Consider the following 46,786-nt stretch of genomic DNA (forward strand, 5'->3'; position numbering starts at 1 on the left):
AAGCGGAAGGCGTCCAGTAGAAAGGAGGTGCCGATGAGCGCCATGAAAAGCCCTAAGGCAGCGCCTGCCGAAAAGAGACGCGCCGATCCGGGCCTGGAACGGATCGTGGAGATGTTCCGTGAGGTGGAGAAGCTCAAAAAGGTCGGCAGAGAGCTGGGGATGTTCATGGATGATCGCGAGCTCCTCGAGTGTCCGCACTGCTGGCTTGCGGAAGACGTCGATAGCAGCGGATTCCATCTGGTCACGCTGCCCTTGGATCGCAAGAAGGACACGGGACTGCGCTTCACGCAGATCGGCCGCGGCGGGCTGCGCTGGCGCTGTCCGAACTGCGGCCGTGAGTTCAGGGGGGGAGGCGAGATCGGCGCGGACCAAAGCGACGATCTCAAGACCAAACTGAAAAAACTCAAGGTCGAGGCCGCCTGCCACGACATCCAGATCCAGGCCCTCTATGAGGCCATCCGCCGCTTGTGCGAGGCATCGGGCGGGGTCACCATGCTGCCGGCCGTCACCTATCCCCCGGCCAGTCGCCCGAGACGTCCGGGGATAACTTGCTGAGGGACTCCAGGGGGGCTGAATGATTCCTTGGCGGTCTTTAGCCCGCGATGTAGAACATCGGGGCCAGCATGCAGATCAGGAAGGCCGCGACGAAAAGGAGGAGCCAGCCGAGCGCGGGCCGCAGAGTCGCGGACGAGAAAAAGCCCAGGAACCAGGCGGGCGAGAACAGGCTGACGAACCCGGTCTTCTCGGCAGGGGCCGCCGGCGACTTGACCAAGGCCCAGCCGCTCAAGCCGGCCGCTATGCCGCCCGCGAGGCACAGGAAGAAACGCAGGGACAGCCTCATCGCGGCCTACCTTCCATCGGCGCTCTGGGGAAACAATCCGCCGACGAAGCTGGCGCCGCTCTGCGACGCTGAGACTATGCCCTCCTTTATGAAAGGGACGTTGAATACGGGCAGGACGCTGGCCCCGATCTGCAGCTGGCTGCTGCCCAGCCCCGAGAGCGCGCCGTAGAACTTCTGCGGCCCTGAGAAGCTCCACTTCGGCGCTCCGGAGAAGGCCTTCAGGATCTCGCCGCTGTTGGCGGCCAGCTTCTGGGGGAAGGCCTTACCCGGCGTCAGGCCCAGGAAGCCGGCGGTGCGCAGGGCCTGGGCTTCGTGCTGGGCGTAGTAGGCGGTCTCAAGGCTCTTGGCCAGCTTGAAGGCCTCGTCGGCTTCCTGCGCCGTCAACTGCGCGAGCGGCTTGCCCTTGGCGACCATCTCCAGGGCCGCGGCCCGGGTCGTGAACATCTGATGCGCGTGGGTGAACTCGTGCGCCTCTCCCACGAACGGGTTATAGAAGACCTTCTTCGCCTCCGGGACCCAGTCGGCCATGCCCGCATGCCAGAACTTCCACCGGGATTCGCGCTCTATCTTAAACAGGTCGCCCATATGCTCCTCGGCATAGGTGCTCATGGCCTTGGTGGCGGCCTTGTAGTTGCGTTCGCCGCCGAGCGCGGTCTCGACCACTCCGTTGATCGTCTTGACGCGGGTCGCGGCGGCCTCGGCCCCTTCCTTGGAGACGATCTTGAGACCATCGATGACCGCGGGCTTGTCCAGGAGTTGGGCGCCCTTGGCGACCTTGCCCGCGCTCCCGATGCCGATGAAGTTGGCGGCGAACAAGGCGCTGTTGCCGGCCAGCTTGGTCGCCTCCCAGGCCGTTCTCCAGCCCGAGATGTCATTGCTGGCCGATGCATAGCCGGTCCTGGCCGCGCTGTCCTCCACGTCTCCCAGCCCGGAGACGGCCAGCAGTCCGCGGTTGAAGTAGGAGTAGCCTTTCCAGACGTGGCCCCAGAAACCTTCGGCCTTCCTATCGGTCACCGACTTCCAGTAATTCTCCGCCTGCCGCACCCTGCCCGGGTTGGCCTTGATGTCCGCCTCCAGCTCCGCCAAAGCCCTCTTCTGGCGCTCCTGGGCCGTGAGCTCGGCGGGCACCGGCGGGGCCGCGGCCAGCTTGCGCAGGTAATCGGCCTGCGCCCGGGGGACCTTGTTGAGCGCCGCGAGCTGCGCCGGCGTCAGGCGCGCCTTGCGGCCGTCGGGCAGGACCACGACCCCGCCGGCGTCCGCCTTGATCATCTGGCTCCGGCCCAGCTTGTCGGCGAGGTCCAAGGCCCTCTTGTTCATCGCCTCGCGCATCTGCGGGGAGAGGTGCTGTTGGGCCAGGAGGTTGGCCACCGCCTCGGCTTCGAGCGCCTGGGCCGCGGCGCTTTGGGCGCCGCCGGCCTTCTTGAGCCGAGGCTTGCCCTGCGGGAGATAGCGCTGGTTGACCTTGGCGAGCCCGGCGGCGTCGAGCCCCAGTTGGGACCCGACCAGCCGCGCCTTCTCGCGGTACACGAGGATCTCCGCGGGCGAGGCGCAGGGCAAAGCGCAGCCTTCCTGCACGTCGCGGGCCGAGGCCAAGGAGGCCTTCAGCGTCCCGTAGGCCTGGGCCGCTTGGGCGTCGCCCGCCGCGGGGGCCGGGACCGATACCGCCTGATCGAGGGTCTTCTGGCCGGGTTCGTGGGTGGTGTAGAGCGTCTGGGCCTGGGTCCGGGCGCGCGCCAGGGCCTGCGGAGAGGCTTTGGGATCGGCCGCCCCCGGGGCGGACCAGGCCGCCAAGGGGGCGAACAGGAAGAGGGCTGCCAGAATAGAGGGGGTCATGGCACTCATTAGTATGACCCCGGAGCCCCCTTCGGTCAAGGGGGGCTGCGGGATTTTACCGAGGCGTAATCTCAGTGCGCGGTCAGCTCGTCGGCCAGCGAGTCCATCCGGTAGACCTTGCGCAGTCCCTCGATGATGCCGGAGGAGTGCACGGCCACGGCCCGGGCCCGCTCGTCCGAGTAGACGTAGCGCCCCACCAGGCCGGGGATGTTGCTGTCGAAGATGAGGCCCACGTACTCCCCGTCCCGGTTGAAGACCGGCGAGCCGGAGTTGCCGCCGATGATGTCGTTGGTGGTGACGAAGTCCAGCGGCGCGGACAGGTCCACGTCCGCTTTGCGCTCGGCTTCCAAGGGCGAGAGGTCGAAGGGCGGCGCGTTGTCGAAGGAGGCCGCCCGGTCGTAGAGCCCGTGGAACGTGGTCTTGTACGGGACGCGGGTGGTGCCTTCCCCGTACCCCGCCACTTTCCCGTAGGAGAGCCGCAGGGTGAAGGTCGCGTCCGGGTAGGTGGACGTGCCCAGGATGGCGAAGCGCGCCTTGGCGAGCTTGTTGCCCTCCAGCGCCTCCACGCTCTCGACCTCGTCCTCGCGCCATTTGCGCAGCTCGCGGTATAACGGGTCGAGGGTCCGGGCCCAGACGATCAGGGGGTCCTTCGAGGCGGCCACGGCCTTGCGGCCGCCGGCCACGAGTTTCTTGCGCAGCTCCGGGTCCGCCAGGCCCGTGCCCGAAACGAGCTCTTGGGCGCGCGTCTGCGGGTCCTTGCCGGCCAAGGCCGCTTTGACGTAAGGGTGCTCGGCGCCGAGCTGGTCCAGGGACTCCCTGAGGTCCATGGCCAGCAGGGCCTCATCGAGGTCCGCATAGACGGGAGCGGGCGAGAAGAGCTGGAAGCGCAGGGAATCGAGGTTGGAGTCCCGGAACTCCTGGTAGCGCTGGTCGTTGGGCTTGTCCACCTCGGCGACGTAGCGCACGATGCGCTCCGCGATGCCCGCGAGCTTGGAGTCCGCGGCACCGCGATACTGCAGGTCCTTGAAACGCGCCACGAGCTTGTCCTTGACCGCGGCCAGGCGCTCCCAGGACTGGGCCGCGAAGGCGAGCTCGGGTCTGGAGGCCGCGGCCGCGCGCAGGGACTCCTCCGCGCCCTTCTTGACCGCCATGAGCTTCTGGTCCTGCAGGCCGGCCAACTCGCCGGTATAGGCCTTGGCTGCGTTCTCCACGCCGAAGATCTTGTTGCGGGCCCGCCGCGCCGGCTCCGGGCCCCGGGCCGAGTATTCGTTCAAGGCTGCGCGCCGCAGGGCGAACTTCTTGAGGAGGGTCGGCAGGTCGTAGTCGCGCTGGTACTCGAGCTGCTTGACGGTCAGGAGGCGGTCGGTGGAGCCGGGGTGCCCGGACACGAACACCAGCTCGCCGTCCTTGGCCCCGGACCGGCTCCACTTGAAATAGGCCGGCGACTCGGCGGGCTTGCCGTCCTCATAGACGCGGAAGAAGGCCATGTCCAGGTCGTGGCGCGGGAAGACGAAGTTGTCGTAGTCGCCCCCGTAGAAGGCCGCCTGCACCTCGGCCGCCATGACCAGGCGGACGTCCGTGTACTTCTTGTAGCGGTAGAGCTGGTACTGCCCGCCGTTGTAGAGCTCGACCACGTCCGAGCGCAGCTTGGTCTGGTCGAAGGATTCCTTCTCGATGCGGGACATCTCGGCCTTGCGCTGGGTGTTCTGGACGGCATCCGAGGCCTTGGCGTCTATGGCGGCGAGGACCCGGGCCGTGACGTCCTGGGTCGAGAACAGGACGTTGAGCTCCAGGTCCGGGCAAAGCTGCTCCTCGGCCGGGCGGCGCGCGAGGAAGCCTTCCTTCGCGTAGTCCTTCTGGGCGGTGGACATCTTCTGGAGCTGGCCCAGGGCCACGTGGTGGTTGGTGATGACCAGACCGTGGGGGGAGACGAAGGCGCCGGAGCCCCCGTCGTTGAAGCGCACCGAGGCCAGCCGCGCCTTGGCGAGCCAGCCCGGAGTCGGGGCGAACTGGTAGCGCTCCTGGAGCTGCTTGAGCGGGAGGTTGTCCAAGGTCCACATGCCCTCGTCGGCGCGGGCGGCTCCGGCCAAAGAGATTGCAAGGACAGCCAGCAGAAGCTTCTTCATCCTATTCTCCTCTAATTCGGGGACACCATACTTAGAGATCGGGGACACAATACTTAATTCGGCGGGAAGGGGGGAGATAAGTATTGTGTCCCCGAATCATCCGATCCTTCTCACTTTGTAGCCGAGCGCAACGAGCTCCTTCTCCAGCTTGTCGCGGTGGTCGCCCTGGAACTCCAGGACGCCGTCCTTGACCGCGCCGCCGCAGCCCAGGCGCTTCTTGAGCTGGGCCAGGAGCTGGTCCTTGATGGTGGGGTGCATGATCAGGCGCTCCACGCGGGTGACGCCGTTGCCCTTTGCCCCGCGGCCGAAGGCGAGGCGCACGGGCTCGGGCTGGCGGGGCGTGCTCTTCTTGCCCCAGTCCTGGTCTGACGAATAGACGATCTTGTCGCTCATCGAGCCAGATTGTAGATAAAAAGGACGAGCCGATGGGGCTCGGCTCTAATCCGCCAGCTCGTAGAGCTGCAGGGTCTCGCCGTCCGCGGACAGCTTCAGGCCGACCGTCTGTCCGTTGGAGAGGGCGTAGCGGGAGATGCTCGTCTTGGAAATGTCGGCGACCGGGAAGATGTAGTTGTTGAAGTCGTGCTTGCCTGGCTCGCCCACGTCCTCGGCCAGGAAAACGGCCAGGCGCCGGGGGTCGGCCTCGGCCGGGCTCTTGGAGCCGTCGACGCTGCAGGAGTAGAACAGCCGGTAGTCCTTCCTCCCGATGCGGACTGTCTTGCCGGTCGCGAACCCCTTGGCCAGGAGCTCCACGATCCGGCTGGTGAACACGGGCTCGTTGCCGCCTTCCCGGTAGATCTCGATGATGTTGTTGGTGCGGGCGCGCCAGATGCTCACGTCCAGGAGGATATGGTAGCGGGCGCCGTGGTACTCCCAATAGCCGTCCATGCCGCGCTCCAGTTTGTAGAAGTACGGGGACGCCCAGGCCGCGGGGAGCACTGAGACGTAGGCGTTCCCCTCCAAATCGAAATGCGCGCTCAGATAGATCCGCTCGCCGTCCCTGCCGAAGCCGTCCGTGGTCTTCCAGTACTGGTCGCGGATCTCCGCGAGGTTCACGCTCGCTTGAGGTTGCCGGGAGACCTCCGCGGTTCCCAGGTTCTCGACCGAGGCGCGGGACGCCAAGACGGCCGGCGAGCCCGAGACCGCGGGGACTTCCAGGAGCCCGGCGCTGGGCGCCATGCGCCGCAGCTGTTCCAAGGCCTGGGGATAGGCGCTGGCCGCCGCGAGCGGAAGGCAGGACAGGGCCAATGCGATACGCCCGATGCGGAGCATGGTGAAATAGTATGCCAGGCGCTTCGTTTTTTGGCGGGGGCCCGGGGACCCAGGCTGAGCGCTTCTCTTGGCCTAGGCTGTGCTGGGCTAAAGTACCCGGTCCGCGGAGAGCCGTTTCGACAGAAGAGCCAAGGACACGTCCCAGCGCGCGGCCAGGTCGAAGTGGCCGAGGCCGTGCTCCTCGTAGGTGTGCTTCACGCCGAGGCCCTTGAGGACTTGGGAGAACTTGCGCGCGCCCAGGTGCAGGTGGAACTCGTCGCGCGTGCCCGCGTCGAAGAAGAGCGTCTTGAGCTTCTTGAGGTTGGCGCGGGACTTGGCGGCGGCCGCCACCGGATCGAGCGCCTTCCAGCGCGCCCACACCTCTGGGATGACCTCGGCGGTCCGGGGGTCGCAAGGCAGGTCGAACCCGGTCTTGCTCTTCGGGTTGGGCGAGTAGCAGGCGGACATGCCCGCCAGGTTGACCAAGGCGTGGTCGAAGCCGTCCTTGTCGCGCGCGGCGCGGAACTCCTTGAGGAAGCGCTCCATGGACCCGCCGTAGCGGCCCAGGGCCGTGACGGCTCTGAGGATGTCCGGCCCGTAGCAGGCCTCGAAGAGCATGTCCCCGCTGTGGCTGGCGACATGCCCGAACACGTCCGGATGCCGCATGGCCAGCGTCAAGGCCCCGAAGCCGCCCGAGGATTTTCCGACCACGGCCCGGCCCTCGGGCTTGGAGCTGATGGTCATCTTGTCCTCGAAGAAGCCGATGAGCTCCGAGATGATGTGCGTCTCGTAGCGCCCGGTGGCCGAAGAATCCAGGTACTGGCTGCCGCCAAAGGCGGTGAAGCAGTCCGGCATGATCAGCACGCATTCCTTGGCTTTGCCCTCGGCGATGAGGCGGTCGAAGCGCTCCGGCAGGTTCTCCCGCCAAGGATGGAAATTGGTCATGGTCCGGCCCGTGCCCGTGAAGCCCGCCAGGCAGTAGATGACCGGATAGCGGCGGCCGCGGACCTTGGCGTAGGAAGGCGGCATGTACACCGGGACCTGGCGCAGGCGCGGGTCGCCCAGGGGGTTGTCCTTGAGCACGAGGCTGCCGACTGATTCGACCTGGACCTTGCCGAACACTTACAGCTCCAAAGCCTTGCGCAAAGAACCGTCGCAGCAGGCCAAAAGCTTGCGGGCCTGCGGCGCGGTCAGCTCTTTGCGGGCCATGACCACCGCGGTCTTCACGCTCCAGCCCGACGATCTGAACAGGCCCCGGGCCCGGGCGGGGGTGGTCTTGCTCAGCTCCGCGATGATGCGTTCTCCGCGCAGCTTGAGCTTGTGGGAGGTGGGCCTCAAGTCCACCATCCAGCGGTCGTAGACCTTGCCCAGCAGGATCATGGTCCCGGTGGTCAAGGTGTTCAAGACCAGCTTGGCCGCGGTGCCGGACTTCATGCGCGTCGAACCGGCCACCACCTCGGGGCCCACGTCGGGCGCGATAGTGAGCTCCGCGGGATTGCCCGGCGGCCTGCCGTTGGATGTGACGAGGATGGTGCCGCAGCCTTGCCGCCGGGCCGCCTTCAAAGCGGCCCGCACGAAGGGCGTGACCCCGGAGGCGGCGATGCCCACCACCGCGTCGTCCTTGCCCAGCCTGGAGACGGCCTTGGCTCCGGCTCGGGGGTCGTCCTCGGCCCCTTCCTTGGAGCGGAAGACCGAGCTCTTGCCGCCGGCCATCACGGCCCGGATCTCGCGCGAGGTCGTGCCGTAGGTCGGGGGGCACTCGGCGGCTTCCAAAACGGCCAGGCGGCCGCTGGTGCCGGCGCCGATGAAGACCACCGTGCCTCGGCGGCGCAGGCAGCCGGCGAGCATCTCCATCCCGCGCGCGATGGCGCGGCTCTGGCGGCTGACGGCGGCGGCTACGAGCGCGTCTTCCCGGTTGATGGCTTGGGCTATGCCCAGGGCGCTGCGGCGGTCGATGTGCCGCGTGCGCGGATTGGGCCGCTCCGTGGGCAGCCGGGCGTAGACGCGCGGGGAGAAATGGGGCATGTTATTCGGAGGCGGGCGGAGCGTCCGGGGCCGGCGCGGGCGGCTCGGCGCCTTCCTCCTCATCGAACGTGTCCGTGGAGGACTGCACCCCGGCGGCGGCGGCGCTGGAAGCCGCGACTTCGGGTTTGACGGGGCTGCCGATCCAGTCGAAGAGCTGGCCGATCATCGGGCCGCGCAGCATCTTGGTGCCGTGCTCGGTGGGCGCCAGGACCATGGTCAGCTTGCGCTCCCCGACGGACATCCTGGCGAAGGACTGCAGGATCGGGATGCCGCTGGCCGTGCTCTTATCCGCCTCGGAATACATCATGAGCAGGGGGCGGTCCTTGTAGGCGCGCAGGGCGTTGACGGCGGTGACGCTCTGATACTGCATGCGCGGCGAGAGCATGGCGACCATGGGGACCTTGGGATGCAGGGCGGCGTAGCGCAGGGCCAGGCTGCTGCCCACGTCCGCGCCGATGAGGCCGATCCGGTCCTCGGGCACGCCTTGGCCGGCGAGATAGGCGACGCCGGCCTCCACGTCCGCCACCATGTTGAGGTACTCGTTGTATTTCTTGACGCCGTTGAAATCCTTGTCCACGATGAACTTGAGCCACGCGGCGGGCTTGCCGTCGGGGCCGACGCGGCTGTCGCCGTGGCCGCGCAGGTCGACGGCGAGGTAGCCGTAGCCGCGCTTGAGCAGCGGCCGGCCGACCCGGTACCAGTCTTCCTTGCGGCCTCCCGTGCCGTGCAGCAGCAGGAAGCTCATGCGGCCTTCCTGGGGCGGGTTGTACTTGGCCTTGAGCTTCCAGCCGTCCCTGGTGGTGACGTCTACGAGCAGCCCGGGGAAGACCAGGGGTTTGGCCGGGGCCGCGGCCCCGGCCGAGGCGGCGGCTCCCAGCAGGGCCGCGAGGAGCAGGCGCCTCATGGCAGGATCTCTCCGTCCTTGAACCAGAGGGCGACCTCACGCGCCGCGTCGGCGGGATTGGCCGAGGCGTGCAGGACGTTCTCGAACTGCCCCGCGGTGGTCACGCGCCCGAAGGAGCCGCGGATGGTGCCGGGCGCCGCGGCCTCGGGGTTGGTGGCGCCGGCGACCTCGCGGACCTTGGCGATGCATCCCTCGCCGCGGTAGACCAGCGCCAGGACGCGGTGGTCGGCCAGGCCGTGGAACTCGCCGCGGATGTACTTTATGAGGTTGGGGTAGAAGGGCTTGCCCAGGTGCTCGGCGTAGTGCTTCTCGGCCAGTTCCGTGGAGACGCTGACCATCTTGGCCGCGACCATCGCCAGGCCGGCCGCGTCGAGGCGGTCTATGGTGAGGCCGGTCAGCTTGCGGTGGAGCCCGTCCGGCTTGATGAGGATGAGGGTCTGTTCGATGGACATGGAGGGATTCTATTCAATTAGCGGACGCAGCGGAAGCCCCCGCAGATGCCGCCGCAGGAGTAGGGCTCGCCACAGCCGAAGTTGCCGAAAGCGCCGCAGGCCGGGTCCGAGGCCCAGTTGCCGGGCCAGTCCGCGCCGCCGCAGCAGCCCCAATAGGGCTGGCGCTCTGCGACCGTGCCCAGCTTGTCGCCGGCATAGGTCGCGTTGCGCCACGCCCCGCCCGCGCTCTGACAGCAGGCCGCGCATTTCATCTCCTTCTCGTAAACGGCCCTCTCCTCGGCCGTGGGGCCGTGGCTCGAGAGCTGGAGGCCGGCCGGCCGCTCCGCCGGCTGCGCCGCCGGGGCGGCCTGCGGCGCGGGCTCCGGCCGGGCTTGCGGCTGGAACGCGGGGACGGGCTTGGGCTCGGGCTCAAGCGCGCGCGGCAGCGCGAACAGCTCGGAAGGCTCCGGCCCCGGCGCGGGCGGCGGGGCTCGGAAAGACCCGGGCAGTTGTCCGACTCCGACCAAGGCTCCGCCGAGCTCATCGTCCGACGCGATGAGGTCGCGCAGCAGGGCGATGGCGCCGGCCTGTTTGAACGCGTCGCCCTTGAGCGGCTGGCGCGCCACGCGGCCGTACTGGTCCATGAACTCCATCTGGTTGCCGGCGGGCTCTATCATGCTGCCCTCGGAGCGCCAGATGAGCAGCCGCTCCTTGACCAAAGGCGTGCGCGCCGGGCCGGGAGCCGCGGCGCCGAAGGCGATGAACTTGTCCACCACGGCGTCCTCCGGGGCGCCGGCGCCGGCCTCCTGGATGGCGGCCCAGGCCGCCGCGGCCTGGCGGCCGTCAACGACGAGCACGACGCGGGCCTGCGCCTCGCGGGCCTTGGCGAGCTGGACGGCCAGGGCCCGCTGGCGCCGGCGCCGCTCCGAGGCCCAGGCCAGGCCTTGCTCGTGCCAGTCGCAGACCAGGCGCGACTGGCCGAAGAGCTCGCCGCGCCGCCGGTCGTGCTCGGCCTGGCGGCCGCCGCGCTGGAGCGCGGAGAGCAGCGGCCACCAAAGGGGCCGGCGCTCCGGGGGGTCGAACCAGGTCGGCTCGGGCTCGCCGGTGACGAGTATGCGCAGCACGCGTCCGGCGGGCGGGGTGTCGCCCGCGGTCCAGGAGGCGAGGAGGGCGTCGAGCCCTCGGTCGAGCGCCTCGCGCTGGGCGGCTTGGGCGGCGGTGTCGCGCTGGATGAGGGCGATGATCCCGCCGCCGGCCAGCGCCGCGAGGCAGACGTTGAACGTCAGGTAGAGCGGAGCCCTCATCCCGGCAATTATGCGACATCAGGGAGGGGTCCTCCAAGGGCCGGATCGGCCGGGGCCGTCAGGACGCCGGACGTTCGCCCAGGGATATCAAAGCTTTGTCAAAGTCATCTGGTATTGTATGATTGAGGCTGCGGACCCCCCATGGCTGACGAAGCGATCCGATACGTGGTCCTCCTGCGCAAGCCGGAGCAGCTCGATCCCCATGCCCTGGCCGAGGCCCTGGCGCGCCACCGGGGCTGCCCGACCCTGGACGCCGTTCCCGCGGCCCGCTCCTGCTGGGGCATCCTGGGGGAGGGACAGGATGAATCAGCGGCCAAGGACGAGGCCGCGGCCCTGACCGCGGCCGGCTTCGCGGCGCTCGCCTTGCCGCGCAATCTCTTGGAGGACCCGGCTCCGCCGGCCCCCGTGGTCAAGGGCGAGCTGGGGGAGGAAAAGCCGGCTTTCTGCACCGCGGCAGGCGAGCGCCTCCCGGTCGTGAGCCCTATCCTCCTCTGCGCCACCGTCATCAAACGCAGCGTGACTCAGACCATCAAGGTCCAGAAGGACATCGGCTTCACGGACAAGGCCCTGCAAGTGGGCCTGCTCATGGCCACGGGACTGCCCATCCGGACGTCCCGGCTGAGGAAAGAGGAGGACAAGATCGTCGTCACTTCCGAGCTCCAGGGCGTCCTGGACCTCATCCTCACAGCTCCGTCCCGCCGCCTGCGCGTGCTCTCCGATGACTTCGACTACTCCTGCCTCAAGGAGGAGAAGACCTACGATACTTTGAGCAATTTCCGCCTCCTGGCCCGCCGGCTGGCCGGGCTATGGCCCGAGGCGGGGCGCAACCGCGGCCTGAGCTTCATCTTGGCGGGCAAGCCCCAGCGGGACATGGGCTACGAGTCCTTGGCGGACCTGGAGCGCGAGACCCGCTGGCTCCTGACCTTGCGGGCCATCCGGCCCTAGCCGGCCTCGGCGCGTTCTAACTCAGGCCCGATCTTGTTTGACGCCCCTGGGGCAAACTGTTAGAATCCTGCCGTGGCCCGCATCATGATCGTCGACGACGAGCGCGACGTCGTGACCTTGCTCAAATTCCTGCTCGAGCGCGACGGGCACCTCGTCACCACGGCCTACGACGGCGCCGACGCCCTGGCCAAGCTGGGCGTCGAGCCCGCCGACCCGGCGTCCCCCGTCCCGGACCTGGTCGTCGTCGACCTGATGATGCCCGTGCTCGACGGCCTCACGCTCAGCGCGCGCCTGGCCGGCGCCGAACGCACCAAGGCCGTCCCCCTCATCATCCTGACCGCCAAGGGCGAGATGTGCGACGTCTTCCAGGGCACCGCGAACGTGGCCTGCTGCATGGAGAAGCCCTTCGACCCCAAGAGCCTGCGCGAGCGCATCAACGCGGCCCTCGCCAAGAAGAAGTAGCCCGTGGGCAACATCCTCGTCGTAGACGACGAGCCCGAGATCGTCACCTTGCTGCGCTTCCTCCTGGAGAGGGAGGGCCACGCCGTGGCCGCGGCCACCAACGGCCAGGACGCCCTGCAGGCCCTCGGCCTGGAGCCCGTGGACCCCGCGGTCAAGCTCCCGGACCTGATGATCCTCGATATCATGATGCCGGTCATGGACGGCTTCACTCTCAACAGCCGACTGCAGGACTTCCCGGGGGCCAAGGACCTGCCCGTCATCGTCCTGACCGCCAAGGGCCAGAAGATGCGCGACCTCTTCCAGAGCTCGCCCAACGTGGCGGCCTACGTGCAGAAGCCCTTCGACCCCAAGATGCTGCGCGACCTCATCGCCGGGATCCTCGCGCGCAAGAAGTGACCCCTATGACCACGCCCGCGACCACGCCCGAAGAGGGCGGTTCCCTCGAAGACATCCTCTCCGCCAAGCGCGCCAAGGTGGCGGAGCTGCGCGCCCGGGGCGTCGACCCCTATCCCCCGCGCAGCAGCAAGACCCATTCCACGGCCGACGTCCTGCGCCTGGGCGAGCCCCTCTCCGGCTCCGACCGCGCCAGCGAGAGCGTGTCCTGCGCCGGGCGCGTCCTGCAGCTGCGGGACATGGGCAAGTCCATCTTCGCGCACCTGGCCGACTCCGCGGGCCGCTGCCAGGTCTACTTCAAGAAGGACGCCCTGTCCGAGCCCGAGTTCCTGCTGGCCAAGAAGGACCTCCAGGTCGGGGACTTCATCGCGGTCTCCGGCGGCGTGTTCAAGACCCGGACCGGGGAGACCACCGTGGCCGTGGCCGCGCTCGTCCTGCTGGCCAAGGCCCTGCGGCCCATGCCGGAGAAATGGCACGGCCTCAAGGACGTGGAGCTCCGCTACCGGCACCGCCACCTCGACCTCATCGCCAACCCCGACGTGCGGGAGAAGTTCCGCCAGCGCTCCGTCATCGTGAGCACGATCCGCCGGACCATGGACCGCAGGGGCTTCCTGGAGGTGGAGACGCCCATCCTCCTGCCCCAGGCGGGCGGCGCCTCGGCGCGGCCCTTCCATACCCATCACAACGCCCTGGACGCCGACCTGGTGATGCGCATCGCCACCGAGCTCTACCTCAAGCGCCTCATCGTCGGAGGCTTCGAGCGGGTCTACGAGATCGGCCGCATCTTCCGCAACGAGGGCATCGACACCCGGCACAACCCCGAGTTCACCATGATGGAGGCCTACCAGGCCTACACCGACTACAACGGGATGGCCGAGCTCTTCGAGTCCTTGGTGGCCGAGTGCGCCGAGGCCCTGAAGATCTCCGAGGTCTCCTACGGCGAGCATAAGATCTCGCTCAAGCCTCCCTTCCGGCGCTTCTACCTGCCCGAGCTCTGGAAGGACCGCTGCGGAGCCCCGATCGAGGAGGTCCTCAAGGGCAAGGGCTTCGACCGGCCCGCCCTGCTGGCCCTGGCCGCCAAGCTGGGCGTGCCCGCCGGCGAGAAGACCCCGGGCGCCAAGGTCTTCGAGCGCGTCTTCGACGCCAAGATCATGCCCCTGCTGGACCAACTCACCTTCGTCTTCGACCATCCCACGGCCATCACGCCCCTGGCCAAGCTCAAGCCCGGCTCCCAGGGCCTGGTCGAGCGCTTCGAGTGCTTCGCCGGGGGGCAGGAATACGCCAACGCCTACACCGAGCTCAACGATCCGCAGGACCAGACCGAGCGCCTCCAGGAGCAGGCCCGCCAGCGCCGCGAGGAGGGCGACGAGGAGGCCGACGTCCTCGACCAGGACTTCGTGGAGGCCATGGAGTGCGGCATGCCGCCCATGGGCGGCATCGGCGTGGGCATCGACCGTCTGGTGATGCTCCTGACCGGCCAGCCCTCCATCCGCGACGTCATCCTGTTCCCCACCCTCAAGCGGACCGAGGCTCCTTGAGCTTCGAGCTGTTCATCGCCTGGCGCTACCTCAAGGCCGAGCGCAAGGGGCTCTTCGCCGTGGTCACCACGGCCATCGGCGTGGCCGGCGTCATGGTGGGCGTGGCCGCGCTCATCACCACGCTCTCGGTCATGAACGGCTTCCAGACCGACATCCAGAAGAAGGTCATCGGCGCCCAGGCGCACCTCATGGTCTACGGGGCGCGCACGGCTGAGGAGTTCGACCGCGCCGCGCGGGTCATGCGCTCCGACCCGGAGGTCAGCGCCACCGCGCCGTTCGTCATGGGCCAGGCCATCCTCTCGGTCGGCGACCGCACCATCGGCATCGTGATGAAGGGGCTCGACCCGGAGCAGGAGTTCAAGGTCAACAGCCTCGCCGCCTCCGTGACCGAGGGCTCCTGGAAGGGCCTCAAGCCGCAGGGCAAGGGCCTGCCGGGCATCGTGCTCGGCGAGGAGCTGGCCCGGGCCGTGGGCGTCTGGGTGGGCGGGCAGGTGGTCCTGGTCTCGCCCAAGAGCGTGGCCACGCCCTTCGGCATGATTCCCAAGATGCAGAAGTTCGAGGTCAAGGGCCTGCTGCACACGGGCTACTACGAGTACGACAGCACCACCGGCTACGCGGACCTCGCCGCGGCCGCGAAGTTCTTCGGGGTGGAGGCCGGGGCCACGGGGCTCAGCGCCCGCCTGCGCGACCTCGACTCCGCCCAGGCCGTGGCCCAGCGCCTGCGCGCCCGCTTCGGGCCGGGGTACCTGGTGCGCACCTTCAACGACATGAACCGCACGCTCTTCGCCGCGCTCAAGCTCGAGAAAGGGGTCATGTTCATCATCCTGACGCTGATCACCTTGGTCGCCTCGCTCAATATCGCCTCGACCTTGATCCTGCGCAGCGTGGAGAAGACCAAGGACATCGGGCTCTTGAAGGCCATGGGCGCCACGCCCCGGCAGATCCGGCGCATCTTCTGGATCGAGGGCTCCATCGATCCGGCGCATCTTCTGGATCGAGGGCTCCATCATCGGCGGGGCGGGCGTGGCCATGGGCCTGGTCCTGGGGCTGATCCTCTGCTTCGTCATCTGGCGCTTCCCCATCGTGGAACTGCCCTCCGACATCTACTACCTCTCGCGCGTGCCGGTCGCCGTCGAGCTCTGGGACGTGGTCGCGGTCATCGCCATGGGCGCGCTGCTCTCGCTGCTGGCCACGGTCTATCCCGCTTTCCGCGCGGCCAAGGTCAATCCCGTGGAGGCCATCCACTATGGCTGAGCCCGCCCTGGAGGCCAAGGGCCTGCGCAAGTCCTACGGCTCGGGCGAGGCCGCGGTGAGCGTGCTCAAGGGGCTCGACCTGTCCGTGGGGGCCGGCGAATACGTGGCCGTGCTGGGCCCGAGCGGCTGCGGCAAGTCCACCTTGCTCAACGTGCTGGGGCTCATGGACGTGCCGGATACGGGCGAGATCCTGTTCGGGGGGCGGCCGACCGTGGCCATGCCGGAAGAGGAGCGCTCGCTGCTGCGCAACGAGGCCCTGGGCTTCATCTTCCAGTTCGACTCGCTGCTGCCCGAGTTCACCATCCTGGAGAACGTGCTCATGCCCGCCCGCGTGGCCATGGCCTGCGGCCGCAGCCCGGAGTCCCTGGCCCAGGCGCGGGACCGGGCCCTGGCCCTCCTGCGCGGACTGGGCCTGGAGCCCCTGCGCGACCGCTTCCCGGTGCAGACTTCGGGCGGGGAGCGCCAGCGCGCGGCCCTGTGCCGGGCGCTGATCAACCGCCCCGCCCTGCTCCTGGCCGACGAGCCGACCGGCAACCTCGACCGCAAGAACGGGGAGCGGGTGTTCCAAGACCTCAAGGACCTGGCCCGCGAGCACGGCACGGCCGTGGTCATGGTGACCCACAACGAGGCGGCCTGCCGCTGGGCCAGCCGCATCGTGCACATGAGCGACGGCCTCATCTCGGAGGGGGCCGCCCCCGCGTGAAGATCTACATCGACGGCGAGTACTTCAGCCGGGCCGCGGCCAAGGTCTCGGTCTTCGACCACGGCCTGCTCTACGGAGACGGCGTCTTCGAGGGCATCCGCGCCTACGCCGGGCGCATCCTGCGCCTGGAGGACCACCTGCGGCGGCTCAAGGAGTCGGCGGACGCCATCTACCTGGCCTTGCCCATGCCGCTGGCGGACATCGGGGCCGCGGTGGTGGAGACGGTGCGCGCCAACAAGCTGCGCGACGCCTACATCCGCCTGCTCCTGACCCGGGGCGTGGGCGACCTCGGCCTGGATATGCGCAAGTGCCGGCAGGGCTCGACGCTGATCGTCATCGCGGACAAGATCGAGCTCTATCCCGCGGAGGTCTATGAGAAGGGCCTGACGCTGATCACCTCGTCCTACCGGCAAAAAAGGCGCGACCAGGTCCCGGCCACGGTGAAGTCCCTCAACTATCTGCTCAACGTGCTGGCCCGGGCCGAGGCCACGCGCGCCGGCGCCCAGGAGGCGATCCTGCTCAACGCCGAGGGCCAGGTGACGGAGTGCACGGGCGACAACATCTTCTTCGTCGTGGACGGGCGCGTCAGCACGCCGCCGGTCTCGGCCGGCCTGCTGGAAGGCGTCACCCGCCGGCTGGTCATGGAGCTGGTGGCCGAGCATATGGGCCACGAGGTCGCCGAGCGCGAGACCACGGTCTCCGACCTCTGCCGCGCCGACGAGGTGTTCCTCACGGGCACGGGGGCCGAGGTGGTGGGAGGGGTCAGGATCGACGGCCATGTCATCGGCGGGGGCAAGGCCGGGCCCGTGACCAAGCGCGTCATCGCGCTGTTCCGGGACTACGCGCGGGAGCACGGCACGCCGGTCTATCCGGAGCCCAAGAAGAGGTAGCTTGGTGGCCAAGAAGGGTCTGACCTTGCTCTCCTGGAACGTCAACGGGGTGCGCGCCGCCTACAAGAAGGGACTGCTGGGGTGGCTCAAGAACGAGTCCCCCGACATCCTGTGCCTGCAGGAGACCAAGGCCCAACTGGACCAGTTGCCCGAGGACCTGGCCGAGCCCAGGGGCTATCAAGCCGTCTGGCACTGGGGCGAGCGCAAGGGCTATTCCGGGGTGGCCACCTTCCACAAGAAGACCCCTCTGGACCTGCGCAAGGGATTCGATATGCCCGAGTTCGACGGGGAGGGGCGGGTCCTGACCTCGGTCTACGAGGACTTCGTGCTCTTCAACATCTACTTCCCCAACGGCCAGAAGGACGAGACGCGCCTGAGATTCAAGCTGGACTTCTACGAGGCGTTCTTGCAGGTCGTGGACCGCTGCCGCGCGCAGGGCGAGGACCGCATCATCGTCTGCGGGGACGTCAACACCGCGCATCGGGAGATCGACATCGCGCGGCCCAAGGAGAACAGCACGGTCTCGGGCTTCCTGCCCGTGGAGCGGGCCTGGATAGACAGGCTGCTGGCCCACGGCTTCGTGGACAGCTTCCGGGAGTTCGAGCCGGGGGGGGAGCACTACACCTGGTGGGACCCCATGACCCGGGCGCGGGAGCGCAACGTGGGCTGGCGGCTGGACTATTTCTTCGTGACCGAGAACCTGCGGCCGCGCCTCAAGCGCGCCTTCATCCTCGATTCGGTGCCGGGCTCGGACCACTGTCCGGTGGGCATCGAGCTGGCCGTCTGAGGCCAGGCGGGCGGCGGCGGGACATCTACTGGCTAGATGATCTCGCCCGCCCCAAGCCTCTTCAGGAACGTCCCCCAAGGCAGGATTGCGATCCCGTTGAGAACTCGGGGCTTTGCGTCCAAGGATACGATGATGGAATGTTTGGTTTTGTATTCTTCGGCAAACGCCTTGAGTCCCTTGCAATGATGGGACGCCGCCTGCTCCGTCCCTTTGACCTCGATGGCGACTTGATGATCCCCGAGGATGAAGTCCACCTCGAGTTGGGAGGCCGTGTGCCAATAGGAGATGGGATAGTGAAGGCCGGAGTAGTGGCTATGGGCCGCCAGTTCCTGGTAGATGAGATGCTCGAAGGCCTTGCCGAAAGCCTCGCTGCGCGGCAAAATCTGCCCGCGCTTGAGCAGGAAGTTCGCCAGCCCGACGTCGAAGAAATAGAAGCGGGGAGCTTGGATCACACGCCTCTTGGGACGCTTCTGGAACGAGGGGACAAAACGTGCTATCAGAGTGTCTTCCAGTATCTGGAAATACTGCTTGACGGTCGGCGCGCTCACGCCGCACTCGGCGGCGATGTTCTGATAGTTGGCGGTCTCGCCGTTGCTGAACGCCGACGACTCGAGGAAGCGGCTGAAGGCCGGGATGTTGCGCGTCAGGGCCTCCGCGGAGGTCTCTTCTTTCAGGTAATTCCCGACATAAGCCTCCATGAGCCCCCGCGGCTTGGCGGCTTGGTAGTGGCGGGGGAGGAGACCGTTGTTGAGTGCGCGCAGCAGGTCAAAATCCGGGATCTCCGGATAGACCAGAGGGAAAAGCTCGAAGCGCAGCGCCCGACCACCCAGAAGGTTGGCGCCGACGATCAGCCATTGGACTTCGTCGAGCAGCTCCGGGATCTTCTGGACCTCATCGATGACGACGGGCCTGCTTCCGGGGGGCTCGGCTAGGAGCTCCTCGCGCAGCAGCGACGGGCGCGTCCGCAGGCGGCCGTATCCGTCGGAAAGCAGAAGATCATAGCGCGGTGAGTCCGGGAAGAGCTCCTTAAGCAGGGTGCTCTTGCCGGTCTGACGCGCCCCCCACAGGAAGCAGGATTCCGTCCCTCTGTCAGCTAAAAGTTATTTTCTTTTATACATGATAATCGAAGGCTTATATTTGTCGTAGCATCAGGCTAAATAATGTCAAGGCCTGGGCCGCAAGACCACTGCGGCCGACGACGGGCCCTACATATCATACGAGGACCCCCCTGTTTTGTTCCGCGTCTTCTCTCCTGCAAGCACTGGGCGCGGAAAATGGTCTATAAGTGGGTCAACCGGCGCAGCCCCCTCTAAAGGTCCTAGGACGCTTGGCCCCGGCTTTCTGGGGCTGCCGGCTCATGTGCGGGAGAGCGCTTTCTGATATCCTCTTGCCCATGAAAAGACTCGCACTCCTGCTGCTCGCCCTCGCCGTGACCGTCCCCTGCCGGGCCCAATCCATCCAGGAACTCTTCGGAGTCGACCCGGGGCCGCTCCTTCAGGAGGCGTACCGTCAGCAGGCCGAGTACGAAGCGCGGCAGGCCCGGGAACGCGCCCAGCGGGCCAAGGGGGACTGGCTGGGAGAGCTGACCGGGTCGGTGCTCGTCCCGCAGCAGGACCAGGCCTGCATGCTCGCCGCGGTCGCCAAGCGCCTGGGCGTCAGCGTGCCTGCGGGCGAGCCGCCCGCCGTCTACCGCGCCAGCCGCGGCATCCTCGAGGACTACCAGTCCTACTACTACTCCGAGTTCGGCACCCAGTCGACCCCGCGCGCTATCGCCACGCTCTACTGCCCGTCCAACAACGCGATCTTCATAGACGACTCCGCCAAGTCCTACGGCCCCGGACGCGGGATCGACGACGCTCTGGCCGGACAGTATGCCCTCTACCTGCAGTACCGCGCTCTGGGCCGCGCGCCCGGCTCGGCCCAGGCCCAGGCCGCGGCCGCCGAAGTCGAAGCCTGGTTCCACTTCGCCTACACGGCGAACAAAGCCTCGGCCTGCCGCTGAGGCCCGGGCTAGCGGCCCCAATTCTCGAAGCCCAGCCCCGGGTCGCAGCGCAGGGACCGTCCCACCCGGCGCCTGACCCTCTCATGCCGCTTCTGGTTTGAATTGCGGCTCCTCTAAAAATTCCGTTTGGTTAACGACGTCGGATCAAACGTCCAGTCGCCGTCGTTTTCCATCGCCTGGAAGCCGAATAAACTCCGTACGAAGCGCGCCACGACCTTCGGAAGCTCGGGGAAGGAAAAGTCTTCGAGCGTTTCGCCTCTGTCGCCCTTCCGCCTCATTCGGAATTGCCCCTCCGCCGATGTTATGGAATAAGTATCGGCGGCATTCTCCAGAGAGAAGGGGAGCCGATCCTCAACAGCATCCCTCAGGGCCAAAAAGATATCGGCCTCGGACGGCAGGATTAGAGGCGGCGCCAAGCGCGGCTTGCGCGGGCTGACGAGCGAATCGATCAGCAGGCGTTCCACCAACTGAGTCGAGTACGCGACGGGTGGTCTCTCCTTCTCCGCGAGGAAACCCGGGTATTGGCACAAATTCGAGAAGCGAATGCTGATCGCATCCAGGAATTTATGCACCAGGAGGTATGTGATGTCGTCGGCGCCTTCGAACGCGTGGTTTTGAATGACCCGCCCCTCGGCCCGCGTGATTTCCGAAATCCGGCCGGAGTCAGGCGAGCGTCCGCTGCACACAAGACGGAAGCCGTTCAAGTCCCGGGCCTCAAGCGGAGTCAGAATATCCGAGAGGTCAAACCGCCGCATGTGAAGGGTATAGGCGCTGGGCAAGAAGAGTTCGGGGGCCAGATTGACCAGAGAGCCGTTCTTCCTTCGCCAAAGAAATGCCGCGCGAACATCCGCCGCCGTCAACTGTATTGGGTCTAAAGCATCCCAGCGTTCAACTTTCATCGGGTCTATCAGGAGTGTATAGGAATCCCATTGCTTCTCTTGCGGTCCAAATCAGTTCCCCATTGAGCCAAGAAAATCCTCAACTTGCTTTTTAGCCGCTGACTCGTCTTGGGCGCGAGCCATCGCTTTCCTGAGAGTCTTCATATACATCGCTTGTGCTTCCGGGTCTTTTTGCATTTTGACGACAAGCTCTTTCGCCTTTGCGACTAGCGGTTCGAGCGACGCATAATACCCGTGGCATTCCAGAATGAAAGGAATCGCATATTTCTTCCCGATGAAATCCTTGGGATGCAGCTGGAAAGAGTGGAGGATTGTCTCCTCTTCGTTTTCAGAGGGTTCCACTTTCTCAATGAAATCACATTTCACTTCTGTCGGTTGATTTGAACTGGAAAGTGAAAGTTCCAAGATATTGTCTCCGGGCAGCGCTCCGTAAATACCGAGCCCGGAAGTAATACGAACCCAGGCCTTCCCCTCGGCGCTCCCGGACCCGGCATTGCTGCCATTGATCTTGATCGTGACTTCGCCTTCTCGTACCTGGCAGGCGAGATGCAGATTATTTGACGCTTTTGTTCTAAGGTGAAGAACGTCTTTCTTTTTCATGGCAGCTCCAACAGCATAAGAGGTGAGCCCGCTCAATGCGAGCATGGGAAGGATCAGGAAAATTATCTTTTTCATCACGCAAACATAGCATAACTGGACAGACACGCAGTGTGTTATTATAGCGACTTCGGGCACCCGCGAGTACCCGAAGCCGGAAGGAGCGAGGCCCGGCGGAAGAGATAGGCGAGGCGGTTGGGCCGAAGTGCGGTTGTTCCTCCTACAAACCGAACGAACGGGCAGTCGATGTCGTTTTGGTATCATACCGTTGCCAGGTCCCCATGGGAGAAACTCCTGAAGTCTTTGCCAGCCTTGTCGTGGCCGGTGACAAGAAGCTCATCCCCGCGTTGCGGGCCTTCGTAAGGGAGGTCTTCCGAAGCGAGGGGATGGATGAAGAGGGGGCCCGCCAGATGGAGCTCATCACTGAAGAGGCCTGCCTGAACGTGGTGGAGTATGCCCTCGCGGGACGGAGCGATGCCACCTACCGGGTCTCCATGGAGAAGGAGCCCTCCCGGTTCGTCTTGGCGGTGGAAGACGAAGGCGCGCCCATGGACTGGGACAAGGTGGAAAAGGGCGAGCGGTCGGGATTGGGAATGGCCATATTGAGGCATTTCGCCCACGGGATACAGTTCGTCAACCGCGGCCGCAAGGGACAGCGCCTCGAGATATCCCGGGAGTTCTTCAAGCCTTCAGTGGAGAACGTCTCCATCGAGGAGGGGGATGATAAGGGCGCGAAGGAAGCGATGGCGCCCTTGGATACTCCCCTTGGAATCCGTCTCATGGGACCTGCCGACGGCCCCGGTCTGGCGAGGCTCATGTACCGGGTCTATGGGTACACCTACCAGGAGTTCGTCTATTTCCCCGAGCAGGTGGCGGAGATGCTCGCAGAGGGGCTCCTCATCTCCATGGTGGCCGTGACGCCCGAGGGTGAGATCGCGGCTCACCAGGGGCTGCGGAGAGATGCTCCTGATTCTCCCGTGGCAGAGATAGCCATGGGTGTGGTGGATCCACGCTTCCGGGGCCGCGGGCTCTTCGAGCAGATGAAGACCCGGAGCTTTTCATACGTCAAGGAGAAGGGCCTCAGGGGCCTTTTCGGCGAGGCGGTCACCACCCATCCTTATTCCCAGAAGGCCAACAGCGCCCTGGGGGGGAGGGAAACGGGCTTCATGCTCGGGTACATCCCCTGCGAAACGGAATTCAAGCGGATCACAGGCGCCCTGACCGAGCGGTCCACGGTGCTCCTTTTCTATACCCGGCTTAACCGGGAGCCCGAGCGGACTGTCTTCCTGCCTGAGCACCACCTTCCCATGATCCGGAAGATCCATGAGCACGGGAGCTTCTGCCGCCGTGTCTCCCCGGGCGGGCCTTCCCCGGCAGCCACGGCGCCGGAGCACTCCTACGTGAAGGTGAAGGCCCTTCCCGATGCCGGCATCGTGCTCATCACCGTGCTCCAGTATGGAGAGGATTTCGATGCCCTCGCCAGGGGACACCTGAGGGAGTTCTGCACGGCCAGGTTCGACTGCATCTACATCGACCTGCCCCTCTCGGAGCCCCGCACTCCCTCAAAATGCGCCGACCTGGAGAAGCTGGGCTTCTTCTTCTCTGGGATCATGCCTGAGACCGCGGCCGGCGACATGCTCCGCCTGCAATATCTGAACAACATCACCCTGGACCCCGGCAAGGTTGTGGTGGTTTCGGACTTCGGCAGGGAGCTCTTCGATTACGTGATCCGGAGCTGGAGGCACGCGGAGGACGTGAAGTTCCACCTAGCGGGCGCATAGGGGGCCCGCCCGACGGAAGAGATAGGCGAGGCGGCGGGCCCGAAGTGCGGTTGTTTTTAAGACTCAGAATCTAGAAGGGATAGGGATCTATGGCGTCCCGGTAGCGCTTCGGGACCTCGTAGAGCCCGGCCTTCTTCTGCCACTGGAGCATCCGATAGGCATCGCTGACGGCTAGCGACGGCCAGGAGCCTCGGGAGAAGGATATCGCGCCCTTGAGGTACTCCGGCCGGGTGTCCAGGAACCGCAGCCGGCCCCAGCCGTCCCGCACCACGGCCAGCAGCCGCAGGCCCTTCGCGTCTTGCTTCATCTTGAGGTCGATGACCCGGTAGGCCCGAGGGCTCATCCCGTTGAGGAAGGCCGGCCCGCCGTCCCGGTCCCGGGACAGGATCGTCATGTGCAGGGGATAGGGGCCCGCGATCTCATGATACCAGTTCGAGCTGAATTCCGGCATCCGCCGCCAAGCCGCCAGGTTCTCGCGCAGGAAGCCCGCCCAGTCCCGGCGCCATCGCGGCCGACGGTCCGGCGCGGGTTTGAGCGCGGGGCTGGCCGCTCTGAGCGCGGCGTCTCGGTCCGTGTCGAAGGGGGTGCCGGCGACAGAGCGGGCGATCCGCGCGCGGAACTCCTCCGGGACCGAGTAGAGCCCCGCCGCTTCCTGCCAGCGCCGCATGAGCGAGGCCTCCGAGACTCCCAAGGTCGGCCAGGAATCGCCGCGGACGAACTGTATCGAGCCTTTCATGTAGCTGGCGCGCGTGTCGAAGGAGAGCATATCGCCCCGGCTCTGGATGAAGGCCAGCAGCCGCAAATCCTTGCCTTCGGGGACCACGCGCAAGTCGATGACTTTGTAGGTGTCGGGACGCAGGCCGTTGAGGAAGGCGGCGTTGCCGAAGCGGTCGCGGCGCAGGACCTTGACCTTGAGCATGTAGGGCCCCTCGGTCTGATGGTACCAGTTCACGCTGAACCCAGGCAGGCGGCTCCACTGCGGGTAGCGCTCCTTGAGCAGCTGGGCCCAGTCCTGACGCCAGTTCCCGCTGCGGCGGGAGAAGACGGGCGCCGCGTCGCCGGAGCCCGCGTCCTCGGGGGCGGCGAGCAGCCGGGACATGACTCGGCCGGCGGATTCGCGCGCCGCGGATGGGGACTGTCGGGCGCCGTCGGCGATGCGGGCGAGGTCGGGGGCGATGTCGCGCGCCACGTCCGAGACGCGCTGCTGCGCCGTCCGGGGACCAACGGCTGCGGCCGGTGCTACGGGAAGCGGCGAGTCCGAGGGCGCGGCCAGGACCGGGGCCGTCGGCAGAGCGGGCAGGGCCGGTCCTAGGATGCGCGGAGCTGCGGGGGCGGATAGGCCCGCGGTCAGCCCGAAGCGGGTCGTGACGGCCGGGTATCCGAGACTGGAAACGAAGGTCGCGGGGTGGATGAGGTCGCCGGCGGGGATCGTGAGGATGCCGGGGGAGGCTTTGGCCGGGGCCGCCCTCAGGGCGAGGGCGCCCGCGCCCGCGGGGGATGGAAGCAGGCAAGCCGCCAGCAGAGCGGCCAGCGGTCTGGACCGGAGGATGGTTCGCATGGTAGCGCCATGATACGATTTTGAAAAAGTCGGCCCATAGAAGCGAAGGACCCAAGGCAGGCTGGCCATTCGACCCAGGATAGAATGGGAAATAGGGGATGGGCTCAGGGCTGGCCCCAGCCTGGTGCCTCGGGTCCCCTCGGGGTCCCGAAGTCGGAAGGGGGGGGGAGCACTACACCTGGTGGGACCCCGTGACCCGGGCGCGGGAGCGCAACGTGGGCTGGCGGCGTCGGATCGCTCCAGTCCATCTTCTGGCCCAGGCGCTGAGCCATGTCGTCGAGCTTGGCCTCAAGGCCTGCGACATCAAGTACATCGAGTGCGGCCTGCATCGTTTCGGGGTGGCGCGCTACCGCTGTCCGTCACCGCGACACGCGTCTCGTGAACGTCTTGCCCTTATGAAAGAAGGTTACTCTGTTCTGCGTGATTTTGACGACCTTGAACTGCGTCGTCCCGATCCACTCGCCCTCGCCCACCATGCTGTTGTTGATGATCGCCTTGTTGCCTTCCGGCGTAGATATGATCCCCTGCAGGCTGATGGTTTGGTCGAAGGGTTTTTTCCCCACCCGCCTGGCCTTCTGCGCTTGCTTGACCTGCCGGGCCGCATCGTCTTCGAACGCATCCCCGCTCATCTGCGCTAGCACACGCTTTACGCAGGAGCAGAAGATGCCGGTATCCTCGTCCGCAGGGGCGCGGCACAGCTTGGGAAGCTTCCGGTTGGCAAGAGTCCGCAGACTCTTGTATGCCTTCGGGTAGGCTTTGATTTGAACGGTCATGGCGCGGATGTCATGCTCGATCTTCGATCTGGTCTTTCGCAGGCCATTCTGCTTGGCGATGGACTGGGCTCTCTCGGGGGAACCGCTGGAATTATCGCAAGATACCTTACTGTTGATGGCAGAGGTGCAGGGACCCGGCTTTGGGATACCTTTTCGATCAATGTCGGCCAGCTCGGACTCAAGCCGGATCAATTCATCGTGGAATTCTTCGTTGCGTCGCTGTGCGTCGTGGGCCTTTTCGCGGGCGCGGAGAGCGGCTTTCATGGCGCGGGCGAGTTCCTTCCCTCCGGGCGGGAACAAGTCCCCGGCTTCCATGGACCGCTCTCGGTTCTCGCGGAGCAGAGCGCTGTTGGACCGCACATCTCGGCTGATGCCCTTGATATCGGATCTGTTCACCTCGGTAGTGCCGTAGCCGAAGTCCAGGACCACTTGGTCCGGGGTTTCACTACGGATGACGCCCTTGAGCTCGCCCCCATTCTTAAGATGGATGGTGTCGGCGTGCACGGAGGAGCTCAGGATGAGGATGGGTGCGGCCAGGAACGCGGCCATGGCCGCCAATGCTTTCTGCATCTTGTGCCCTGCCTGAGGCCAGTTATACCGCTTGCGCAAGGGAGCGTCAAGCGACCGTATTGAATCACTTAAGATGTTACCGAAGCGGGTCCATTGTATCTACAACTCGAAGTATGGCGGGAGGGCGCGAAGCTATAAACTTTCTCCGGGCAGTAGTAAAACTCAATCTACCCTCTTATAGTTGGAGCAGAACCATGAAGCCACTTCATGGTGCCCCCTCCGCCTGAGGATCCGAATGTGGCCCAGCAACCAACTGGTGATTCATCCTCAACTACTGCGGGAGCCTCAGCTATCCAAACTCCGCGTGCATGAGAAACAATCCCCAATCGCCCGGCGACGCGGCGGGCAAGTAACTTGATCCTCGGCGAATCAGCCGGCAGCTTCAATCAAGGCCAAGTGAAGGCGGGACCCTTGACAGTCATAGTACCCGAGGATACACTTATTTCTGTCGGATGCTGAGCCGCTGAGTAGGGCGTTCCCTCATGAAAAGGCTCATTGGTTTTGTCGCCGCCGTCGCGCTCATCATCGCTGGCGCGCATGCCCTGCGCAAACATCAGCACAACAAGTCCCTATCGCCGGTCGAACAAGAGGCTTTGCGTGACGCTCTAAGCGACGATCCTTCCGGCCAACTGCCGCAATTACCCAAGCTCCAGTTGACCGGGGCCTCGGTGTCCGGGGCAGACGCAAGCCGATATCTCGATGATCCCGTTTTGATTGCCGCGCATGTAAAAACGCATGCCGAAGCTCTGGACTGGCAGAAAGTGTTCGCTGGCCCGGAGCGCCTGATCTACCTCGGCGAACGCCATCCAGATGCCCGGCCTAAGCGGGAGTTGGACCTGCATCTACGAGAGGCGGCTGCGGCCGGAATCACGCATTTGGCCATCGAGATGCTGGGAGAGGACCGACGCTCTCTTCTGAAGCGTTATGAGCAGCGCAAGGCGCAGGATGCGGAGTTGGTCGAAGCGTTCATGAAGGACTGGGGGCCCAAGGATCGCGGGTTCATGCCCGAGGAATACGCCAAGGTTTTGGCATCTGCCCGAGAAGCAGGCATCCATATCGAGCCACTCGATTTCGCCATGGCTGAGAAGGATAAGATGTGGCGTATTTGCGTTAAGCAGAAGTCTGAGAAACAATGCGACGATGAGGAACTGCAGAATCGTGACAATCAAATGATGTCGAGCCTCAATATACTGCTGTCAAAGCCAGAGACTGGCCGCGTGTTGGCCTGGACCGGCACCTGGCACGCTTGCCAATTGGAAGGAGCAGCCAAACTTGCCGCAAGGGGCGTATCGTCTCGTAGTTATTATTTGGTCACCAAAGGTCTTTACGAGCATGAGAGCGGCATTATCCGTTATCTGGATGCTGTCGAAAAATTCGGCTGGCGGTCCCGCAGCCTCTTGATCCACACGCAGGGAGTGCAAGCCTGCTTTGTGGGACTGATCTCTTTGCCGGACGCGGACGTCTCTCCCGCCCGCCGCGATCCGTAAACGCGATCCCCCGTCCCGCGTGATCGGCGAGTTGGAGGAAGCTTGGATCCTATCCGGATCTTGTTGTTGAGCTTCACCGACGGGAGGAAGAAGTCGCTCAATAGCCTCAGCTCGTTGCGATCGAGGTCGTTCCTAGCCGCCACCGCGGCCTCCGAGTCGTGGCGGTCCCATCCCAGATCTGGTCCCTTCGGCGCAAGGATAGAGCAGCAACAGGCAGGAAGACGGCATGCCGATCCTCCCGGCCCCGCTAACCATCGCCGGGTTTGGTAGAATCCCTTTCTGTTCCGGATTCCCTCCCTCTTGTTGTCGCTCGTCTGCGGGGCCGCCCTGGCCCGGGAGCGCAACTCACAGGATTTTCCGAGCCGCAACAAAGCTCCGGATGGCGGCCCCGAAGCTATCGACGCCATGTACTCGGGAAAGTGCCTTCGGCCCGGCATGGCAGAACCCCCAGCCCCGGAACCGCCTGCTGCCTCCACCCGCTCCGCCATCAGCCCTTTCAACTGGCCCCAGCGCCATTGATAGGCCTGACACCTCGGGCGCACTCGGTGGGCTTGACAACCCCGGATGCCGGGACAATACTAGTGCTAGGCCCCTATCCCCATGTCCCCTCACCGGAGATTGCCGCCGCTTTTCGCGGCCCTGGTCGGGCTGGTCCTGCTCTCGGGACCGGCCGGAGCCGTCGCGGACCCCATCGCCGCGGCGGCCGCGGTGGATTCGGCCCGCGGCCGCATCAAGGTCGTGGAGAGCGCGGCCGGCTCCCTGAACCAGGGCCGCTACGCGGAGAAGGCTCATAAGGACGCGTCCTCAGCCCTTTATTCGCTCTCCGGCGAGCTCTCCAGCTTCCACCCGCCGGCCGGCCTCTACCCCGCCTGCGATGAACCGGCTTTAAAGGCGCTCATCAAGTCCGTGGCCCAGGCGGCCGATTCCGAGCGCCTGTTCTGGCAGCAGCGCGGTCCGGAGTCCAAGACCAGGCTCGGCGCCGACTTCAAGGAGGCGCTCTCCGCCTTCAGGAAGGCCTTCCCGGAGACAGGCGCTTACGGCAAGCCGGGCGCGGCCGACCCTCTCTCGGTGAGCCATGCCAAGGAACTGGGCCGGACCGAGCAGGTCGTCGGCTCCTTCAAGATCGACTGCCGCAGCTTCGACAACAGCGGGCATTGCGCGGACACCGGCGCGTCCCCGGCCGGAGCGGGATTCGCGCGGCGCGACCCGGCCGTCACCGCCTCGGCCCAGCCCGTCAAGAAGCCGCTCGTGGGCCAGGTCCCGGCCCCGGACCAGCCGTCCAGCAACGGCGCGGCGTTCCTGGCCGGGATGGGCGACGCGGTCAAGGAGCAGTTCGGGACCGCCAAAGGGCTCCTGCTCAACCTGGCTTCGATCCTGGCCGGCTTGGGCCTCACCTTGGTGTCTTCCTTGCTCACCGGCGGGGCGGCCGCGATCTGGAAGGTCGTCAGCATCATCCTGGCCTTGGTCCTTTCCGCGGCGCTGGTCTACTCCTTGACCAAGGCCGCCTACGGCGCGATCAAGCACCTGCTGCAGGCCGAGAGCGCGGAGGAGCGCGCCAAAGCCTGGCAGGAGGTCGGCAAGTTCGTGGGCAGCCTGCTGATCCTCGGCCTGATGGTCCTCGCCGGCGTGGCCATCGGCAAGTTCAAGCTGGGCGCCAAGGCGCAGGTCTCTTCCGAGGAAGCGACCGCCATGGTCAAGGGCGCGCCCGCGCTGCGGGGCAAGCTGGGGATCAAGACCGCCGCGGCCGCGGAGAAGCCGAGTGCGGGGAAGCTCGCGGCCGAGGAGATCGTGGTCCCGAACCGCGGGCTGTCTCCGCAGACCGTGAGCTTCATCGAGCGCGAAGCCGCCAAGCTGGGGGCCCCATGCCGGTGAAGACCATGGCGTGGGCCGCGATCCTGTGGGCGCTGCTCGCCTCGCCCGGCGCGGCGTCGGAGTGCCCCAGCATCGTCACCCAGCTCGATTCTCTGATCGAGAAGACCGGGGTCAAGCCGGGGGACGCCCGGCACGAGCAGGTGATCCTCACGTTCATCAAGGGGGTCTCCAAGAACGAGAATCTGACCGAGGAGGCCAAGAAAGCGGCCGTCGAGCATCTTTGGAAGCAGATACCCGCCAAGACCCAGCCCACGCTCCCGCTGAAACAGGCCGCGCCGCCCTTGGCCAAGCCGGCCGAGCGCACCACTTCGTCGAGCGCTCGGCCCTTGGAGACCAAGAGCGACAGGACCGACACGAGCTGGCGGCCGGCTCAGGAGCCGCCCACCAAGACCAGCCCGTCCGGAGGGGGGTTCTTCGGGCTGGGCCGCAAGAGCCGGGCCGACGAGCCCGCCAGAGTCATCGGCCAAGGGCCCACGAGCGTCGAGATCAGCCAGGAGGCGATGCGCGTGTCCGGCGTCCTGCGTCTCAAGAGGCCCGTGGAGGCCTGCGGGCTCAAGGGCGCCGAGCTCCAGCCCGGCCAGCAGATCGCCAGTCCGCAGATCGTGGCCGAATACGCCCAGCGCATGAAGGCCGGCCGCTGGGATTGGAGCCGGGGGGAGAAGATCATCCTCGGCGTGGACGGCCGGGGCGGGCGCGTGATCATCGAAGGCCACCACCGCTACATGGCCGCCAAGCTCGCCGGAGTGAAGATCCCGGACTCGGCCTTCTCGGTGACGCGCCGGCCGTGGGTGCCGTCCTCGTGGGAGGACGTGGTCTGGAGCGCCTCCCACTAGGGATTCAGGAGGTGCTGCGGGCCGAGAGTGAGGTCGGTGGCGACGACGTCGGCGTCGCGCAGCCAGCCCCAGGTCCAGTAGCAGGCCGGATCTGAGGCGGGGGGGGTGCAGTCCTTGAAGTCCTCGCCCCGGTTGAGCAGGATCGTGCCGTTGACGGTGGGGCGCACGCCGCCGCGGCCGGACCTGCGGAAAAGCGGCATGTGATACCGGGCCTGGTCGGGCAGGCCCAGCCGGTCGAGGATGTCGTCGGGCACCTCGTAGGCGCTCTCTTCCGGGCGCGCGGGCTTGGCCCGGCCGCGGTCCAGGACCAGCAGCGGGGTCTTGAAATAGCGGGGGCCCATGGCGCCCGAGGCCCGGAGCGGCGCCTCGTCCGGGACCGGGCTCTGGAACGCCAGCCCCGGCTGGTGGTCGCCGGTGATGACCACGATGGCGTCCGGGTCTTCCTTCCGTATCCGGCGCGCCCAGTCCGCCAGCAGGCCGGAGGTGTAGTAGTTGATGTTGAAGTGCCGTTCGGCCTCCTGCCGGCGCGTTTCGTCCCCGGGCCAGCTTACGTCCAGGGTCCTCGGGTAGAGCTTGTCGTCCCACCGGTAGGGCCAGTGCCCGGCGATGGTCATGACGTAGGCGAGGAAGGGCCGGCCCGCGGCCTGCCGCCGGGCGGTCCGCACCGCCTGCTCGATCAAAGACCGGTCGGAGATGAACTGGCCGGCGATCTTCTCGGAGGAGTCCAGCGCCTCGCGGTCGTAGAACCGGTCGAAGCCGAGGAGGTGATAGGCGACGTCTCGGTTGTAGAAGCCTCCCGAGTTGGAATGGAAGGCGAAGGTCCGGTACCCGTTCTGGGCGAGGATGCGGGGCAGGCAGGGCAGGGGACGGCGCAGGGCGTTCTGGAACACGATCCCCTCGAAGACGATCGCGGAGGGCATGCCGCAGAGGGCCTCGAACTCGACGTCGGCGGTCCCGCCTCCGAAGGTGGGCGAGAGCATGTGCTGGCGCCCCGCCGAGCTCCAGAGGGCGTTGAACTCCGGGGCGAGGAGGCTGGGGGAGGGCTGGTCCGCGCCCGGCGGGACCGGGTCCCAGAAGCTCTCGGTCAGGAAGAAATAGATGTTCCGCTTCGGCGGCGCCGCGCGCCGGCCCGGGCGGTCGGCGGCGCGGGGCTGACCGCTGAGCAGTCTGGCCTCTGCGCGCGCCACCTCCTTGAGGCTCGCTATGCCATTGGTGTTCGAGAACAGGCGGGCCAGCTCTATGGAGAACGAGAAGTACACTCCGAACGACTCCTCCCGCTCCGTCTGGGCGGGCCAGGGGATGGTGACGAACCGGTCCACGGCGTCGCAGTAGGGGCCGTAGAGGAACGCCACGACGGCGCAGAACAGGGCGGCCGGCACGGCCCGGGCCAGCCTCTTGACCCCGGGCCTCCGGAACGAGCCGACCATGAATGCGATGCAGGCCGTGGCGGCGATGAGCCCTGCCCCGATGATCCAGAAGAACTTCTGGCGCGGGTCGGCGCCGATGATGTGCGCGCCCTCGCGCAGGAGGAGGTAGTCGGTGGGGATGACCGGGATCTGCATCAGCTGGACTTTGATGGAGTTGAGGGAGAAGAGGAAGACGTCGAGGACCAGCTGGACGAGGAGTATCCGGGCCCGGGAGGCGAAGAAGGCGCTCAGGGCCAGGACGAAGAGGGCCTGCATGAGGAGGTCCGGGGCGAGGCGCCAGGAGAAGTGTCCGAAGTGGAAGAGAGCGCGGTCGATGGCCCAGGCCGCGAGCCCGACCAGGACGGAGGCGGCGGCGAGCTCGAGGGCGTCGCGCCGCTCGTCCGGCTGACGGGGCGGGCCGGCGGGGGGACTGGGGGGCGTTTCCATGTATGTCATTATAGCGACTTCGGGTACCCTCGGGTGCCCGAAGTCGGACCGGTCGTCGTCTTGACCCTCGCCCTCGATGCGGCATATACTCTGGTCTGACCGCGATCCTATATGGACCCTGAGCCGCAGGCCGACCAGCCTTCACCGGGACCCGGCGCGCCGACGCCGCAGCCTGGCCGCGACCCGCGCGGGACCGGGTCACGATGGCGCCCCGCCAGCCGCAGCCGGATAGGGACGGTTGCGGCCGCGGTCTTCGCGGCGGCCCTGGCCGCGGGCATCGCCTTCAAAGACGATATCCGGCAGGTCCTGACCCCGCCCGCGGCGCCTCCTGGCGTGAGCGCGGCCGTCGCCCGGAATACCGGGCCGCAGTCCCCCGGCGGGATGCCGTCGCGCGTCGCAGTCGCAGCGCCCGCTCCGCAGCCGGGCCCGCTCCGGTCCTCGGAAGACGCCGCCCCGGTCCGCGAGGCGGGCGGCTCCGACGGCTTGGTGCCCTATCCGCAGGAGGCGGCGCCTACGGCGGCCCGGCCCGCCGCCCGAACCGCAGCCCAGCTCGCGCCGAGGCCGAGGCGGCGATTCCAGACGGTCCCGCACCTCTACGACCTCAATCCGAAGCCCAGCCCTCCCCCGGTCGTCCAGGACCAGCCCATCAAGACCAACGAGCTCCGTGCTCAGAAGCCCCCGCCCCTTTCGGATATCACCGTCAACAAGGCCCGGATACAGATCTTCGTGTGGGACGATAACTATGAAGACGATGATACGGTGAACATCTACCTGAACGGCCGGCTGGTCTACGAGAACCTAGTGCTGAAGAACGCCCGCCGATTCCACCCGCCTGCGCCGCTCCAGCTCGACCTCATCGCCGGGGCGAACGTGCTGACCGTGGAAGCCGTGAATATAGGCGACCCCGAGATCAACAGGCGCATGCACCTGCAGCCCTATAATTCCGCCGCCATCAAGTTCACCAGCGTCGTCAGGGGCTATATAGAGCAGGGCTGGTGGCTGGGGATGAAGGAGAAGGCGAGCATGCGGATCATCTACGCGCCGAGATACGGCGTCGTGGACGCGCACTAGTCGGGAGGGGCGATCAGTAACGAAGGAGGGTGGCCGCGATCTATACAGCCTGGTCCGGCACGACCTCGAAGGCTCCCAGCACCTCCGGCGGCATGCGCGCGGGCTTGCCGCTCTTGAGGTCCACCCAGGCCCATACGGTCAGGCCCCGGGCCAGAGCTCCCGCCTCGCCCGTGCGCACGATCTCGTAGCGCCTCTGCGAGGTGACCTGGCGCGCGCCGCAGACCCAGGTGCGGACCAGGAGGTCGTCTCCGGCGAGGGCGGGGCGCAGGTAGTCGATCTCATGCCGGCGCACCACCCAGGCCGCGCCCAAAGACAGGTAGCGCTGCGGCGGCCAGCCCTGGACCGCGGAGTGGGCCGCGGCCGCCTCCATCATCCAAGCCAAGAAGGCCTGGTTGCTGGCGTGGCCGAGCTCGTCGATCTCAGCACCAGCCACGCGGCGGCGATACTCAAAAATACGAGGCATATGCCCTCCGGGTATGTTATTATAGCGACTTCGGGCATCGCCGGGTGCCTGGGACCTGAAAATGGCTACAGAACCCGAGAAGAGCACGTTCGAGAACTCGTGCCTTGAGGCGCTCAAGGCCCTGAGCCGGACCATGGTGGAGCTCGGCCTCTATGAGCCGAGCCACCCTTCGGTGGCCGTCATATTGAAGGGAGGCGAGGACGCCATCGCCCAGGCCATCGCCGAGAGTCCGGGCGGGGAGCTCGTTTTTTCCAGGGACGAGGACAGGTGGCTGGCCAACGGGCACATCATCGGCCTGGTGCACCAGACGGGCGGCCCCGTCTTGGGCCTCATCAGCCGTTTGAAGCTCGCCAGCATCACCTTCCGGGCGGGTTTGACGTCCCAGGAGCTGATCGCCTTCTGCGAGCTCTCGGCGCAAAGGTCGGACGCGGCCATAGACCTGGCGGGCTTCCTCTCCGAGCGCGGTGTCATAAATATCGGGTTCAATGAGGCGGTCTACACCCAGGTCAATCCTGACGACCCGCAGGCGCCGGCGGCCCCGGAAGCGGCGGAGCCGACCCCGGCCCCCGGAGAAGGCGCCGAGGGCGCGGATCTGAGGAATTCGCTTCAAGGGCAGCCCATCGAGACGGCCCTGCAGATACTGATCCGCAAGGTGGCCGGGAGTTCGGACGAGCAGGCCAAGCTCTATGACCTGATCATCAATCAGCTGCGCCGCGAGATGGCGCAGATGGTGGTCCAAGCCACCGAGATGATGCACCAGGAAAAGAGCCTCGTCGAATTCGAGCGCGAGCGGACCCAGTCCGTCCTGCAGAACGTGGGCGCGGGGATCATCATCGTCGACCAAGAGGGAAAGGTCATCCTGATGAATCCCGCGGCCGAGGAGATCTACGGCGCGCCGTTCTCCGAGGTCGCGGGCAAGCCCATCACATCCCGGGCCGACGAGAAGCGCGTGGTGGCCATGGCCTCGGAGATCCAGGGCTCCGCGGACCGTCCGTTGAACAAGGACATCCAGGTCCAAGGCTCCGACGACATCAAGAAGACCATCCAGTCGTCCTGGGCTATCGTGAAGAACGAGGCCGGCCGGGTGGTCGGCGTGGTCCTGGCGCTCACGGACCTCGCCAAGCACCGGGAATTGGAGAAGGTGAAGCGGGAATTCGTGGCCCATATGACCCACGAACTGCGGGCCCCTATCTTCGCGACCCAGGCGGCGCTCGAATTCCTCAGGTCCCAATTCGAGGGGAAGCTCGACGAGAAGCAGGAGGGGACTTTCGCGGGCTCTCTTCGGAACCTCCAGCTCCTGGGCAGGCTCGTCAACGACATCCTTGATTTCTCCAAGATCGAGTCGGGGCAGATGACCGTTTATCGCAGGCCGGCGGACCCAGCGAAGATCGCGGGGGAGGCCGCCGAGAGCCTGAAACCCTGGGCGGCCTCGAAGAAGATCCACCTGACCATGGCGCTGGAGCCCGAGCTGGCCCCGGTCTGGGCCGATCCTCAGCGCACGGTCCAGATCCTGATCAATCTTCTGTCGAACGCCATCAAGTTCACTCCCGCCGAGGGGGCGATCGTCCTGTCGGTCTATCGGTCCAAGACCGAGCCGGACCGCTGGATAGAGTTCGCCGTCAGGGACACAGGCTGCGGCATCCCGGTCGCCGATCGGGAACGCATATTCGAGAAGTTCGTCCAGATCGGCAACAAGGAGATGCGCGCGGGCGGGACGGGACTGGGCCTGGCCATCGTCAAGTCGCTCGTCGATCTGCACGGGGGGCAGATATGGCTGGCCAGCGCGGAGGGCAAGGGCTCCACTTTCTATTTCACGCTGCCGATCCACAATGCTGAAGCCGAGCCCGCCCCCGCCCCCGCCCCCCGTCGGCCGTGGTGGAAAGCCCTTTTGGGAATCGGGTCGTAGCGGGAAATCGGCGTTATTTGACTCCGGGTTTTGTATTATAGCCCCAGCGGGCCCCCAGGGGCCCGCAGCGGGACAAAAAAGTGGACCCTAAGACCTCAGCCTCGCGCAGCCCGGGCGCGCCGCGTCCGAAAGTCATGATCGTCGACGACGATGAGAGCGTCCGGGACGCCTGCGGAGCGACGCTCTCCCGGCTGGGCTGCGACGTGGAGCTCTTCCCCGGCGGGGACGCCGCCCGGGCCAGGCTCGAGTCCGCGAGCTTCGACCTCGTCTTGACCGACATCTACATGCCCGGCTCCATCAACGGCGCCCAGCTCGTGGCCGAGATCAAGCGGCGCTCGCCGTCCACCGACGTGATCATGGCCCGGGCCTCAAGAGCGGCGCCTGCGACTATCTGACCAAGCCCTTCTCCCAGGAGTTCCTGGCCTCGGTGGTGAAGCGCGTCCTGGAGAAGCGCCAGCTCTCCGAGGAGCTCGGCCGCGAGAAGATCATGCGCGCGGAGCTGGAAGCCGCCTACCACGAGCTCCAGAAGGTGGAGCGCCTCAAGGAGGGCATCCTGGGCAGGGTCCACCACGAGCTGCGGGCCCCCATCGCCGTGGCCCTGCTCGCCGCGGAATCCCTGGGCGAAGAGTCCTTGAGCGAGAAGGGCCGGGGCCTGGTCAAGCTCGTGCGCCGCAGGATCGGAGACCTCCAGGAGCAGATCGAGGAGATTCTGCTCTACGCGAAGCTCCAGGAGAGCGAGGTCGGCGTGGAGCTTTCCGAGGTGGACCTGAAGCGGCTCCTGGAGACTCTCGTGGCCCGGCTCCAGCCGAATTTCAGGGAGAAGAACCTTGCCGTCGAGATCTCCTGCGACCCCTCGCTCGGCCCGCTGCTCCTTGACGCCGGCTTGATGGAGAACGCCTGCAAGCACCTCCTCCTCAACGCCGCCAAGTTCAGCGGGGGGGACGGGCGCGTCCTCATCGCGGTCCAGCGCAAAGAGGCGAAGGTCCTGATCTCCTTCACCGACCACGGGATCGGCATCCCGGAGGACCAGCTGCCCAAGCTCTCCGACGCCTTCTACCAGGTGGCGGAATGCCTGACGCGCGAGGTGGGCGGGTTGGGGCTGGGCCTGGCCATCGTGCGCCGTATCGCGGAGTCCCATGGGGGCAGCATCAGCGTCACGAGCCGCCTGGGCGAGGGCAGCACCTTCACCCTCGTCCTCCCGCTGAAGGCGGCGCCTCCCAAGCCTAGATGAAGGCGTTGGGCCGGGCAGTCCTGGCAGCGGCTCTGGTGTCGGGTTGTGCGAAGGCCAAGGCCCCGCCGCTGCCGGAGGTCCCGGTCCGGGTGGGCCAGGTCTCACGGATGCGCGTCCCGGTCACCGTCGAGACGGTCGGCGCGATCGAAGCTTACAACTGCGTGACCGTCCTCTCCCGCGTGTCCGGCGAGATCCTCGAGCGCCATTTCCGCGAAGGGCAGGCCGTCGCGGCCGGGGATCTGCTCTTCAGCATCGATCCCGGCCCCTTCCGGCAGAAGCTCAAGGATGCCGAGAGCCAGCTCGTCAAAGACGAGGTGCTGTTCAAGTACAACAAGGCCGAGGCCGGCCGTTTCGCCTACCTCTTCGAGCACGGAGTGGCCTCCCGCTCCGATTTCGAGAAGAACCAGTCCGCGAGCGCCGCTTTGGAGCAGATGGTCGAGTCCGGGCGGGCCGCGGTGGAGCAGGCCAGGCTCAACCTGTCCTATTGCGAGATCCGCTCCCCGATCTCGGGCCGGGCCGGGAACTATCTAGCCAACAAGGGCGCGGTCGTGGACGCCTACAAGACCCCGCTCGTCGTGGTCAATCAGACCCATCCGGCGAAGGTCGCCTTCTCCGTGCCCGAAAAGCATCTGCTCGACTTGAAGAAGCTGATCGCCTCGGCCGCGCCGGCCGTGTCGGTCTCCGTGCCGGAGACCACCTTGCAGCGCGACGGGGGCAAGATCTCCTTCCTGGATAACTCGGTGGACAAGACCAGCGGAATGATCCGGCTCAAGGCCGAGTTCCCCAACCAGGACGCCGCGCTCTGGCCCGGCCAGTTCGTGCGCGTCGTTCTGCTCCTGGAGACCTTGCCCGACGCCTTGGTCGCGCCGACCGAGGCCGTGCAGACCAACCCGCAGGGCGCCTACGTCTTCGTCGTGGCTCCCGACCGTACGGCCCAACTGCGGACGGTCGTGGTGAGCCAGACCTGCGGGCTCCTCTCCGTGATTAGCAGGGGCCTGCGGCCCGGCGAGACCGTGGTCACGGACGGCCAGAACAAGCTCAAGCACGGCCGCAAGGTCAAGGCCGTGGCCGCGGAGGCCTCGGCAGGAAAGGCCGGCTCATGACGCGCCGGACCGGCTGAGGGGCCGTGAACCTCTCCGAGAGCTGGATCCGCCGTCCGGTCATGACCACCTTGGTCATGGGCGGCATCCTCTTCTTCGGCCTGCTCAGCTACCGCCAGCTGCCGATCAACAACCTGCCGGACGTGGACTTCCCGACCGTCAGCGTCACGGCCAACCTCCCCGGGGCCAACCCCGAGACCATGGCCTCCACCGTGGCCACCCCGCTGGAGAAGCAGTTCTCCACCATCGCGGGCATCGAGTCCATGACCTCGGCCAGCACGTTGGGCTCCACCACCATCAACATCCAGTTCTCCTTGAACCGCAAGATCGACGCGGCCGCGCTCGATGTCAACTCCGCCATCGCCGCGGCCATGGGCGTGCTGCCGCGCAACATGCCCAACCCGCCGACCTACCAGAAGGTCAACCCCGCGGACATGCCCATCATCTTTTTGGCCGTGACCTCGGAGAGCCTGCCCGTGACCGCGCTCAACGACTTCGCGGAGAACGTGCTCATCGCGCACCTCTCCTCCGTGGACGGCGTGGCCTTGGTGGACTCGGTCCCGCCGCAGAGGTACGCCGTCCGTGTGCAGGTCAACCCCGAGCGCCTGGCCGACCACGGCATCGGCATCGACGAGGTGGCCTCGGCGCTCAAGAAGGGCAACGTGAACATGCCCGTGGGGACCCTGGACGGCCCCCGCTCCGCCTACACCTTGGACTCCAACGGCCAACTGCGCAGCGCCAAGGAGTTCAACTCGCTCATCGTCGCCTACCAGAACGGCTACCCCTTGCGGATCCAGGACCTGGGGCGGGCCATCGACGGGGTGGAGAACGACCGCACCGGGATGACTTATTACAAGGGCGGCAAGAAGCACTTGGGCCTGGTCCTGCGCGTGCGCAAGCAGATCGGGGCCAACACCGTGGCGGTGGCAGACCGGATCAAGGCCAAGCTCCCGGCCCTGCGCGCGGCCATGCCCGGGGCCGTGGACCTGGACCTCGTCTACGACCAGTCGGACTTCATCCGGGAATCGATCAATGACGTCCAGCTCACCATGGTCGCCACCATCGTCCTGGTCGTGGTGGTCATCTTCCTTTTCATCCGGGCTCTCAAGCCGACCATCATCCCGAGCCTGGTCGTGCCGCTCTCCTTGGTGGCGGTGTTCCCGCTCATGGGCTTGCTCGGCTACACCCTCAACAACCTCTCCCTCATGGCCCTGACCCTCTCCATCGGCTTCGTGGTGGACGACGCGGTCGTGGTCCTGGAGAACATCATCCGCCGCATGGAGGCGGGGGAGACCGCCGAGGAGGCGGCGCTGCGGGGCTCGCGCGAGATCGGCTTCACGGTCCTGTCCATGACCGTGTCCTTGGCCATCGTCTTCGTGCCCATCATGTTCATGGGCGGCATCCTGGGCCGGCTGTTCCGGGAGTTCTCCGTGTGCATCACGGCCGCGATCCTGTGCTCGGGCTTCCTGTCTTTGACCTTGACCCCGATGCTCGCCAGCCGACTGCTCGCGGGCTTCACCCAATCCTCGCAGGGCCGCTTCTTCTCGGCTTTGGAGCGGGGCTTCGAGGCCATGCGCCAGGGCTACGCCCGGTCCTTGGCCTGGACCATGCGCCGCCGCCGCCAGGCCCTGATCTTCACGGCGGTGGTGACGGTCGCCATGATCCTCGTGTTCAAGGCTTTGCCCAAGGGCTTTCTGCCCACCCAGGACCAGTATTTCTTCCGCATCTTCTCCCAGGTGGACGACAAGACCTCCTACATCGACATGGCCCGCCACCAGGAGCTCCTGGACGAGGCCCTGCTCCAGGACCCGGACGTGGCCTCGGCCGAGTTCTGCTCGATCGTGGGCTTCGGCGGCGACAACAAGGCCTTGGTCTTCGTGAGCCTCAAGCCCCGCAGCCAGCGCCGGCACTCGGTCGACGAGATCATCGCGCGCCTGCGGCCCAAGCTCAACGCGGTGCCGGGGCTGGTGGTCTCGCTGGTCAACCCTCCGGTCATCACCATCGGCTCGCGGCTGGCCACGGCCCAGTGGCAGTTCACCCTGCAATCGACCGACCTCGACGACCTCTACAAGCACGGCGCCTTGATGGAGGACAAGATCCGCAAGATGCCGGCTTTGACCGACGTCAAGTCGGACCTGGAGATCCGCAAGCCCAAGCTGGCCATCGAGGTGGACCGGGACAAGGCCTCCTTGCTGGGCGTGACCTTGGAGCAGGTCCAGGACGCATTCTACTCGGCCTACGGGGCGCGGCAGGTCTCCATCATCTACGCCCCGACCAACTTCTACTACGTGATCCTGGAGGTGGAGCCCCGGTTCCGGCAGGAGCCGCTCTCCCTTCAGAAGCTCTACATCAGGTCCTCGGGCGGCAGCCTGATCCCCCTGGGCACCGTGGCCCGGGTCACCGAGACCGTCTCGCCCCTCTCGGTCAACCACTCGGGGCAGATCCCGGCCGCCACCATCGCGTTCAACCTCAAGCCCGGCCAGTCCATCGGCCCGGTGATCGAGGAATTGAAGCGCTACGCCCACGAGACCCTGCCGGCGACCATCAGCACGAGCTTCCAGGGCACGGCGCAGGCCTTCCAGTCCTCCCTGTCCAGCATGGGCTTCTTGCTCGTGGTCACCGTGGTCCTCATCTACCTGGTGCTGGGCATCCTCTACGAGAGCTTCATCCACCCCCTGACCATCCTGACCGCCCTGCCGCTGGCCGGCTTCGGGGCGCTGGCGGCCCTGTGGCTGCTGCGCATGGAGCTCGACATGTACGCCTACGTCGGCATCATCATGCTGGTGGGCATCGTCAAGAAGAACGGCATCATGATGGTGGACTTCGCTCTGGAGGCGGAGCGCTCCCAGCAGCTCGGCAGCGAGGCCGCCATCACCCAGGCCTGCCTGGCGCGCTTCCGGCCGATCCTCATGACCACGCTGGCGGCCATCTTCGGCACCCTGCCCATCGCCCTGGGCCTGGGCGCGGGCGGCGAAGCCCGCCAGCCCCTCGGCGTCGCCGTGGTCGGCGGGCTCCTCTTCTCCCAGCTCTTCACCCTCTACATCACGCCGGTCTTCTATGTCTACATGGACGGGCTCTCGAGGCGGCTGGGCAAACGGCCAGGAGGCGCTCCTTGAAACGCGACGCGGACAGCCTGTTCAGCCCGTCATTCCCGTTCCACAAGCTCCTCTGCGAACAGGCGCGGCTCTTCGCCGAGAGCGCCGCGGCCTTGGCCGCGGTCCTGCAGGACGGCGGCGATATCTCCGAGAAATGCTCCCGGGTCCACGCCGTCGCGGGCGCGGCCGAGGCGGGCGCGCGCGAGGTGGCCCGCCAGCTCTCGCTCACCTTCCTCCTGCCGCGCGACCGCGACGACATCCACGAGCTCAACCTCGCCTTCTCCTCCTGCATCCAGGCGGCCAAGGCCGTGGCCGTCCGGGTCGGCCTTTACGGCCTCAGCCAGGTCCGCGGCCCGGCCCGGGAGCTGGCCGCGGACATCGTGGCGATGGCCTCGGCGATCGAACAGATGCTCCGGATCATGAACCGCGGCCAGGGCGTGGAGGCGCAGGTCCGCGGCGTCGCCCAGGCGCGGGAGGAAGCGGACCGGTTCCTCCTGGTCGGCCTGGGCGAGCTCTACGAGCTGCCCGCCTCCCGGCCCGAGGGCGTGCTCGAGATCGTCAAGTGGTCCCACGTCTACGACCGGATCGAGGCGGTGATCGACCGCGCCGAGCGCGTGGCCCAGATCATCGAGGGCATCGCGCTCAAGCGCGTGTGACGCTCGCCCCTACTTCTCGAGCCACTTGAGCTCGACCCGGCGGTTCATCAATCGGCCGGCCGGCGTCTTGTTGTCCGTGATCGGCACGGAGGGGCCGTAACCGTTGGCCACCAGCCTGTCCCTCTCGATGCCCTGGGACACGAGGTAGTCGACCACGGACTGCGCCCTGGCCTGCGAGAGCTTCACGTTGGCGGCATCGGGACCGATGTCGTCCGTGTGTCCCTGGACCTCCACCTTCACGTCCGGGAACTCGGCCAGCTCTTGCGCCACGAACTCCAGAACCTCCTGGGAGCCTGACGTCAGCGCGGCCTTCCCGAACTCGAAGACCACCCCCTGCAAGACGCCGCGGGACTTGGTCACCAGCGGGCAGCCCATCTCGTCCACTTTGGTCCCCCGGGGTGTGTCGGGGCACTTGTCCGCGGGGTCCGGGACGCCGTCGCCGTCGCTGTCCACGATCACCGGGCAGCCTTTTTCGTCGACCTCGGTCCCAGCCGGCGTGTCCGGGCACTGGTCGATGCCGTCGGGCACGCCGTCATGGTCGGAGTCGATCGGCTTCTCGGGCGCGCGGACGGCGTCCGCCGGCGGCCGGCCTCCGAAGAAGAACGACACCCCGCCCGTCGCTTCGACGTTGTGCTGGCGCTCGGAAGCCAGTTTGTCGATCTCCGTATAGATGTAGCGGCCGTCGACCCGCAGGGCGAGCCAGTCGGTGAAGAACCAGTGGAAGCCCAGGCCGGCGTTCACGCCCAGGTCGTCTGAGGTGTAGGATTGACCGACCACCGTGCGTTCCCAGCCCGGCCCCAAGGCCAGGAAGGGCCGGAACGGTTTCCCGGGCAGGAAGTGATACAGCAGGTCGAACCGGAAGGATTGGATCGAGGCGCCGTCATTGGCGCGCAACGCGCGATCGGTCTTGGTGAACAGCCACTGATAGGAGGGCTCAAGGCTGATGCTGGCAACGAGCCAGTACGCGATCCTGCCGCCCACGAGACCGCTGTCCTTGAGATGGTCCGTCCCGTAGTCGTCGAGAAGGAAGCCCTGGCCGCCGTACGCGCCCAACTCCCAGGCACCCTGCTTGCCTCCATCGGCCGCCGCCGCCGGAGCCGACAGAAAGACCGCGAGTCCCAGAGCGCCCAGGAATCTCCTACGCATCATCCCTCCGAGTCCGAAAGTTCAGAAACGCTCCCACCTGCGATATAATAGCTCATCCCGGCCCCCAAGGGGGCCGGGAGAAGGACGACAGCTCATGATAAGGCCCTGGACCGAGGACGTGGTCTACATGATCCTCATCGACCGCTTCCACCGGGGAGGGAACCCGGCCCTGCCCCCCGAGCCCCCCTTCCATGGCGGCAACCTCGCGGGCGTGCGCGAGAAGCTCGACTACCTCGGAGACCTCGGCGTGACGGCCCTCTGGCTGAGCCCGGTGTACCAGAACCAGCGCGACGGCTACCACGGCTACTGGCCCGTGGACTTCTACGCGGTCGACCCGCGCTTCGGGACGCTGGCCGAGCTCCAGGAGCTGGTGCGGGAGTGCCATGGGCGGGGCCTCAAGGTCCTGCTCGACATGGTCCTCAACCACGCGGGCTACGACCATCCCATGGCGCGCGACCCGCGCACCCGCGCCTGGTTCCACCACGGGGGCGAGATCCGCTGGTTCGACCAGAAGAGCCTGGAGCGCGGCTCCTTGCACGGCCTGCCCGACTTCGCCCAGGAGAAAGACGAGGTCGCGCGCTACCTCATCGACATGTCGCTGTGGTGGCGGGAGCAGACCGGGGTGGACGGCTTCCGCCTGGACGCGGTCAAGCACGTGCCCGCCGCCTTCTGGAAGCGCTTCAGCCGCGAGCTCCACGCCCGGGCCGGACCGGATTTCCTGCTCCTGGGCGAGGTGCTGCGCGGCATCCCGCGCTACATCGCGCGCTACCAGCGCGAGGACGGCATCGACTCCCTCTTCGACGTGCCCTTCGCCGACACGGTGCGCAGCGCCTTGAGCCGCGACAGCGAGGAGCCCGGCGCGAGCTTGCTGCAGCGCCTGCGCGAGCTTCGGCGCGAGTGGCGCACCATGCTCTTCAACGAGATCCTGCGCAAGCTCTGCGCTGGCCGCCCGACCGACATGCGCTGGTTCTCCGACCTGGCGCACTCCGAGCGAGCCTACGCGCGGCCCGAGCTTCTGGCCCCCTTCATAGACAACCACGACATGAGCCGCTTCGCCAGCGAGGCCCAGCCCTCCCTGCCGCGCCTGAGGATGGCCTTGGCGCTGCTGATGACCTGGCGCGGGATACCGGTGCTCACCTACGGCACCGAGTCCGGCATGCCGGGCCGGACCCACGGAGACCACCGGGGGCCCATGCGCTTCGGCGCGGCCCCCGAACTGCACGCCGACCTGCGCGCCCTCATCCGTCTGCGCCGCGCGACGCCCGCCCTCACCGCGGGGAGCCAGCGCCAGGTCTTCGCGGACCGGGAGGTCTACGCTTTCCTGAGGGAGGCTCCGGAGAGCCGCGTGCTGGTGGCGCTCAATAATTCCAGCCTGCACCAGCGGCGCGCGCTCGAACTTCCCGAAGGGGCGCCGACCGGAGCTTGGCGCGACGCGCTCGGCGGCGAGGAGTTCCACGTCCCAGGCCGGGCTTTGGACCTGCGCTTGGAGCCCCGCAGCGCGCGCATCCTCGTTGCGAGCCGCCGCTGACTCCGCCCGCTACTTCTTCGGGCCGGGCTTGCGCTGAGCCGGGGCGGCCCGGGTCGGCTTGGGCGCCGGTCGGGCGGCCTGGAGGCCGGGCTGGGGCTCCACTTTGGCGACCGAGAATTGGGATATGCGGCTTTGGAACTGGTCGTACTGGATGCGCAGACAGAACAGGCTCAGGTCCACGATGAGGAGCCCGAGGCAGATGACCCCCGTGGTGTGGAGGAGCACCTTCCACAGCTTCTTGTCCGCGGCATACACGGCGAAGGCCCAGCGGATGTTGTAGACGACGATTGGCACAAGGAGCAGCCAAGTGAAGAGTATTTTGGTCGGTGGGCTGAACATTTTATCCTGTCTCCCGGTCCCGGGTTGATGCGTCGTCCTGTAGAGAGGATACAATGGCTGGCGAGGCAAGTCAACCGAGCGCAGGACCTCGCCAGCCGCGCACTGGCGTAGAGCGTGTCTTCCATCTATACTAAGGATATGTTCCCCGCGGGCGCGCAGCGATGCCTCCTGGCGGCCCTGCTGCTGGCCGCGGCCCCGGCGCGGGCCGCGACCTCGCGCGCGGCTGCGGAAGCCGTCACCGAGGCGCATCTCTCCGGCCAAGTCGGCTCGGACCTCGCGGTCCCCAAGGTCCAGCTTCAGATCCCGGCCGTCGGCCTGACGCTCGCCCCGGCCTTGCGCGCGCCCCTGCTCGCGCCCCAGGTGACGCCGACGCCCCTGCCCGCGCCGGCGCCGGGGCTCACGGCGGCCGCGCCTTTGTCCCCGGCGGTCCAGTTGGCCGAGGGCGTCAAGACCTCGGCCGTTGCCGCCCAGGCGGAGCCGGGGGACGCGCCCGAATCGGAAGAGTCCCTCACGCAGGCCGGGCGGGTGGTCTTCGACCAGGCCCAGGCCGCCCCGGCCCAAGATGCGGCCCCGGTGACGGCCCAGCCCTTCTCCTTGGGCCGGTGGCTGGGCGGCCTGCTCAAGCGCGGCGACCAGGTCCCGCCTTGGCCCGGCCGCGCCGGAGACAAGCTCCGCGTGGGCGGTCGGAGCTTCACGCTCGCTGACCGGCTCGGCGAAGGCAACAGCTCCGTGGTGTACCGGGCCGAGGGCGGCCGCTACGGCTACGCGGTCAAGCTCATCCATCCGGAGTTCAAGGACATCCCCTACTACGGGGCCGAAGCCGAGGCCCTCAAGCTCCTGGACCTCACGGACATCCCGCACGCCCGGCTCGCGGCCCGCAGCGAGGACGGCCTGGTCGTGGTCAAGGAGGTGGTGCCCGGGGAGACCGGCGCGGCTCTGCTCAAGCGCGGTCCGCTGAGCCAGCACTCCCAGGACAACCTGGCCGAGCTGGCCGCGCGCCTGCTGGCCATCGGCTACACCGGCGACCTGGCCCCGGGCAACCTGGTCTGGAACCATTGGGAGAGCGCCTGGACCCTCGTAGACGGCGGCGGCTTCCGCATGGCCCATCCGCGCGAGACGCTCAAGCAGCTCCTGCAGAGCGGCTTCTTCGCCCCCGGCCAGGCCGACCCGGGCAGCTTCCTGGCCGCTGTGCGCGGGCGCCTGGGGCCCGGCTCCGAGGCCTGGGCCAAGGTCGTGAGCGATGCCGCGGCCGAGCCCGCGCTCGCGCCGGCCTTCGCCGCTCTGGCCGCGGCCGACCGCGCGGCACCGGCCGCTCCGAAGCTGGAGTTCTCGCCCGGCCGCGCCGCCAAGGGCCTGGACGATTCCTGGCTGGCTCCGCAGGAGGCGCGCAAGCGCCTGGGCTTCGACCCGCAGACCGTGAAGGAGCGCTTCAACCTGCATTCCGACGACCCAGGCAAGCTCAACACCGAGGTGCGCCAGCTGAACCTGCCCGACGGCCGGGTCCTGGTGAGCAAGCGCTCCAGCGCGGAGATCATCCGCAACGAGGTCTTCATCCGCCGCGTCGTCCGCCGCTGGTTCGGCCGCTACTTCGACACCCCGGCCTCCGTGGCCTATCCCCTGGGCGGCGGCGAGGCTCTGATGGTCATGGAGCGCAGCCCCGGCGGCAGGTCCTACCTGGACACCAGGCTTTCCTTGCCCCAGCGCGCGGCCCTCGCGGTCTTGGTGCACAGCTTCGGCCTGGGCGACGTCAATGAGGGCAACGTGCTCTACGAGGAGGGCGGCCGCGCCGCGCTCATCGATTTCGAGCAGGCCCTCTCCTCCCACAGGCCGGTCGTCTCGCGCATCCCGGACGAAGGCATCGCGGCTGAGATGCCCTGGCTCTCGCGCCGCAGCCTCAACCGGGCCGAGGACTACTTCCCGGCCGCGGCCGCCTGGCGCGGCCTCCTGGCCCGGCCCGAGACCCAGGCGGAACTGCGCGCCATGCTCCTGGCCAGCGGCTTCAAGGCCGAGGATGCGCCGGGAGTGCTCGCCCGGGTCCAGGCCAACGCGGCGCGCCTGGAGTGGATCATCCAGGCCGACGTGGAGTTCGTCAACCAGTTCGCGCGGCGAGCCACGCCCTGAGCCCGATCTCCGGCCCGGGACTGCCGCATAAGGGGCCGGCCGCCCGGGCTCACAACGGACCGGCGCCGACCGGAGTGTCGGATCGGGATAGGGGCCGGCGAGTTTCTTCGCCGGTCCCCTCCCACACCACCGGACATGCGGGTCCGCATCCGGCGGTTTGAAAAGTTGAGGTTACGCCGCAAGCCGAGGCACCCCCAGTCGGTCGAAGAAACTCGGAGGAA

The 46,786-nt window shown here is 66.9% G+C and carries 43 protein-coding genes and 1 pseudogene; 24 read left to right on the forward strand and 20 right to left on the reverse strand.

Going from position 1 to position 46,786, the window contains the following annotated elements:
- Positions 1 to 42 precede the first annotated feature (42 nt).
- Positions 43 to 555, forward strand: coding sequence for a hypothetical protein (locus NTY77_19900; GenBank protein ID MCX5797760.1), 513 nt, complete (start codon positions 43 to 45; stop codon positions 553 to 555).
- 37 nt (positions 556 to 592) lie between these two features.
- On the opposite strand, the gene NTY77_19905 is transcribed toward NTY77_19900, so the two are convergent.
- From NTY77_19905 to NTY77_19950, 10 genes are all read right to left on the reverse strand, one after another.
- On the reverse strand, positions 593 to 841 hold the full coding sequence (locus NTY77_19905) for a hypothetical protein (protein ID MCX5797761.1): 249 nt from the start codon (positions 839 to 841) through the stop codon (positions 593 to 595).
- A gap of 6 nt (positions 842 to 847) precedes the next feature.
- Positions 848 to 2,674, reverse strand: a complete 1,827-nt coding sequence (locus NTY77_19910; GenBank protein ID MCX5797762.1) for a hypothetical protein — start codon at positions 2,672 to 2,674, stop codon at positions 848 to 850.
- A gap of 71 nt (positions 2,675 to 2,745) precedes the next feature.
- A complete protein-coding gene (locus NTY77_19915; protein MCX5797763.1) occupies positions 2,746 to 4,800 on the reverse strand; it encodes a S46 family peptidase in 2,055 nt (684 codons plus the stop codon).
- 96 nt (positions 4,801 to 4,896) lie between these two features.
- Complete coding sequence (locus tag NTY77_19920) at positions 4,897 to 5,193, reverse strand: translation initiation factor (protein ID MCX5797764.1); 297 nt, start codon at positions 5,191 to 5,193, stop codon at positions 4,897 to 4,899.
- A 45-nt stretch (positions 5,194 to 5,238) separates the two neighbouring features.
- Positions 5,239 to 6,069, reverse strand: coding sequence for a hypothetical protein (locus tag NTY77_19925; protein ID MCX5797765.1), 831 nt, complete (start codon positions 6,067 to 6,069; stop codon positions 5,239 to 5,241).
- A gap of 87 nt (positions 6,070 to 6,156) precedes the next feature.
- On the reverse strand, positions 6,157 to 7,170 hold the full coding sequence (locus NTY77_19930; protein ID MCX5797766.1) for an alpha/beta hydrolase: 1,014 nt from the start codon (positions 7,168 to 7,170) through the stop codon (positions 6,157 to 6,159).
- Entirely contained in the window at positions 7,171 to 8,073 is a 903-nt protein-coding gene (locus NTY77_19935) for an N-acetylmuramic acid 6-phosphate etherase (GenBank protein MCX5797767.1), read from the reverse strand.
- Position 8,074: 1 nt separating this feature from the next.
- Positions 8,075 to 8,977 carry an alpha/beta fold hydrolase gene (locus NTY77_19940; protein ID MCX5797768.1) on the reverse strand — a complete coding sequence of 301 codons (903 nt, stop codon included), beginning with the start codon at positions 8,975 to 8,977 and terminating at the stop codon, positions 8,075 to 8,077.
- Positions 8,974 to 9,429, reverse strand: coding sequence for a nucleoside-diphosphate kinase (locus NTY77_19945; protein ID MCX5797769.1), 456 nt, complete (start codon positions 9,427 to 9,429; stop codon positions 8,974 to 8,976). Before NTY77_19945 ends, NTY77_19940 begins: the two co-directional genes overlap by 4 nt.
- 17 nt (positions 9,430 to 9,446) lie before the next feature.
- Positions 9,447 to 10,712: a hypothetical protein gene (locus NTY77_19950; GenBank protein MCX5797770.1), complete on the reverse strand. Its 1,266-nt coding sequence runs from the start codon at positions 10,710 to 10,712 to the stop codon at positions 9,447 to 9,449.
- A 141-nt stretch (positions 10,713 to 10,853) separates the two neighbouring features.
- Between NTY77_19950 and NTY77_19955 the strand changes: the two genes are divergently transcribed.
- The 8 genes from NTY77_19955 (at position 10,854) to NTY77_19990 (ending at position 17,684) form a co-directional block, all read left to right on the forward strand.
- The gene (locus NTY77_19955; GenBank protein ID MCX5797771.1) at positions 10,854 to 11,657 is read left to right on the forward strand and encodes a hypothetical protein; all 804 of its coding nucleotides are present in this window, start codon (positions 10,854 to 10,856) and stop codon (positions 11,655 to 11,657) included.
- Between the two features lie 72 nt (positions 11,658 to 11,729).
- Positions 11,730 to 12,119, forward strand: a complete 390-nt coding sequence (locus NTY77_19960) for a response regulator (GenBank protein ID MCX5797772.1) — start codon at positions 11,730 to 11,732, stop codon at positions 12,117 to 12,119.
- A gap of 3 nt (positions 12,120 to 12,122) precedes the next feature.
- Positions 12,123 to 12,515, forward strand: coding sequence for a response regulator (locus NTY77_19965; GenBank protein ID MCX5797773.1), 393 nt, complete (start codon positions 12,123 to 12,125; stop codon positions 12,513 to 12,515).
- 5 nt (positions 12,516 to 12,520) lie between these two features.
- Complete coding sequence (gene lysS / locus NTY77_19970; protein MCX5797774.1) at positions 12,521 to 14,050, forward strand: lysine--tRNA ligase; 1,530 nt, start codon at positions 12,521 to 12,523, stop codon at positions 14,048 to 14,050.
- A complete protein-coding gene (locus NTY77_19975) occupies positions 14,047 to 15,363 on the forward strand; it encodes an ABC transporter permease (protein MCX5797775.1) in 1,317 nt (438 codons plus the stop codon). Before lysS ends, NTY77_19975 begins: the two co-directional genes overlap by 4 nt.
- Positions 15,297 to 16,007 (forward strand): ABC transporter ATP-binding protein, encoded by a 711-nt coding sequence (locus NTY77_19980; protein MCX5797776.1) that lies wholly within the window; start codon positions 15,297 to 15,299, stop codon positions 16,005 to 16,007. The genes NTY77_19975 and NTY77_19980 overlap by 67 nt, the downstream gene beginning before the upstream one ends.
- Complete coding sequence (gene ilvE / locus NTY77_19985; protein MCX5797777.1) at positions 16,004 to 16,897, forward strand: branched-chain-amino-acid transaminase; 894 nt, start codon at positions 16,004 to 16,006, stop codon at positions 16,895 to 16,897. The genes NTY77_19980 and ilvE overlap by 4 nt, the downstream gene beginning before the upstream one ends.
- A 1-nt stretch (position 16,898) precedes the next feature.
- The gene (locus NTY77_19990) at positions 16,899 to 17,684 is read left to right on the forward strand and encodes an exodeoxyribonuclease III (protein ID MCX5797778.1); all 786 of its coding nucleotides are present in this window, start codon (positions 16,899 to 16,901) and stop codon (positions 17,682 to 17,684) included.
- 32 nt (positions 17,685 to 17,716) lie between these two features.
- On the opposite strand, the gene NTY77_19995 is transcribed toward NTY77_19990, so the two are convergent.
- Positions 17,717 to 18,382: a DUF4143 domain-containing protein gene (locus NTY77_19995; protein MCX5797779.1), complete on the reverse strand. Its 666-nt coding sequence runs from the start codon at positions 18,380 to 18,382 to the stop codon at positions 17,717 to 17,719.
- Positions 18,383 to 18,409: 27 nt separating this feature from the next.
- Here NTY77_19995 and NTY77_20000 point away from each other — a divergent pair, with 27 nt between their 5' ends.
- Positions 18,410 to 18,616 (forward strand): hypothetical protein, encoded by a 207-nt coding sequence (locus NTY77_20000; protein MCX5797780.1) that lies wholly within the window; start codon positions 18,410 to 18,412, stop codon positions 18,614 to 18,616.
- Here NTY77_20000 and NTY77_20005 read toward each other — a convergent pair.
- A pseudogene (locus NTY77_20005) lies at positions 18,593 to 18,718 on the reverse strand (AAA family ATPase). The gene NTY77_20000 and the pseudogene NTY77_20005 overlap by 24 nt on opposite strands.
- 359 nt (positions 18,719 to 19,077) lie before the next feature.
- Between NTY77_20005 and NTY77_20010 the strand changes: the two are divergent.
- Positions 19,078 to 19,686 (forward strand): hypothetical protein, encoded by a 609-nt coding sequence (locus NTY77_20010; GenBank protein ID MCX5797781.1) that lies wholly within the window; start codon positions 19,078 to 19,080, stop codon positions 19,684 to 19,686.
- A 113-nt stretch (positions 19,687 to 19,799) separates the two neighbouring features.
- Here NTY77_20010 and NTY77_20015 read toward each other — a convergent pair whose 3' ends face one another.
- Both NTY77_20015 and NTY77_20020 read right to left on the reverse strand, forming a co-directional pair.
- Entirely contained in the window at positions 19,800 to 20,585 is a 786-nt protein-coding gene (locus tag NTY77_20015) for a hypothetical protein (protein MCX5797782.1), read from the reverse strand.
- A 51-nt stretch (positions 20,586 to 20,636) separates the two neighbouring features.
- Positions 20,637 to 21,185 carry a hypothetical protein gene (locus tag NTY77_20020; GenBank protein ID MCX5797783.1) on the reverse strand — a complete coding sequence of 183 codons (549 nt, stop codon included), beginning with the start codon at positions 21,183 to 21,185 and terminating at the stop codon, positions 20,637 to 20,639.
- A gap of 278 nt (positions 21,186 to 21,463) precedes the next feature.
- On the opposite strand from NTY77_20020, the gene NTY77_20025 reads away from it, so the two are divergent.
- Positions 21,464 to 22,963 carry an ATP-binding protein gene (locus tag NTY77_20025; GenBank protein ID MCX5797784.1) on the forward strand — a complete coding sequence of 500 codons (1,500 nt, stop codon included), beginning with the start codon at positions 21,464 to 21,466 and terminating at the stop codon, positions 22,961 to 22,963.
- Between the two features lie 70 nt (positions 22,964 to 23,033).
- Here the strand turns inward: NTY77_20025 and NTY77_20030 are convergent, their stop codons facing one another.
- The gene (locus tag NTY77_20030) at positions 23,034 to 24,521 is read right to left on the reverse strand and encodes a hypothetical protein (protein MCX5797785.1); all 1,488 of its coding nucleotides are present in this window, start codon (positions 24,519 to 24,521) and stop codon (positions 23,034 to 23,036) included.
- A gap of 359 nt (positions 24,522 to 24,880) precedes the next feature.
- Complete coding sequence (locus NTY77_20035; GenBank protein MCX5797786.1) at positions 24,881 to 25,864, reverse strand: hypothetical protein; 984 nt, start codon at positions 25,862 to 25,864, stop codon at positions 24,881 to 24,883.
- 482 nt (positions 25,865 to 26,346) lie between these two features.
- Between NTY77_20035 and NTY77_20040 the strand changes: the two genes are divergently transcribed.
- The 3 genes from NTY77_20040 to NTY77_20050 all read left to right on the forward strand — a co-directional run bounded on the left by NTY77_20040 (position 26,347) and on the right by NTY77_20050 (position 30,056).
- Complete coding sequence (locus NTY77_20040; GenBank protein ID MCX5797787.1) at positions 26,347 to 27,351, forward strand: ChaN family lipoprotein; 1,005 nt, start codon at positions 26,347 to 26,349, stop codon at positions 27,349 to 27,351.
- Positions 27,352 to 27,951: 600 nt separating this feature from the next.
- Positions 27,952 to 29,223: a hypothetical protein gene (locus NTY77_20045; protein MCX5797788.1), complete on the forward strand. Its 1,272-nt coding sequence runs from the start codon at positions 27,952 to 27,954 to the stop codon at positions 29,221 to 29,223.
- Entirely contained in the window at positions 29,214 to 30,056 is an 843-nt protein-coding gene (locus tag NTY77_20050; GenBank protein MCX5797789.1) for a hypothetical protein, read from the forward strand. Before NTY77_20045 ends, NTY77_20050 begins: the two co-directional genes overlap by 10 nt.
- Here NTY77_20050 and NTY77_20055 read toward each other — a convergent pair.
- Positions 30,053 to 31,909, reverse strand: coding sequence for an LTA synthase family protein (locus tag NTY77_20055; GenBank protein ID MCX5797790.1), 1,857 nt, complete (start codon positions 31,907 to 31,909; stop codon positions 30,053 to 30,055). The genes NTY77_20050 and NTY77_20055 overlap by 4 nt on opposite strands.
- A 111-nt stretch (positions 31,910 to 32,020) precedes the next feature.
- Here NTY77_20055 and NTY77_20060 point away from each other — a divergent pair, with 111 nt between their 5' ends.
- Positions 32,021 to 32,980 carry a hypothetical protein gene (locus tag NTY77_20060; protein MCX5797791.1) on the forward strand — a complete coding sequence of 320 codons (960 nt, stop codon included), beginning with the start codon at positions 32,021 to 32,023 and terminating at the stop codon, positions 32,978 to 32,980.
- A 40-nt stretch (positions 32,981 to 33,020) separates the two neighbouring features.
- Here NTY77_20060 and NTY77_20065 read toward each other — a convergent pair whose 3' ends face one another.
- The gene (locus NTY77_20065; protein MCX5797792.1) at positions 33,021 to 33,413 is read right to left on the reverse strand and encodes a thioesterase family protein; all 393 of its coding nucleotides are present in this window, start codon (positions 33,411 to 33,413) and stop codon (positions 33,021 to 33,023) included.
- A gap of 91 nt (positions 33,414 to 33,504) precedes the next feature.
- Here NTY77_20065 and NTY77_20070 point away from each other — a divergent pair, with 91 nt between their 5' ends.
- The 6 genes from NTY77_20070 (at position 33,505) to NTY77_20095 (ending at position 41,431) form a co-directional block, all read left to right on the forward strand.
- Complete coding sequence (locus tag NTY77_20070; GenBank protein ID MCX5797793.1) at positions 33,505 to 35,349, forward strand: ATP-binding protein; 1,845 nt, start codon at positions 33,505 to 33,507, stop codon at positions 35,347 to 35,349.
- Positions 35,350 to 35,429: 80 nt separating this feature from the next.
- Positions 35,430 to 35,744, forward strand: a complete 315-nt coding sequence (locus NTY77_20075; GenBank protein ID MCX5797794.1) for a response regulator — start codon at positions 35,430 to 35,432, stop codon at positions 35,742 to 35,744.
- Between the two features lie 35 nt (positions 35,745 to 35,779).
- Positions 35,780 to 36,580 (forward strand): HAMP domain-containing sensor histidine kinase, encoded by an 801-nt coding sequence (locus NTY77_20080; GenBank protein ID MCX5797795.1) that lies wholly within the window; start codon positions 35,780 to 35,782, stop codon positions 36,578 to 36,580.
- Entirely contained in the window at positions 36,577 to 37,683 is a 1,107-nt protein-coding gene (locus NTY77_20085) for an efflux RND transporter periplasmic adaptor subunit (GenBank protein MCX5797796.1), read from the forward strand. Before NTY77_20080 ends, NTY77_20085 begins: the two co-directional genes overlap by 4 nt.
- Positions 37,684 to 37,706: 23 nt before the next feature.
- Complete coding sequence (locus tag NTY77_20090) at positions 37,707 to 40,796, forward strand: efflux RND transporter permease subunit (protein MCX5797797.1); 3,090 nt, start codon at positions 37,707 to 37,709, stop codon at positions 40,794 to 40,796.
- Entirely contained in the window at positions 40,793 to 41,431 is a 639-nt protein-coding gene (locus NTY77_20095; GenBank protein ID MCX5797798.1) for a DUF47 family protein, read from the forward strand. Before NTY77_20090 ends, NTY77_20095 begins: the two co-directional genes overlap by 4 nt.
- 9 nt (positions 41,432 to 41,440) lie before the next feature.
- Here NTY77_20095 and NTY77_20100 read toward each other — a convergent pair whose 3' ends face one another.
- Positions 41,441 to 42,577, reverse strand: coding sequence for an OmpA family protein (locus tag NTY77_20100; protein ID MCX5797799.1), 1,137 nt, complete (start codon positions 42,575 to 42,577; stop codon positions 41,441 to 41,443).
- Positions 42,578 to 42,671: 94 nt separating this feature from the next.
- On the opposite strand from NTY77_20100, the gene NTY77_20105 reads away from it, so the two are divergent.
- A complete protein-coding gene (locus NTY77_20105) occupies positions 42,672 to 44,105 on the forward strand; it encodes an alpha-amylase family glycosyl hydrolase (protein MCX5797800.1) in 1,434 nt (477 codons plus the stop codon).
- Between the two features lie 9 nt (positions 44,106 to 44,114).
- Here NTY77_20105 and NTY77_20110 read toward each other — a convergent pair whose 3' ends face one another.
- Positions 44,115 to 44,399 carry a hypothetical protein gene (locus NTY77_20110; GenBank protein ID MCX5797801.1) on the reverse strand — a complete coding sequence of 95 codons (285 nt, stop codon included), beginning with the start codon at positions 44,397 to 44,399 and terminating at the stop codon, positions 44,115 to 44,117.
- A gap of 183 nt (positions 44,400 to 44,582) precedes the next feature.
- On the opposite strand from NTY77_20110, the gene NTY77_20115 reads away from it, so the two are divergent.
- Complete coding sequence (locus NTY77_20115) at positions 44,583 to 46,565, forward strand: hypothetical protein (GenBank protein ID MCX5797802.1); 1,983 nt, start codon at positions 44,583 to 44,585, stop codon at positions 46,563 to 46,565.
- Positions 46,566 to 46,786 lie beyond the last annotated feature (221 nt).

This window comes from Elusimicrobiota bacterium, from assembly GCA_026388095.1.
GTDB lineage: Bacteria > Elusimicrobiota > Elusimicrobia > UBA1565 > UBA9628 > UBA9628.

Bases quoted from the DNA above. Each gene is read 5' to 3' on its own strand.
- NTY77_19980 (MCX5797776.1), top strand. From the start codon at position 15,297: ATGGCTGAGCCCGCCCTGGAGGCCAAGGGCCTGCGCAAGTCCTACGGC.
- NTY77_20055 (MCX5797790.1), bottom strand. From the start codon at position 31,909: ATGGAAACGCCCCCCAGTCCCCCCGCCGGCCCGCCCCGTCAGCCGGAC.
- NTY77_20070 (MCX5797793.1), top strand. From the start codon at position 33,505: ATGGCTACAGAACCCGAGAAGAGCACGTTCGAGAACTCGTGCCTTGAG.
- NTY77_19935 (MCX5797767.1), bottom strand. From the start codon at position 8,073: ATGCCCCATTTCTCCCCGCGCGTCTACGCCCGGCTGCCCACGGAGCGG.
- NTY77_20060 (MCX5797791.1), top strand. From the start codon at position 32,021: ATGGACCCTGAGCCGCAGGCCGACCAGCCTTCACCGGGACCCGGCGCG.
- NTY77_20040 (MCX5797787.1), top strand. From the start codon at position 26,347: ATGAAAAGGCTCATTGGTTTTGTCGCCGCCGTCGCGCTCATCATCGCT.
- NTY77_19940 (MCX5797768.1), bottom strand. From the start codon at position 8,977: ATGAGGCGCCTGCTCCTCGCGGCCCTGCTGGGAGCCGCCGCCTCGGCC.
- NTY77_19915 (MCX5797763.1), bottom strand. From the start codon at position 4,800: ATGAAGAAGCTTCTGCTGGCTGTCCTTGCAATCTCTTTGGCCGGAGCC.
- NTY77_20035 (MCX5797786.1), bottom strand. From the start codon at position 25,864: ATGCAGAAAGCATTGGCGGCCATGGCCGCGTTCCTGGCCGCACCCATC.
- NTY77_20105 (MCX5797800.1), top strand. From the start codon at position 42,672: ATGATAAGGCCCTGGACCGAGGACGTGGTCTACATGATCCTCATCGAC.
- NTY77_19995 (MCX5797779.1), bottom strand. From the start codon at position 18,382: ATGGAGGCTTATGTCGGGAATTACCTGAAAGAAGAGACCTCCGCGGAG.
- NTY77_20015 (MCX5797782.1), bottom strand. From the start codon at position 20,585: ATGAAAGTTGAACGCTGGGATGCTTTAGACCCAATACAGTTGACGGCG.
- NTY77_19925 (MCX5797765.1), bottom strand. From the start codon at position 6,069: ATGCTCCGCATCGGGCGTATCGCATTGGCCCTGTCCTGCCTTCCGCTC.
- NTY77_19910 (MCX5797762.1), bottom strand. From the start codon at position 2,674: ATGACCCCCTCTATTCTGGCAGCCCTCTTCCTGTTCGCCCCCTTGGCG.
- NTY77_19945 (MCX5797769.1), bottom strand. From the start codon at position 9,429: ATGTCCATCGAACAGACCCTCATCCTCATCAAGCCGGACGGGCTCCAC.
- lysS (MCX5797774.1), top strand. From the start codon at position 12,521: ATGACCACGCCCGCGACCACGCCCGAAGAGGGCGGTTCCCTCGAAGAC.
- NTY77_20030 (MCX5797785.1), bottom strand. From the start codon at position 24,521: ATGCGAACCATCCTCCGGTCCAGACCGCTGGCCGCTCTGCTGGCGGCT.
- NTY77_19950 (MCX5797770.1), bottom strand. From the start codon at position 10,712: ATGAGGGCTCCGCTCTACCTGACGTTCAACGTCTGCCTCGCGGCGCTG.
- NTY77_19955 (MCX5797771.1), top strand. From the start codon at position 10,854: ATGGCTGACGAAGCGATCCGATACGTGGTCCTCCTGCGCAAGCCGGAG.
- NTY77_20020 (MCX5797783.1), bottom strand. From the start codon at position 21,185: ATGAAAAAGAAAGACGTTCTTCACCTTAGAACAAAAGCGTCAAATAAT.
- NTY77_20085 (MCX5797796.1), top strand. From the start codon at position 36,577: ATGAAGGCGTTGGGCCGGGCAGTCCTGGCAGCGGCTCTGGTGTCGGGT.
- NTY77_19900 (MCX5797760.1), top strand. From the start codon at position 43: ATGAAAAGCCCTAAGGCAGCGCCTGCCGAAAAGAGACGCGCCGATCCG.
- NTY77_20050 (MCX5797789.1), top strand. From the start codon at position 29,214: ATGCCGGTGAAGACCATGGCGTGGGCCGCGATCCTGTGGGCGCTGCTC.
- NTY77_19920 (MCX5797764.1), bottom strand. From the start codon at position 5,193: ATGAGCGACAAGATCGTCTATTCGTCAGACCAGGACTGGGGCAAGAAG.
- NTY77_20115 (MCX5797802.1), top strand. From the start codon at position 44,583: ATGTTCCCCGCGGGCGCGCAGCGATGCCTCCTGGCGGCCCTGCTGCTG.
- NTY77_20045 (MCX5797788.1), top strand. From the start codon at position 27,952: ATGTCCCCTCACCGGAGATTGCCGCCGCTTTTCGCGGCCCTGGTCGGG.
- NTY77_20025 (MCX5797784.1), top strand. From the start codon at position 21,464: ATGGGAGAAACTCCTGAAGTCTTTGCCAGCCTTGTCGTGGCCGGTGAC.
- NTY77_19905 (MCX5797761.1), bottom strand. From the start codon at position 841: ATGAGGCTGTCCCTGCGTTTCTTCCTGTGCCTCGCGGGCGGCATAGCG.
- NTY77_20100 (MCX5797799.1), bottom strand. From the start codon at position 42,577: ATGCGTAGGAGATTCCTGGGCGCTCTGGGACTCGCGGTCTTTCTGTCG.
- NTY77_20010 (MCX5797781.1), top strand. From the start codon at position 19,078: ATGAAAAGACTCGCACTCCTGCTGCTCGCCCTCGCCGTGACCGTCCCC.